The organism is Oligella urethralis DSM 7531 (assembly GCF_000372065.1).
Classification (GTDB): Bacteria; Pseudomonadota; Gammaproteobacteria; order Burkholderiales; family Burkholderiaceae_B; genus Oligella; species Oligella urethralis.
The window spans coordinates 57,672-114,333 of the sequence record NZ_AQVB01000003.1 but is presented as its reverse complement, the minus strand read 5'-3'; the positions used below and the strand labels follow the sequence as shown (position 1 = coordinate 114,333).

The window sequence follows — 56,662 nt, the reverse complement described above, 5'->3', positions numbered from 1 at the left end:
CGCCAGTACATCCAATGGCTACGGTGAGATAACTGCGTGTGTCTTGTTGATAATAGGGTAGCCACTTCTGAATGTAATTGGCAATATCGCTAATTAATTCGTGCACAATATCAAATTGTGCTAACCATAATGCTACGGGCTCATCACGACCAGTCAAGGGACGCAGTTCACGGTCGTAATAAGGATTAGGTAGACATCTTACATCAAAAACTAAATCAGCACTAGTTGGTACGCCAATCTTAAAGGCGAATGACTCAAAGGTTAAGAGGATATTGCTCGTATCGATCCCGACGAGCTCCTTTATCCATGCACGAAGTTGCGCAGGCTTTAAGTTTGAAGTGTCAATGTTGTGTTCTTGCAACTTAAGCGGTGCTAAATACTTTCTTTCGTAGCGCACGCATTCCTCCAAAGAAGGTGCTGCGTGACCGGCAAGGCTGAGTCGCTCAGTTAAGGGATGACGCCGCCGCGATTCGGAATAGCGCTGTAGAATCGTCTGATCATTTGCTTCTAGAAAAATAGTAAGTATCGGCGTGCCCTGACTCCGTAGGGCGGTGATAATATTTGGTAAGTCCCCAATATCCCCCGGTGTTCTGATGTCAATGGCGACGGCGACCTTTTTAATCTCGGCTTCACGCGTGGTTGCCACAAAATCATGCAGTAATTGGATGGGTAAATTATCGACACAGTAGTAGCCCAGATCCTCTAATTGATTTAAGGCAACACTTTTGCCTGAACCTGAGATACCGGTGATAACAACTAAGGGAGTTATCTCGTCATTCATTGTTTGAGCTTTCCTGTATGGCTAAGGATTGGCGCTTCATAAATTCGGCTAGGGTATCAATGCCTCGCAGTTTTAAAATGGTGTTACGCACAGCGGCTTCAACCAATACCGCTAAGTTACGTCCGGCCAGTACGGCCAGTTTAACACGCAGTGTGGGTACGCCTAAAATGTCTTCGCTTTGATCTTGGAATGGTAAGCGCTCGAAATCTTCACCGTGCGACTTCACTAAATGCACAATCAACTTTAAATTCATCTTGCGCCGAACGGAGGTTTCACCGAAGATGGTTTTAATATCCAGCAGACCGATACCACGCACTTCTAAGAGATTTTGTAAGAGGGGGTTGCAGCGACCCTCGATCACATGTGGTGAAGGACGTGTAAATTCGACGATATCATCAGCCACTAAGCCATGTCCGCGTGATATAAGCTCCAGGGCAAGTTCACTTTTACCCAGTCCAGATTCACCGGTAATTAATACACCTAAGCCCAGCACGTCCATAAAAACACCATGAACGGTCGTTTTGGGTGCAAAATAACGACTTAGATAAATCCGTATCACCTCAATTAAGTAGGCGGCTTCGGCTGGACTGCTTAAGAGTGGGACCCCTTGTTTGCTACAAAAACGATGTAAGGAGGTGGGTACCTCAAGCCCCTCGGCAATAATAATGCAGGGCACATCATGTGTTTTCAGCTCTTTAAGTAAGCGATTTTGAGTAGGCTTTGGTAGGCGATTATAAAAAGTCACCTCTTCGATCCCAAACACTTGAATGCGGTCGGGATGAACCATGTTTAAATGACCCACTAGGTCGGCGGAGGAGAGTGCTTCATCAGTGATGGCTCTGTCGCCATGCTCCTCGTTGGCTATCCAAGATAATTTTAAGCTGTCTTTATGCTCGTTGATCAGATCCCGGATAGTAACCATAACGCTGTCGAGTACCTATTGCTGAGTGAATAAATCGTAGATGGCCTCAGGCTCATCCAAACTGAGTAACTGCTCTCTCGTCTCTGCGTTAGAAAGCGTTTTGGCAAGTGAGGCTAAAATTTCCAAATGCTCTTGGGTGGCGTTTTCAGGCACGAGCAAAATCACCATGATGCCAACATTTTGATTGTCCGGTGCATCAAAAGGGATTGGGTTGCTCAGGCGCATAAAAGCAGCCGCTGGCTTGGTCAAATTAGGGATGCGCCCGTGGGGCACGGCCACACCATGACCTAGTGCCGTCGAACCGAGTCTTTCTCTGGAAAAAAGACTATCAAAGACGGTGGCACGAGGGATGCCTTGAGTGTTTTCAAAGAGTAGCGCTGCCTGTTCAAAAGCACGCTTTTTGCTAGTGACATTGATATCCAAAAGGATGTTGTTGACGCTTAAAATATTAGCAAAATGGTTCATAGGTGAGTTAATTTCCTCAATGAGAGGCTTCTATCATAACCAAAAATCATGTTAAGAATCAAAAACTAGCATCAAGCCAGGTAAATACTTTAAAGTTGATGATATGCTAGTGGCAAATATAATTCAAGAAAGCCGATTAAATAGGTGGTTTAATCGGCCATGCTACCTAATATCTTAAGACTGTAGACCCTTAGACAGCCGCGCGGCGAGCTGAATGTGAGCGGTCATGCTGCTTACCCTTGTGCTTTAGCACCATACGGTCGGCCTTGTCTGCCAAGGCATCAATCGCAGCGTATAAATCATCGGCAACGGATTCGCAAAACAGCTCTTTGCCGGGTACTCGTACCGTAATATCAGCGCAATGCTTAAGCGGCTCCACCGAGAGATTAACAATCGCAGCCGTCGCACCCTCGGTGTGACGTAAGACACGGTCTAAGCGCTTAAGCACATACTCTCTGATAGCAGGAGTTACTTCCAAACGATGAGCGTTAATAGATAAATTAGCAGAACTCATAGGAACCTCTCTTAATATATCGTCATGAACTTCTACTCTAGCATGCTGCCAGTTAAAAACAAGATGGCAAATTACGGATAGACATTTTCAGGATTTTGTATAGAATAGGTGGAAGTGGCTGCATATCGCTGCGCAAAAGACCGTTTTGTGGCCTAGTGTTGTAAGCTTCAGTTCTTTTTCGCATAATCACCAGTCTTAGTATCATAGCGGCGATGCGATTATTTACTCTTCACCTTAAGATGGTATTAGCATATAGGCAATAAAGCACTATTTTAGGCTATAGTGATGACTTACATACCAATCGTCATCTGACCATATACTCTTCCAGCTGGTTTGCTGATTATCCGGCTGTTAAGACAAAGGCTGAGCATCACCATGAAACACGCTAAGAAAAACACCATCAAAACACCCGCAACCTTATTTTTAGATCGTCAAAAAATACCTTATGAGGTATTTGAGTGTCAGGGCGAGATTGAAGGTACGGCAGAGTTTATGGCATCGTTTTTGGGGGTGCCCACGCATCAGGTGATTAAAAGTATTGTGCTGAGCGATGAGAAGCATAAGGGCTACATGGTCTTACAACACGGTGATCAAACCATTGATACTAAAACCTTAAGAAAGCTATTCGGTGTTAAAAACATTGTGCCAGCCTCCTATGAGTTGGCTCACAAATGGACCGGCTATGAGTTTGGCGGCACCTCACCCTTTGGGATTAAGGCGAAGCTTCCGATTTATGCTGAACGTAGTATTTTTGAGATGGACAGCCTATTTATTAATGGCGGTCGTCGCGGCCTTAGCCTAAAAATCACGCCTGAGGCATTACTGCAAATCGGTGTTAAGCCGATTGAGGCGACAAAGTAAATCGCCTCTAGTCATCTCATGCGAGACTTGCGGCATTTGTTAGAATGGTAGCTCCATCAGATAAGCGATTACTATGCGATTTTTTATCTTAATTTTTGTCTGCGTTGCCGCTTTTTATTTTATCTCCTTTAGTTCTGGTTCAAAAGGTAGTGATGCTTTATATGAGCGTGCCGAGTCTGGCGAAGTGGTTGCGCAAAGGCAATTGGGGGCGCGTTTACTTAATGGCAATGCGTCCGAGCGTAATTATAGTGAAGCCCATAAGTGGCTATTGCAGGCTGCTGCGGCAGGTGATGCGGAGGCGCAAGGATTATTGGGCGTGATTTATCAAAATGGTTTAGGTACCGCCATTAATCAAGCAGAGGCTTTTCGTTGGTTTAAATTATCGGCAGAGGCTGGTTTAACCGAGGCGCAGACCTTTTTAGCGCAAATGTATGAAGAGGGGCGTGGCATCACCATCAATTATGAAAAAGCCTTTCAATGGTATGGTCATGCTGCTGAGCGTGAGGATCCCATTGCCCAAAATGGCTTAGGTATGCTGTATATGCAGGGGCGGGGTGTGCAGCAGGATTATGCCAAGGGCCGCGAGTTGATTCGTGCGGCGGCAGCGCGTGGTTATCCGCGGGCGATTTATAATCTGGCGACCATTTATGACCAGGGACTGGGTGTTGCAGTGAATCTGCAAAACGCCTTGCGCTGGTATAAAAATGCGGCTTCGCTGGGTTTTGTAGAAGCACAGTATCACTTAGCGACGCTGTATTTTGAAGGGCTTAAGCTGCCACGTGATGATGCGGCTGCGTTGACGCTGTATGCTGAGGCAGCGGCCCAAGATCATGCCGGCGCTAATTATCGCCTTGGGCAAATGTATCAACAGGGCTTAGGCACAGTCGCTGATGCGGCAACAGCGCAGGGCTATTTTCTTAAGGCCTGTGAATTGGGTGAGCAAGCGGCCTGTGCTTTGGTGAAAACAACGAAGTAGAGACGCTTTAATTGTTAATAGAGCAACCAGGCAATGAGACTACCGCCAATCACTACCAACCAAGGCGGTAGTTGCCAAATCATAAGCGCACAGAGCGCAATTAAAGCAAGTGCAAAATCTTGACTGGAGTCGATCGCATCTAGCCAAGCATGACGATAAAGCGCCGCCAATAACAGACCGACTACCGCCGCATTGACGCCCATTAAGGCGGCACGAATAGGGCCTAAGCGCCGTAAACTCTCCCAAAAAGGCAAGGCGCCCAACACTAATAAAAAGGAGGGTAAGAAAATGGCTAATAAGCAAAGCATCCCGGTGATAAAGGGACCGTAAGCTGTATGCATTGAAGCCCCTAAAAAGGCGGCAAAGGTAAATAAAGGACCTGGCACGGCTTGTGTTGCACCATACCCTGCCATAAAGGCCTCTGCGCTGACTAGACCGGAAGGTACGGTTTCTGCCTGTAATAAAGGCAACATCACGTGGCCTCCGCCAAAGACCAAGGAGCCGGCGCGATAAAAGGCGTCAAACAGTATCAGCGCCTGGTTGGGGAATAGTTTTGCGGCCAGTGGCAGTAGTAATAAAAGTATGAAAAAGAGGCTTAAAAACAGGAGTCCGTGACGTTTTGACATTGGACTTTTGAGCTCGGCATCTTGCCTTTGCGTTTCTGGCTTAAAGCACACTACGCCAATGAGGGCTGCTAATAGCATGACCAGGATCTGACCCCAAGTCGATGGAAATAGCAGTAAATAGCAGGTGGCGGCGATCATTAGGGTAAAACGCGATTTGTCTGGGCAGAGACTACGCCCCATGCCCCACACCGCTTGGCTAATGACAGCCACGGTCACAATGGCTAAACCATGTAAGACTGAGGGCGGGAGCAGAGCGCTCTCGCTATTGATGGCGTAAGCAATCAGTATAAGCAACAGCGCCGAGGGCATGGTAAAGCCCAGCCAGGCAGCAAAGGCACCGGCATAGCCGGCTTGCGAAATACCCAAGCCCATACCCACTTGACTGCTGGAGGGGCCGGGTAAAAAATGACATAAAGCAATTAAGTCAGCGTATTGTTGCTCTGTCATCCAGCGTCTTCTGACGATCAGTTCATCACGAAAATAACCTAGATGAGCAACCGGACCACCAAAGGAGGTTAGCCCTAGGCGTAAGAAAATAAGAAACACGGACCAGGGGCTGTTGGTAGACACAGTCGACTCCTTTAATTGCTATGAGGTTTTGCGTAGCTAAAGTTAAAGACGGCCTTTTCATCTTCATCAGTTTTAGATATAAGGTCGGTTTCCCATTTAAGGTATTGCCTTGCGGCGGCCTTATTGTACTGATGTCTATCATGCAAGAAAAACAAATAGTCGATGCAATCCGCTTCACTCAGTAGCGCGTCGTCTTGGCTCAGTGCATGATTAGTATTAGCAAAAAACTTTGGCTCAATCTGGACTAAATAGATATGCTTAAAGCCTAAATGCGCCAGATCGGCCGCTAACAGTCTATTTTTAGCCTGATTGTCACCCATTAAGAGAATGGCTTGGGATTTAGGCGCATTGAATAGGGGTTGTAGCAGTTCATGTTGATGCAGCAAATGGCTACGATTGAGCCAGATGGCGTTGTTTAAATGCTGCTTTTTGAAATCCATGCTGTTGCGTGTGTCGGCAATTAGCAAATCGGCGTGTTGCTGGATAAAATCCTCTAGAGCCTCGGCTGCTATCTCAGTGCTGTGTCTTAAAACAAGTTCAACGCTAGGCCGTTCGGGGAGTCGTTTGCTCAAGTCCTTAGTGCCCTCGCTGAGCGGCAGCAAATAGACTGACCAACCGAGTTGCTTTAACCATGAAGCAACGACAGGGGCACGAATACCGTCGGTATCAATTAAGACGAGGTTGGCATTTCTGACCCCGATAAACTCATCCGTGGCTTGGATTAACTGACCGCCAGGTGTGTGACGAACGATGCTTGACCAAGCAGCACGCTTAAACTCCTCTTGGGTGCGAATATCGCATACATAGGTCGTGCCTTGCTCTGATGCCAGTAAATTTATCAAATCTTCAAGCGTGATGGTTGGCAGTTCGAAGCGCTGTTGTAGTGCCTGCCCTTTGACTTGCAAAGCGCTTTGGAGGGAGCTATCAATGGCTTCAGGATACTGCCGAGTTGCGCCGTGTTCCAGCTTAAAATCTTCTAAATACCAGCCTTGGGTGCCATTTTCTAGGGCATAAACGGGATTCTTAATGCCAAAGTTAATCAGGCTTTGAGCGCCAATAATGCTGCGTGTTCTACCGGCGCAATTAATCACGATGGTGGTACTTTCATCGGCCACCATTTGTGTCGCCCGCAAAGCCAATTCACCGTTAGGGCAACAGATGGCACCAGGAATATTCATTTTTTGGTACTCTGCCAGCGGTCGTCCATCGAGCATTAATAGCTTGGCACTCGGATCATTCATCAGGGCATGCAGTTGCTGAGCGCTTAGGTGAGGTGTGCGGTACTTCAGTTCTGCTAATTCACCAAAGGTTTTGCTGGGCAAATTAACCCCAGCAAAGGTGTTGTAGCCAGCCTCTTGCCAAGCCTCAATGCCACCCTCTAAGACAGCCACATTGTCATAAGCTAGGCTCTTTAAGCGCTCACTGACTTGCTGCATGAGTTGGTGTTGTTGCGCATTGGTATAGAAGACAATCGGGGTATGTAGATTGGGGACTAATTCCCTTACCCGATATTCTAATAGACTGTAGGGAATAGAAACTGCAAAGAATAAATGACAGGCCCCATATTGACCATGTTCACGCACATCCAGCAATGCTATTTCCTGACCGGAGCGGAGTAGTTTTTTTAAACTTGAAGCACTTATTTTTTTCATCTTGCTAGATTAACGTGAGGTGACACCAAGGTCTTTACTAGTGTAAGTATTATCGTCGAGATTAAAGGCTTTGCGAGCGCTCAGTTGCTCCAAGGGACGACCGTAAAAGTGCAGATGGCGAATCACCGTATCCTCAATCTTAACGGCATGAATATCATCGGCTAATAAAGCAATTCCGCTACCCGGTCCAACTAACACGGTCTCACTTAGCGCTAAGGTGGCTTTACCTGGGACCGCGCCGTCATCAAGACGCTCATAGACAAAATTCGTCTCGGTGCCAACTACGCCAGCAATACAGGCCCACGTGGTGTGATCGTGGGGAACGATTTTTTTGCCCGGTTTCATCACATTAAGATAGAGGGTAAAGCCATCATCCGATGCTTGGTGAATTAAGTAGCGGTTTTGCAGGCTTTCGTCATCGGGTACTTCATACTGAGCTAGACTCCACCAATGTTGATGTGAAGCCAGCTCAATCAAGGCGTGCATCACTTGAGTGAGGCTTTGCCGAGTGACGCCTTCTCGCAGGTAGGCTGCGGTTTGCTCAAAGAGCGTTTGTATGGCGGCTTCTTTGAGTGCCGTCTCTGCGGCCGTTAAATACTTACTATCACTCATCTACAGTCTCCCACTAGTTGTTTTAAATAACGCTAAGTGTAGCAGATAGCATGGCGCCGGAGCTATGGCTTTTCTCAAGTGATGATTTAGTAATTAGAAAGATTAGGTGGCGTTTTAAGCTATGATATTTGTTAAATATAGAGGAGGAAGTGATGGATCATATTTATGCGATTGATGGGATTGTTCCGGTCATTCATGAAAGTGCCTTTGTCCACCCGACGGCAGTGATTATTGGTGATGTGATTATTGGTCCTGGGGTGTATGTGGGGCCGATGGCGAGTTTACGTGGTGATTTCGGTCGTATCGTGATGAAAGAGGGTTCAAATATCCAGGACACCTGCGTAGTTCATGGGGACGGGCGTCAAGACACCATTGTTGAGGAGGATGGTCATATTGGGCACGGTGCAGTACTGCATGGTTGCGTGATCGGACGTAATGTCTTAGTCGGTATGAATGCGGTGGTGATGGATGAGGTCTCGGTTGGCGCAAATAGCATCATTGGCGCCATGGCCTTTGTGAAAAAGGGCATGATGATTCCTGAGTACAGTCTAGTGGCAGGTGCCCCTGCCAAAATCATTAAGCAATTAAGTGACGAGGACTTGCGGCACAAAATCTTAGGTACACACAAGTATCAGCGCTTAGCCAGACGCAGCAAAGCAAGTTTGGTGCGCGTGCAACCCTTGCGTGAGCTCCCAGCCGATCGCCCACGCTTGACCCCGGAGCAGATTCTGCCGGAGTATTTATTAAATAAATAAGGAGGTCATTGACTGATATGGCGCTGTTTGCCCCTGAGAAAATCAAAGAAAATTTCGAATTATTAGCCCAGCGTATTGCGGCAGCCTGCGAGCGCGTTGGTCGTAGCCCGGACGAGCTGCGCGTGATTCCTGTGACCAAGGAGTTTGCGCCAACAGCCATTGAGGTGGCTTATGCGAATGGTTATAAGCAAGTAGGCGAAAACAAGGTGCAGGAGTTGGTTGATAAGTACGAGGCACTTAAGCAGGATGGTGCGTATGCAGATTTGGAGTTGATTTTAATCGGTCATTTACAAAGTAATAAGGCACGTTTTCTAGCCGATTATGTGAGTGAGTTTCATGCCTTGGATTCTTTACGCCTCGCTGCACGGGTCAATCGCTTTATGGCAGAAGCAGGGCGGGTGCTGCCAGTTTATGTGCAGGTTAATACAAGCTTGGAGCAGAGTAAGTATGGTCTGCCGGTGGCAGAGACCTTGGATTTTATTGATGAGTGCGCAGCCTTTAGCCATTTGCGGGTGGTTGGTTTAATGACTTTGGCTATGAATAGTAAAAATGAGGAGGAAGTGCGCCAATGCTTCCGTACCCTAAGGCAGTTGCGTGACCAGGCACAGTCAAAGCATCCCACGGTACGTCGTTTGTCGATGGGTATGTCGGGGGACTTTGAAATTGCCATCGAGGAGGGGGCGACCGATATCCGAGTAGGGCAGATGATTTTCGGCTCACGTGATATTCCGAATGAATTAGCACATTTCTGGCCTGAAGACCGAGCTCGTTAAGCCCTTAAATCTTAAGTCAAAAGCCGCCATGGCGGCTTTTGATGTTTATCGTTCCACTTAGGACTTAGTTGGTGCGAATCTTAAAATACAAAATCCTATCACAGCCGAGAGAATTGAGCCGATAAAGACGCCGATTTTGGCGAGGTCTTGGTGCTCAGCCTCAACAAAGGCAAGCATGCCAATAAATAGACTCATGGTAAAGCCAATACCGCAAAGCGTTGACACACCATAAAGCTGTAACCAAGTAGCGCCATGTGGTTTAGGCGCAAAGCCGCTTTTGATCATCAAAAAAACTGTCGCAAAGATACCGAGTTGCTTACCTACAAAGAGTCCCAGTGTAATACCTAAGACCACCGGATGAAATAGCTGTTCATAAGAGAAGGCGCCGAAGGAGACGCCGGCATTAGCAAAGCCGAAAATGGGAATAATTAAAAAGGAGACCCAGTTAGATAAGGCATGTTCCCAGCGTAATAACAAGGGCTCGGCATCATGCTGTGAGTGTGCCTTATCTGGCTCCGTCACGGGAATGGTAAAGGCCAAGATAACTCCGGCTAGGGTAGCGTGAATACCTGAATTAAGAATTAACCACCAGAGTAATAAGCCTAATACTAAATAGGGTAGGCTACGCTGGTGGTTTTTAAGATTCAAGATCGCCAGCATTACGATAACCACTAGCGCAATGAATAAATAAATGATTTGTAATTGTTGGGTATAGAATAGGCCGATAATGACGATCACAATTAAATCATCAATCACGGCCAAGGCCATTAAAAAGATTTTTAATGAGATGGGGACGCGACTACCCACCAAGGCCAAGATACCGAGTGCAAAGGCAATGTCGGTGGCGGCAGGTGAAGCCCAACCGGGGGCGGTTAGCGGTTCGTTCCAATTAAAATAGAGATAAATCAGCGCCGGTAGCGTAACCCCAGCAAAGGCGGCTGCAAAAGGAAGAATGCGCTTTTGACGGGTACCTAAGTCGCCTATTAAAAGTTCTCGTTTAACCTCTAACCCAACCAGTAAAAAGAAGATAGCCATCAAGGCATCATTAATCCAATGCAGTATGGATAGATTGAGGAATTTGGCTTCTAAGAAAGCAAAATAGCCATTGGCCAGAGCGGAGTTAGCAAAGACGACGCCGATAATTGAGGCCAGGATCAGAATTACGCCGGCCGCTTGTGGGCTATTAAGAATTTTTGCAATAAAGCGTTGAGTATGTTGCGTCATAAGATGATAAGACCGTTTAAAAGCGGTTTGATTTTTTTGCTAAAAGGATTTTATTCTACCATCCATTCAGATTTTTGTAAGCTACTGAAAGCTGCATAATTAAGCCTTTTAAAACAATTGCTTAGTCAATGATGTGGCTGAAATTGTATCGATTTAAAGGATATTTACTTACTTTTTAAAACGAAATTTAATGATCTTTGACTTTGTAACAGGCTAAGATGAGAGGCATCTTGTTAAAGATTAAACGATTTTTTATTCGCTTATTTTCAACTTATTTAAGGAGTAAGAAGATGAAGAAATTAGCATTTATTTTAGGTACTTCCGTGGCCTTAGCGACTAGTGCTTATGCTCAAACGGCTGCGGATGTTGCGGCCACCGATAGTTTAAACAGTAATGCCGAAATCCGTATCACGGAGAGTGTGGTGACTGCGACCCCAGTTGCAGAGGGTGAGGCGCGTATTGATGAGAAAGTGACCGTGACTGAAGTTGCGCCAAACCAAACGCCAAATCAAGCACCAAACCAAGCGGCAGCACCTTTGGCTCAAGAAGCTCAGGGTCTATGGGTTGGTACCGTACCTTGTGCATCTTGCCCTGGCATTGATGTTAAGCTAACGCTTAATGCTGACGGTACCTTTACTATGAACGAGAGCTATCGAGAGTCGGCTGATGGTGAATTTAGTACCAGTGGTACGGCGAGTTATACCGCAACTAACGGTGTGCTTACCTTAACAACTGCTGATAATGAAAGCCGTCACTTGTTATTAAAAGATGGTCAATTACTATATATTGACGCCGAAGGTAACGCACGCGCTGATTATATGTTAAAAAGAGCGCAGTAATTAGTTCTTAACATATTAATCCGTTTCCTAGGAAGTTCTTTATGAAAAAGTTAGCATTTGCTTTAGTGGGTGTGGTGGCTGCCTTATCCTCAGCCTGCGCTCAAGCGACCAAAGAAGCTCAGCCGCAAGCTGAAGAGATGAGTGTCAAAGAGGCGGTTGCCGATGCAAGCACTGAAGCTCAAGCAAATGCTGATCCTACCCCACACGTCGTGGATTGGGATGGACGATGGAATGGCGTGATTCCCTGCGGTCATTGCGCTGGTATTGAGGTGGATCTTATTTTTAACACTGATGGTACCTATTTAATGCGTGAGGCTGAACTGGAATCACCTCACAAGGTCTCAGTCAATAAAGGTTCCTTAAGCTGGGATGAAACGACACGTGTGCTAACTTTTAATGGTTATAAAGGTGCAAAAGGCGCTAAGTTGCGGATGCAGTTTGCTGAGGGCCTGGCCGTTTATCTAGATGCCCAGGGTAATTTGATGCCCGATTATCAATTGAGTAAACAGGCTGAGTATCGAGCCAGCTCACAGCAATTGATTTTGCCTTTACAAAGCATTCGGGTTGAGGATAATCATGTGTTTTTTAGTGGTTTATTAAACTTTAAAGAACCGCAAAACGGTGGTTTCAAGTCGGTCAAGGGTGAAGTGATGATTGATTGTGCCAAGCAGCATGTGAGCTTTAAGGATGCTGGCTATTACCCAGAAGCCGATGCCCTGGGTGAGCGTATTGTTGATGTGCCCCAAATGGTTAAGGGTGGTTGGAAGCTAGGCAACAACAGCGAGGAGAGTGTGTTCTTGCAAGTGGCCGAGACCTTTTGTCCGACAATGTAGCATATAGCAGCTTAAGTCAACTTAAAAAGCGCCATTCTCATGTGAGAAACGGCGCTTTTCTTATGTTTGATGAGTTACTTCGTCGTGTCTAAGTTAGCGAGCTTTTGTTTTTGCTGCAGCACTTCAAGGGCGACTTGATAACAATCATTGACATGGGCTCGGCCAACAATCCGCATCGCTGCATAACTAATGCCACCAGATAGGACAGGGCCTAAAAAGGGCACAAATTTAAAGCCGGTTTTGGCTGTGCTGGTAGCGGCAATTTTAGCACCAGCGGTAGTCACGGATTTAACCACCGCTTCGCGCGTAATGTATTTGCCGATTAAGCTGGTGCCGATTTTGGTAATGGCAATTAAGGTTATTTGCTTTAATTGCGGGTCTAAGGCTTCTACTTGCTCAGCGGATAAACCGAATTTCTTATTAATTTTGGGCAGTAGCTTCATCAAAATACTGACGTCTGTGGCGATATCCATGCCGGGGATCGGTACCGCCGCCACCGCACCTGAAAAGAATGAGCTGGTATTAACCATTTCATAGCATTCGTCGCGGATTCTAAGTAGCTGTAATTCCTCAATGGAGAGCTTTTCTTTATCTAGCGGCGTTGATTGACGACTTCGCGCTACGGTTGATTGGACGAGCTTGGTGAATTTGGACATATAAATACGCTTTGGAATGTGTTGAGAGTGCTTGAATACTCAATCATACTGCACTAGGCAGCTTCTTGCTATCAAGCAGGCGATGTTGGGGCTCCTTTTTTAGAGATGGGGTGGTTTGGAACTAATTCAAGGGGTTATAACCAACGCCGTACCTGCTGTTTATAGGCGCTAAACTCAGCCTTAAATTTGCTTCCTAACACACGCTCTTCGGGCATAATCTGAAATCGCGTTATATAGAGCAAGTAGAAGATAATCCCGATGCTTGCAAATAGGCTTTGTAAATACACGGCCCACGCTAAAAGTAAACATAATATGGCTAGATACATGGGATTACGACTATAACGATAAATACCTGTCATAACCAATTTAGTGCTCGCACTCGGGCGTTTTGGATTGGCTGTGGTTTTGTGACGAACAAAAGCGATAATGGCACTTAGACCGATAGTTAAAGCAAGCAGCATCAGTAAAGTGCTAATGATTAACTTTGCTTGCCAAGTGATATGAATAATGGGTAACGGTTTGGCCACAAAGTACATAAGTAGTGCGCTTAAAAAGGCGATAAGGGGTGGTGGTAGCAGGAGTTCTAAAGCTTTCATAGGTGATAGTTGCTGGGCTTGTGACGGCCTTGGCTTAGGTGGTGTGTGTAGGTAGGTGTTATGATTCAGCTTAGCACAGTAGTGGCGTGAACTGCAGTAGCGAGGAAAAGCGCTTGATGAAAGTGAGCGTGAGTTATGCTGGTATTTGAGCTGTGTGCCACTGTAGGGGGCGATTGTAGCATTATGGCAATAAAAAACTCGCTAACCCTTAAAGCTAGCGAGTTTAAAGAATCTCTGGTGGCCTGGGGCGGAATCGAACCGCCGACACAAGGATTTTCAATCCTCTGCTCTACCGACTGAGCTACCTGGCCAACAAAAAAGTTATTATATACAAAGATTGGGTAAATGTGAAGACTTTATTGAAAATTGATTAAAAATACTCAATTAATGATCTAAAGCCTGCTGAGTTGTTGTTTTTTGACAGCGCCTGTTTGAGTTGCGGCTGAGTTTTTACCATGCGTTGCCAAGATTGCAAATAGAAAGTCGCAATCAATCATTTCAGTTTGTGAAAAATAGCTAAGGGGCATATAATATAGCCTTATAAATAAGAATTGTCGATAGTTTTTTCTTTGCGAATTAAGGGCTTAACCGGTGCAGTCTGGCGTGCGTCTTAGTTTTTATTACCTAGTTTTGAGTCGATATGTCCACCGATGTTTTAACATTTGGCGTTAACCATCACTCTGCCCCGGTTGATATTCGGGAGCGAGTGTCGATGGCTGGTGATGTTGTATTACCGGCCTTACATGGTTTGCGTTCGATTTTTGGTAATTCGGTCAAAGAAGCGGCTATTCTCTCAACCTGTAATCGCACCGAGATTTACTGTGCGGCCGATCAATCGATTGCGGCTGATATTCCAGCATGGTTGGCTGAGTTTAACTCATTAAAAGACGATGAGTTAAGACCCTATATTTATCAATTGGATCAGGATAAGGCGGTGCGTCACGCTTTTCGTGTGGCCAGTGGCTTGGACTCGATGGTTTTGGGCGAGGCGCAAATTCTCGGTCAATTAAAAACTGCAGTACGTACAGCAGATGAGGCAGGTACCCTTGGCTCTACCCTCCATCAGTTGTTTCAACGGACCTTTTCGGTCGCTAAGGAAGTGCGTACCAATACCGCCATCGGGGCGCAGTCGATTTCATTTGCGGCAGCGGCGGTGCGCTTATCAGAGCGGGTTTTTGGAGATCTCAAAAATAGCGATGTGCTGTTTATCGGTGCCGGTGAGATGATTGAGCTTTGTGCCGCACATTTTTCTGGTGCTAATCCTCGCTCCATCACCGTGGCTAACCGTACGCCTGAGCGTGGACAGCTACTAGCCTCCCGTTTTAATGGTGGCACCATGAAGTTGTCTGAGTTGCCAGAGCAGTTACATAAATTTGATGTGGTCGTGACCTGTACCGCCTCCACCCTACCTATTTTAGGCTTGGGTATGGTACAAAAGCTTAGTCGCAAGCGTCGTTCTAAGCCGGTTGTGATGGTTGATTTAGCGGTGCCACGTGATGTGGAGCCGGAGGTCGCTCAGCTGGATAATATTTACTTATACACGGTTGATGACTTAGGCCGCTACGTACAAATGGGTCAGGATTCGCGTCAGCGTGCAGTTGGGCAGGCCGAGGCCATTATTGATGCCCGCGTCTTGAATTTTATGCAATGGATGGAGTCACGCCGTCTGGTGGTGCCGGTGATTCAGGACTTAAATCATCATGCTGAGAGCTTACGTCAAGCGGAGCTGGCAAAGGCGCGTCGACTGTTGGCTAGAGGTGAGGATCCCGAAGCGGTGCTTGAGTACTTAGCGCGCAATCTCACGCAGAAGTATCTGCATGCGCCGATGTCGCAGCTTAACCGTTCCGAGGGTGTGCAGCGTCAAGAGCTACTAAATATCGTGCCGCAGTTATTTCCCTTTGATTCAGAGCAGCATTAGCTAGGCTCCTTGTTATCTGCTTTGCTCGCCGATATTGCGTAGGCGAGTGTTTTTACCCTATATTTCAACCTTCTTCCTAGATAGAATTTTAATTATGAAAGACTCAATGCGATCTCGCTTAGAGCAATTGTCTCACCGTTTAATCGAGTTAGATGCGATGTTATCTGAGCCTGAAGCTGTGAATGATATGGATAATTTTCGTAAGCTCTCACGCGAGCGTGCGGAAATCGATCCCGTGGTGCAGCTTTTTAATGAATATGAAGGTGCCGAAGCGGATTTATCAGCGGCGCAAGAAATGATGAAAGATCCCGAGCTCAAAGAAATGGGTGAGGAGGAATATCATTTACTAAAAGAGAAATTGACAGCGCTTGAAGACGAGTTACAGCTTGAGCTGTTGCCTAAAGATCCGGATGACAGTCGCAGCGTGTTTTTGGAAATTCGTGCGGGTACTGGCGGTGATGAGAGTGCGCTTTTTTCTGGCGATTTATTAAGAATGTATACACGTTATGCGGAGGAAAAGGGCTGGCGTGTCGAGTTGATTTCTGAGGCGCCTTCTGAATTAGGTGGTTACCGTGAGGTGATCGCTAGAATTGATGGTGAGGGTGCTTATGGTCGCTTGAAGTATGAGTCCGGTGCGCACCGTGTGCAGCGTGTGCCCGAAACGGAGTCGCAGGGACGTGTGCATACTTCGGCGTGTACTGTCGCCATTCTGCCAGAAGCGGATGAATTAGCCGAAGTGGTGCTCAATCCAGCGGATTTGCGTATTGATACCTTCCGTGCCAGTGGTGCAGGTGGTCAGCACGTCAATAAAACCGACTCGGCCGTGCGTATTACCCATATCCCTACCGGTATTGTTGCAGAATGTCAGGATGACCGTTCCCAACACAAAAATAAGGCTCAAGCCATGAGTGTATTGGCGGCGCGTATTAATGATATTCAACGCCAGGAAAGAGAGGCGGCTGAGGCAGCTGAACGTAAAAGCTTAGTCGGTAGCGGTGATCGCTCTGAGCGTATACGTACCTATAATTACCCGCAAGGGCGCGTGACAGATCACCGTATTAACTTGACCCTATATAAATTACAGCAAATTATGGACGGCTCTTTAGATGAGCTCACCGGTGCTTTAATGGCAGAGCGACAAGCAGAATTGTTGGCTGCTTTAAGTCATGACTAAGAGTCTACAGGATTGTCATCGTATTAGAGATGTCTTGGCGCTCCCGCAGTTGCCATTGTTAGAGCGCAGAATGCTGTTGGAGTTTGTGTTGGATAAGCCGCGCGCTTGGTTTATCAGTCATGATGATGAAATACTGAGTACTGAGCACAAAGCGCAGTTGCAGGCGCTGTTTGAGCGTCGTTTGGAAGGTGAGCCCTTAGCCTATCTAATTGCTCAGCGCGAGTTTATGAGCTTAAGTTTTAAAGTCACACCCGCAGTGCTGATACCGCGCCCAGAAACGGAGCTGTTGGTGGAACAGGCCATCGCCTTTTTAGAGGCATTAAAGGTTCAGGGTCTAAAGCGTCCACGCGTCTTGGATATTGGTACTGGCAGCGGCATTATTGCGATTAGTATTAAGCATTATTTTCCAGAGGCTGAGGTATGGGCACTGGATCTGAGTGCGGAGGCCTTGGCCATAGCCCGGGACAATGCACGTACGCTTCAGGTAGACATTGAGCTGCTACAAAGTGATTTGTTTGAGGCATTCAACGCCTCAGACAATGGCTTTGATTTAATCGTCTCAAATCCGCCTTATATTGATCGTGACGATCCCCATTTGCAGCAGGGTGATGTGCGTTTTGAGCCGCTAATGGCCTTAACTGACAATGCCGATGGTTTGCGTTTGATCCGGCGTTTAGTGGCTGAGGCGCCGCGGTTTTTAAAAAGCTCGGCGCCAAATCAAGCGCTACCAACCGCACTTTGGCTAGAGCATGGTTGGGAGCAGGCGGCGTCGGTGGAGTCGTTACTAACTCAACAAGGCTTTAAGCTGGTGCAAAGCCTGCAAGATTTGGCGGGTATCGAAAGAATTAGCGGTGGGCTCTGGGAGTCCGCCGCTTAAACCTAGGTCAAGCCCTATAAAGTTCGGGTGTATCGTGTTGTTAAGACCCGAATTAAGCTAAAATAGACGCTTAGTATCCAGGCAGTTATTGCACAGTGTGCAAGCGATTAGTAACGAATTTTAATTAAGGAAGTATGATGAGTACAGATGTTCGTACCTTTATTGATGAAACTGTTAAAGAACACCCGGTGGTCTTGTTTATGAAGGGATCTGCTCAGTTCCCTCAGTGCGGTTTCTCGGCCAAGGCGGTCAGCATTTTACGCGATTTGGGTGTGCGCAAATTAGTGACGGTTAACGTGCTTGATGATCAGGAAGTGCGTGAAGAGATCAAGGTCTACTCTAACTGGCCGACCATTCCTCAACTTTATGTTAAGGGTGAGTTCATTGGTGGTTCCGATATTATGGAAGAGATGCAAAGCAGTGGTGAGCTTAAAGAGCTACTTGACGCCTCAGGTGCGACTGCCGACTAGTTTTCATGAAAAAGCGATTAGTCATTGGGGTGACTGGAGCAACGGGCGCGATTTATGCGGTGCGTATGCTGCAGACGCTCCAGCAAATACCAGAGGTAGAAACGCACTTAGTGGTGTCTTCCTCTGGTGTTGTGAATTTAAAGTATGAAATGGGCATGGATCGTCATGAGCTCTATGCCATGGCAGATCATTGCTATCACTTCAAAGATATTGGTGCAACCCTTGCCAGCGGTGGTTTTAAGACTGATGGTATGCTGATTTTACCTTGTACCATGCATACCTTGGCCTCGTGTGCCATTGGCTTATCGGATAATCTGATTACCCGTACCGCCGATGTGCATCTTAAGGAGCGTCGTAAGCTGGTCTTGGTGGTACGTGAAACGCCCTTTAATCTAGCCCATTTACGTAATATGACGGCAGTCACCGAGATGGGCGGCATTATTTATCCACCACTGCCTGCCTTTTATCATCATCCTAGCTCCATTGAGGAAATGGTAGCTCACACCAATGCGCGACTTTTGGAAATCTTTGATATTCGTGTCGACGCACCGACTTGGCAGGGCACTCAGGGCTAGTTAAGCCTTATTTTTATTGCTAGTAATACGCGCTGAGGCATCTGCGCTAAAGTGGCTGTCAATATCAATCGCACCTTGGCGTAATTCTCTGAGCGCACTCAAACCGTAGTGGGTACAGGCCAAAATTGCATAGACTGGCATCACTAAACCCATAAAGGGAATGAGGCAGAGTAAACCGCAAACCAAGCCGATAATCCAAAAGCCTTTATGATATTTTTTTAGAATAAATGTGCGCTCGGCGGGTGAGGCGTGCTCGGTGATGGCATCGACTTTGGCAATTTGGGAAAAGGCATAAGCGGTCCAAAAAACACTTAATACAATGGATGCAAAGGGGATTAGCCACAGTGGTAGGGTGACTAACCAACCCACCACAAAGATCACACCGACTTTGATCGCATTAAAGATACTGCGTGAATCGATAAATTTACCGCGCTTTTCCAGGTCTTGATAATGCGTCTTTGCGAGTAAACTGACTGCTAGCGGCGTCACAGCAACTGCAGCAACGGCTAAGCCAATCACTAAGCTAATGGCTGACAAGGCAATAAAGGCAATTAAAGCACTTAGCCAGTCGCTCAAGGTACTCATGCCCCAGAGCGAGGTAAAGCTGCTAAACCAACTCCATTTGTTGGCACTGGCGATAAACCAGTTATCCAAAGGGTTCCAGGCAACAATTAATAATAAAACTAAGCTAAGCACGGTCACGCCAAATGGCATCAGTACCGCCATCAGCATTTTTGGGTGAAGTTGACTGGCTAAGGCTTTGGCCAGCGCATCAATGGGAGTGACGTGGGTGGGCATCCTAGCGTATCCTTGATTTGAAAAAAGAGTTCTAAACGAAGTCATGAGGTGCGTGCAGCAATTCTCAAGTGACAGGCTATTATATGGTGTGAGAGGGCGATTAAATCAATACTTTTGGTAGCAATATGTAGACGAATTGTTTGGAAGGCGCAGAATTTTGTCTTTTTCTTAAAAGATGAGTAGATATATTTATAAAAAAGGAATATAATTTTCTACTTCCCTACGAGAACACGTTCTAGTGTTTTCAGTCAAATGCCCGGGTGGTGAAATTGGTAGACGCAGGGGACTCAAAATCCCCCGCCGCAAGGCGTGCCGGTTCAAGTCCGGCCCCGGGCACCACAAATCCCTCTAAGCTATCAATGGCTTAGGCAGCTATGGTTAGCTGCCGACTCTTCACGCTTTTCAATCTTCCATCATCTTCGCTAGTATAAATACTGCTTTTTAGAGCCCTTGGGCTGACGTATCATAACAGCTGGTTATTGTTAATTAATGGTATCTATCTTTAGAGGTAATTTCATGAGCGATTTGCGCATGAGTATTAATCTTGTGCTGAATAATGAGTTGCAGAGCGTAAGCGCTCATTATCCAACCAATAATATCACTAGCACCATGGTGCAGAGTGCGGCTGAGCGTTTGGAGCGCTTTGCGCCATTGTTGGCTTATTTATTTCCAGAATTGGAAAAATCGCAGGGTATCATTGAGTCAGAGCTGTTGCCCTTGACTCACTATAGCGCCTATGCCTCCAAGGGTGGACGCTTTTGGCTAAAGGGCGACCATGCCTTGGCGGTGGCCGGTTCGGTGAAGGCGCGCGGTGGTATTCATGAGGTCTTGGAGATTGTTGATGAATTAAGTGAGAAGTACTGTTTGATGCCAAATAACTCCGTTATCGATTTGTTGTCCGAACGCGCCCTAGAGGTTTTGGCTAAGTATCAGGTGACGGTAGGCTCCACCGGCAACCTTGGCATGAGTGTGGGGATTATGGCGGCTGCATTGGGGATGCAAGCTACTGTCCATATGTCAACTGAAGCCAAGGAGTGGAAAAAGCAGCGTCTTCGTGAGCGAGGGGCGCAAGTCATTGAGCATGCTGGCGACTACAGCCAAGCGGTGGAGGTCGGGCGAACGGAGGCGCTAGCAGATGCCTTTAATCATTTCGTGGATGATGAGCATTCGATTTCTTTATTTTGCGGTTATGCCGTTGCCGGTCGCCGCTTAAAGGCACAATTGGAGCAACTACAGCTCACAGTGAATGCAGAGCACCCGCTGTTTGTGTATATTCCTTGTGGTGTTGGGGGCGCACCAGGTGGTATTGCCTATGGCCTAAAGGAGGAGTTCGGCGACCATGTGCATGTGTTTTTTGTGGAGCCTGAGGACTCTTCTTGCTTTGCGGTGCAGTTACAGCACCTTGATCAGCCAGGCATCAGTATTTATGATGTTGGACAACAGAATCAAACGGAGGCGGATGGCTTAGCCGTACCAGTGGCATCCCAATTAGCGGTTAAGGAAATGCGTCCACGTTTATCGGGTGTGGTGGTGATTGGTGAGGATAATTTACTGCGCAATCTGTATCTGCTAAAAGTGCAGGAGGGGATTCAAATAGAGCCCTCGGCTGCTGCCTCGCTGAGTGGGCCGCAAGCAATCTTCGATACCGCAGAGGGGCAGCAGTATCTGCAACAGCATGGTCTTCAGGAGTACATGCACCAAGCTAATCATATTGTCTGGGCCACCGGTGGTAGTTTGATGCCAGATTCGGAGTATCAGGCCTTTTGGAAACGTGGTATGGCCTTAGATAAGGCCTATAATAAGGCTTAGGCAGGGGCCTCAATTTAATCGTCGGAGAGCTTATTCATTGCGTTTACCTTGGCATGAATAAGCCCTTTTCTGTATTAACGTCTATTAGCGCTTAAAAAATAGCCAGCAAAGCGTTGTGTGCTATTTATCTATATTAACTAAAGCTATATTAGGTGGTGCTAACTTGATTTAGGATTAAACTTTTTCAATCACTGCTTGTAAAACATAGGGCTTTGTAGTGCCTTTTGCTCTTGAAATTGTCGATTCAGTCCTCAGCTAATAACACCATAGACTTTATGGTTAAGAATAATAGGATTTAAAATAATGGTAGATCAGACAAATCAAAGTCAGAATCAAGGCGCTGAAGCACGTACCATGGGTTTTCAGACCGAGGTCAAACAGCTTTTGCAGTTGATGATTCATTCCCTCTATTCCAATAAAGAGATTTTTTTAAGAGAGTTGGTATCTAATGCCTCTGATGCTTGTGATAAATTGCGTTTTGAGGCCATTGCTAATCCACAATTACTGGCAGATGATAGTGATCTGCGCATTCGCGTCAGTTTCGATCCGGAGCTAAAAACCATCACCATTAGTGATAATGGGATTGGTATGAGCGAGGAAGAGGTGATTAATAACCTCGGTACTATTGCTCGTTCAGGCACCAAGGAGTTCTTTTCTAAACTCACCGGTGACCAGCAAAAAGATACGCAATTGATCGGTCAATTCGGGGTAGGTTTTTATTCTTCCTTTATTGTGGCCGATGAGGTGGTAGTACGTACCCGCCGTGCCGGTTTGGCTGCGGATGAGGCGGTCGAGTGGCAGTCACGGGGCGAGGGTGAATTTAGTATCAAGCCCATTAGTAAAGACAGTCGTGGTACGGATATTATTTTATTCTTAAAAGAAGATGCTGAAGAGTTTTTAAATAGTTGGAAGCTACGCAGCATTATGCAGCGCTATTCTGATCATATTTCCATTGCCGTACAAATGGAGCAGGAAAATTACGATCAGGAAACGGGCGAAACCACCAAGCCTGGCGAATGGGAAACCATTAACCAAGCGAGTGCGCTGTGGACGCGTAATCGTAATGAGATCAGTGATGAGCAATATGCGGAATTTTATAAGCATATTAGCCATGACTTTGAGGATCCCTTAGCCTGGACCCACCGCCGTGTTGAGGGTCGTAATGAGTACACACAGCTACTCTATATTCCTAAGCGAGTGTCTTTTGATCTTTGGGATCGTGATGCTAAACATGGCGTGAAGTTGTACGTGAAGCGTGTCTTTATTATGGATGACGCAGAGCAGTTATTGCCGATGTACTTACGTTTTGTGCGTGGGGTGATTGATTCCTCCGACTTGCCCTTAAACGTCTCTCGTGAAATTCTGCAAGAAAGTCGTGATGTCAAAGCCATTCGTGATGGTTCGACGCGTAGCGTCTTGTCTTTACTAGAGGATTTAGCAGAAAATCGCCCAGAGGATTATAAAGCTTTTTGGAGTGAGTTTGGTCAAGTGCTAAAAGAGGGTATTGGTGAGGATCGTGGTAATCAGGAGCGCATTGCGAAGTTATTGCGCTTTGCTTCAACGCACGATAATTCGGATGCCCAAGAGGTTAGCTTGGCGGATTATGTGTCACGTATGAAAGAGGGGCAGGATGCCATTTATTATGTGACTGCCGATAGTTTTGCGGCCGCTAAGAGTAGTCCTCATTTAGAGATTTTCCGTAAAAAAGGCATTGAGGTCTTGCTCATGTCTGAGCGGGTTGATGAATGGATGGTCTCTTTCTGGACGGAGTTTGAGGGCAAAAAGCTAGTCTCGGTTTCCAAAGGTGCTTTGGATTTAGATGCGCTTGCCGATGAGGATGAGAAAAAACGTCAAGAGGCGGTGAGTGAAGAATTCAAGCCTTTAGTTGAAAGACTGGAGCAGGCCCTTGGTGAACAAATTAAAGAGGTTAAAGTGTCTTGGCGCCTAGTCGATTCACCGGCTTGCGTGGTTGTTGGTCAGCATGAATTAAGCCCGCACTTGGTCAGTATGTTAAAAGCGGCTGGTCAAGAGGTGCCTAATGTCAAACCGACTTTGGAAATTAACCCAGAGCATGCCTTGATTAAGCGTATTGAAGCCGCTAGCGATGAGGATTTTGCCGATTGGGCTAGTGTGTTGTTAGATCAGGCCATGTTATCAGAGGGGGCGCAGATCGCTGATCCTGCCGCTTTTGTGAAACGCATGAATAGTTTATTTTTAAAGTAAATTATCTGGTTTAAAGGTCGATAGCTGCGAGCGCTTTAAGTAGCCATTAACTCGAGCGCTGCAAGCACCATAGCAAAAGCAAAAAAGCCCACTTTTTCCATCAGGAATCAGTGGGCTTTTATCATGTCGGTGCTTACATTTTAAAGTGCTCACCCAGATAGACCTTACGCACATCTGGGTTCTGAATGACCTCGCTCGGGGTGCCGCTTGTTAGCACCTTACCCTCACTAATGATATAGGCGCGGTCACAAATGCCTAAGGTTTCTCGTACATTATGGTCGGTGATTAAAACGCCGATTTGACGCTCTTTTAAGAAGCGGATAATGCGCTGAATCTCAATCACGGCAATGGGATCGACGCCGGCAAAGGGCTCGTCCAGCAGGATAAAGCGTGGTTGCGTAGCAAGGGCGCGAGCAATTTCTACTCGACGACGTTCGCCCCCGGACAGCGACATAGCTGTATTGCTGCGTATATGTTGAATCTGTAACTCATCCAGCAGCTGCTCTAATTTTTCCTTAATCTGTGCTCGAGTAAAGCGCTTAGCCGTAGTCTTATCATACTGCAACTCTAACACTGCCTGAATATTTTGTTCAACCGTTAAACGTCTAAAAACCGAGGCATCCTGGGGTAAATAGGATAAACCTAGTTTAGCGCGTTGATGAATGGGATAGGCGGTGATTTCTTTACCGTCTACCTCAATGCGACCAAAATCAGCTGGAATCAGGCCAACAATCATATAAAAGCTGGTGGTTTTACCAGCGCCGTTAGGTCCAAGTAAACCCACCACCTCACCGCTGCGTACGGTCATTGAAACATCTTGTACCACCGCTCGCTTACCATAGACCTTACGTAAGCCGGTGACTTGCAGTAGATTGAAGGCTTTACTACTGGCTGTGTTTTGCTTGCTCAGTATTTCTGTCTCAGGCATAGTGCTTTTTAGATATCGGGAGTTTGAATGCTGGAGGGCATGGGTTTGCCCTGGTACTTGCTACGACATGCTTCGACTGCACGATCAGCCTTACTACGAGGCTGTACCAGTGAGCGCACGCGACCAGGTTCGGGGCTTTGGGGACCGCCTTGAGCGGCATAGGTTTTATTTTTGCTATCATAAACCACCCGTTCGCCCCGTACCGTATCCACCGGTTGACCGCATACATAGCGGGTGACAACAGCCTGCCCAATCATGGTGACTACCTCAGTCTTGCCGTTATACTCAGCGCGTGAGCCGATCGCTCGAATTAGCTCGTAGTTTTCTAAATCCTCTTCCAGTAGTTCCACAAGTTTAGAAGAAGTCATGGTGGCTTTGCCGTGTCTAAAGCCCTCGGCATCTTCGACAATATTTAGCTGGTCGGAGCTAAGTCTAAAGAGACCGCGGGTGAGGATCACATTACCACTGAATTGGGTGGTTTTAGAGAGATCATCATAATTTAAGGTATCAGACAACACCAGGGTCTCGGGCTCTTGCGCCTGCTCTGTTTGAGCGTAGGCATAGGAACTGAGTAAGACGCTAAGGCTAAGTGCTAAGGCGGAGAAAGTGTTCATAGGCCTCTTTAATTTGAGTTGCTGTTAGAGTTAGGCATATCCTTAGGCGCAATACGTACGCCGCTATTGGCATATACCTCCAGTTTTCTGGTGTTATTATTGTATTTCATTCCCTCACCTACTAAGCGAGAATCACCCTGAATCACGATCGCCGGTTCATCGGTTTCAATGATATCCTCATCCGGGTGAACGATGAGCTTTTCGCTGGTGATGTCTAATGCCTTGCTGTCAGCGGTAGGAAAACGATGTACATGCCCTTTGCCCAGCATATGGATGAGCGATACATTATTATAAGCCCAAGCAGTGTTAGAAGAGGCAATAACGCGTGGTGAATCGGGCCGCTGACTGATAAGCTGAGGCTTACTAATCTCGTAGGCGCCGTTATGCGGATAATGTCGCATTTCTGAACCGTCCAAGCGGGTGACCGGCAAAGCATCGGCATCGGCCTGGAGCATGGTAAAGCTACCAGACCAAGCATCCGGCTCACGACTCTCGGCAACCTGAGTCTCTACTGGAAAGGCACGGTCGGCATAATCCGCTGCCCACCATGTGATAGCAACCAGTCCCAACAGGATAAAGCAGGCGATGATGGCCGGTAGACGATCTTTCATACGGGGTCCTGCAGTAGCGTTTATTGAATGACTTCACCGATCATTGGCTGCTCATGGCTGAGAAGCGGTCCGAGTAGACCCTGACTCGCTAGAATCATATCGCAATGCTCGCGCGCAGCACCATGACCACCGGCTAATTGACTCACCCAATCGGCAGCTTGCTGTACATAGACGGGCGCATTTGGGACTGATAAGGCGAGTCCGACGCGACGCATGGCGGGGAGATCAATCACATCATCACCGATAAAGGCCACCCGTTCTAGCTCGATAGCTAGGGTCTTGCTGAGCTCAACTAAGGCATCAGCCTTGTTGCGGACATTTTGTAGTAAATGCGTGATACCCAATTCGGCGCTGCGGCGGGTGGTGATTTCACTTTGGCGACCCGTCATGAGTGCGACCTCAATGCCGCTTTGCTTAAGCATTTTAAGGCCGTGCCCGTCTAGCGCATGAAAGCGCTTTTGACTTTCACCATTGGCTGTATAGTACAAGCCACCATCGGTTAGTACGCCATCCACATCAAAAATCACTAATTCGATCAGACTGGCGCGCTCTTTGACCGCAGCGGGTATTTTAGAAAGAACTAAGGATTCGACCGGGTGGGGGATATGAGGTTTTTTCATAAGACTATCTTTATCGTGAGTGATGGATTAAATGACTTTGGCGCTCATTAAATCATGCATATTAAGTGCGCCCACTAAAGCGCCATCATCGTCAATCACAATGATTTGGCTTAATTTGTTTTGTTCCATCAATGAGGCCGCATCAACCGCTAGGGCCTTAAAATGAATGGTTTTAGGATGATGGCTCATCACATCCTGGATTGTTAAATTGCGTATATCACCCTCACGGGAAATTAAACGGCGTAAGTCACCATCCGTAAAAATGCCGATGGGCTTGCGCTGATTATCGATAATAATCGTCATGCCAAGATGCTTGGCGCTCATTACCGCCAAGGCCTCGGGCAGCAGGTACTCGGGCGTGATGATCGGCAAATCCTCGCCGCTGCGCATCACATCCTGCACATGCGTGAGTAAACGTCTACCAAGGGCTCCGCCTGGGTGCGATAAGGCAAAATCCGCTGCCCCAAACTCTCTAGCTTGTAAACACGCAATCGCCAAGGCATCACCTAGCGCCAGGGCGACGGTGGTGCTATTAGTCGGGGCAAGATTTAAAGGACAAGCCTCACGCTCAATGGCACCGTCTAAATAAACATCGGCCAGCTTGGCTAAATCCGACTGACGGTCACCAGAGATGGCAATAATTTTAGTGCCTAAGCGCTTGACCACGGGTAAGCTAGTGGAGAGCTCAATGCTTTGTCCTGAATAAGAGATGGCCAACACAATATCACTACCAGTCACCATGCCCAGATCGCCATGCAGGGCCTCTGCGGAATGGACAAAAAATGCGGGTGTACCGGTAGACGCAAGGGTGGCGGCGATTTTGCGACCGATATGGCCAGACTTACCAATCCCCATCACCACCACACGCCCCTGACAAGCGAGGATTAATTGTGCTGCGGCAACAAAGTCATCACCCAAGCGCTGTCCAAGCTGAGTCAGCGCCTCGGCTTCGGCAAACACGGTTTGCTGGCCAGTCGCTAGAATCACTGCGGGGTCAAAGCTTTTTTTGTTGTCCATATGCAAAATTATACGTTAGGCGGCAGACTAATGCAGTGCTTTAATTGTTTAATCGTTATAATGAAACGCTGTGTTTTCATTGTTTAAGAGCTGCAACAGAGATGAGTATCACTGACCCCCGCCAACGTGTTCTTAACACGATTCGTAATATTCCCGACTGGCCTGAAAAGGGCGTTACCTTTAGGGATATTACCCCTGTTTTGCAGGACCCCGTCTGTTTTCGTTCGCTCATTGATATTTTCGTGTATCGCTATATGCGTACTCGTATCGATTTGGTGGCTGGGGTAGATGCGCGTGGCTTTATTGTCGGTAGTGTGCTGGCTTATGAGCTAAACGTTGGCTTTGTGCCAGTGCGCAAAAAGGGTAAATTGCCCTTTGATACCTTGTGCGAGGATTATGAGCTAGAGTACGGTACCTCCTCCGTAGAAATTCATACTGACGCCGTGCGTCCAGGGCAGCGCGTTTTATTGGTGGATGATTTAATTGCTACCGGCGGTACGATGTTGGCAGCGAGCCGTTTGCTACAGCGCTTGGGGGCCAATGTGGTGGAGGCAGTGTGTATTATTGATTTGCCCGAGCTCGGTGGCTCTAAGTTGATTGAGGAAGAGGGGCTTAACGTATTTGCGGTGTGTCAGTTTTAGTGCTTAACGTACAGTATGATGGCAGCCCATGACACGCCTGGGCTGCAACGCAACTAGACTAGTGGCTACCGAGGAACCATTTATAGCCCGGATTATCCGTCTCATCCACATAGGGATAGCCGATATTGGCTAAAAAGCTTTTTAATTGCGGATTATCTTTTTCCGGTACTTGAATGCCGACCAAAACCTGGCCAGAGTCGCCGCCATTATTGCGGTAGTGGAATAAGCTGATATTCCAATCCGGATTCATTTGCCCTAAGAAGTTTTTCAAGGCACCAGGCTTTTCCGGAAACTCAAATCTAAACAGTTGCTCATTAACCGCAAAGGGTGAGTGGCCTCCTACCATATAGCGCAGATGCGTTTTGGCTAGGCTGTTTTTGCTGAGGTCATGCACTTCAAAGCCGGCTTTTTTAATTTCCTGATGGAGCTCATCCGCTTCACTCGCGTTATGAATGGCGACCCCTAAGAAAATATGTGCAATATCTGCATGTGAAATGCGATAGTTAAACTCCGTCACAGGACGATTACCTACCGCCTCACAAAGGCGTCTGAAACTACCCCTTTCTTCAGGAATCGTCACGGCTAACAGCGCTTCTGTCGCCTCACCCACATCGGCACGTTCAGCCACAAAGCGCAAGCGGTCGAAGTTCATATTAGCGCCGCTATTAATTGCTACAAAGGTACAATCCCGTAGCTGATGCTGTTGAATATATTTTTTCGTGCCAGCCAGTGATAGTGCGCCGGAGGGCTCTAAGACATTACGCGTATCTTGGAACACATCCTTAATCGCTGCACACACCTCATCCGTGGTCACGGTAATAAAATCATCCACATGCAGTTTGGTCAGGCGGAAGGTCTCGGCGCCTACCTGCTTTACCGCCGTACCGTCAGAAAAAAGACCGACCTCTGGTAAGTTAACCCGGCGATTGCGCTGCACACTTTTTACCATGGCACAGGAATCCTCAGTCTGTACGCCGATGACCTTGGTTTGAGGCTTGAGCGCTTTGATATAAGCGGCCACACCGGCAATTAAACCACCCCCACCAATGGGTACGAAAACCGCATCAATATGATTAGGGTGTTGCTGTAAAATTTCCATCGCCACGGTACCTTGACCGGCAATCACATCGGGATCGTCAAAGGGGTGGACAAAGGTTAGGCCCTCTTGCTCCTGCAGCTTGACCGAGTGAGCGTAGGCATCAGAATAGCTGTCACCATGTAACACGACCTCACCACCAAAGCGCTTAACCGCATTCACCTTGACCTCAGGGGTCGACACCGGCATTACAATCACGGCTCTACAGCCAAGCTTGTTGGCAGAGTAGGCCACGCCTTGGGCATGGTTACCGGCTGAGGCGGCAATCACACCGCGCTTTAAAGCCTCCTCGGGAAGATTGGCCATTTTATTGTAGGCACCACGTATCTTAAAGCTGAACACCGATTGCATATCCTCGCGCTTTAGTAAAATCGTATTGTGCATACGGGCAGAGAGGATGTTGGCCCTTTCGAGGGGAGTTTCAAAAGCAACGTCATAGACTTTAGAAGTCAAAATGCGTTTAAGATAGTTGTCTACAGCCATGATCTGAGGTGCTAATTAGCTAAAGTGTATATAGGAATAACATCTCAGGTTATCACATCTTTAGGGAAAATAATACTAAAGGTACTGCCTTTGTGCAGGGCACTTTCAATTTTGAGTTGAGCGTTATGGCGAAGCACAATATGCTTGGTGATGGCTAGACCCAGACCGGTGCCGCCAGAAGCGCGGGAGCGGCTTTTATCCACGCGGTAAAAGCGCTCGGTTAAGCGAGGAATATCCTGCGGCGCAACCCCTAAGCCAGTATCCTTGACGCTAAACACAGCATCCCCGTTAGCTTTGAGTCCCCAGCGTACCTGAATGCTGCCACCAGCCGGTGTATAGCGCACTGCATTGGTCATTAAATTGGTAATGGCTGACAGTAGTTCGGTTTGGTTACCGAAAACATTGAGTTCAGGATCAATCGCGTATGTAAACTCATGCTGACCATTGGACAGCGTTTCAGCTTGGGTTGAGGCAACATTAATTAAGGAGCTTAACTTGATGCTTTCGCCGCCGCTTAGTTGGCTGGACTCTAAGGTAGAGAGGGTCAGTAAATCGGCCACAATAGCTTGCATCCGATGGGCTTGTTCACGCATTAAGGTGCCGTAATGCGCAAGTTGCTCCTCACTCAGAGCATGTGGTGGTAAGTCATTAATCGTTTCTAAAAAGCCGATCAGTACGGTTAAAGGGGTGCGTAACTCATGCGACACATTGGCCACAAAATCTTGTTGCGCCGTGCGTAGTCTTTCCAGGTGAGTAATATCTTGGCACAGCAGTAAAAAGCCGCGACTAGAGTGACGCGTCAATTCAAAACGCAAAATAATATCTTTATTATTCTGATGCGACTCTAAAATCAACGCTTTATTCCACTCGCCGCCTTTTGCATAGTCATAAAACTCGGGGAAACGCACGAGATTAAAAATATTAAAACCCACATCTTTGGTGGGATTAATGCCCAAAATCCTCATCGCTAAGGTATTTGCCCACTCAATATGGTAGTCGGGCGTTAGGGTAATCGCAGCATAGGGTAGTGCTTGAGCGGCGGAGAGGATGGTGTTACTGGTATGCTCTAGATTTTCTATATAGCGACTTTGTTGACGTAAATGTCGATAGATGGGATGAATGATGTCCTCATATAATCCCACATGCGGCGGCGGTGGCTCAGATGGAGTCTGAGCCCAGTTAGCGGCTTGTTTGTACTTCTTAAAATCTAGCAATAAGTAGATAAAAATACAGAGCGCATAAAGAAATATCGCCCAGCTTATCTCAAATTGCACTTGTAATAAAACAAAAAAAACCGTGAGAAGGGCAAAAAAGATAAGCCGTGATTTGAATCGCATCAATACTCCAGCGCTAAATTTCAATCAGAAGATAGGAATTTAGTAGTTTAGCTGATACTAATTGCTTTTTGTAGTAAAGCGATAACCACTACCACGCACAGTTTCAATCATCTGATCATGTGCGGTGGTGTTTAAGGCTTTGCGTAGGCGACGAATATGCACATCAACGGTACGCTCTTCCAAGAAAACATGGTCGCCCCACACCTGATCTAATAATTGGTTGCGGCTATAAACCCGCTCTGGATGGGTCATAAAGAAGTGCAGTAGGCGGAATTCGGTAGGACCTAAAGCGATTTCCTTGCCATTGCCCTTGACACGGTGAGATACCGGATCTAAGTGTAGACCGTTGATCTCAATTTCATCGTCGGTCAATTGCGGCGCACGGCGGCGTAATACCGCCTTAATACGGGCCATCAATTCCTTAGGTGAAAAAGGCTTGGTAATATAGTCGTCGGCACCGCTTTCTAAACCCTCAACCTTGTCGCTTTCCTCACCTTTAGCGGTCAGCATAATAATCGGCACTTCCTTGGTGCGTTCTGTGTTGCGCAGTTGGCGCGCCATTTGTAAGCCTGACAGACCAGGCAGCATCCAATCAAGTAAGATTAAATCGGGCAGTTCAGCATCGATCAGTAACTTTGCTTGCTCGGCATCATCGGCACGTAATACCTTGTGACCAGCAAAAGTTAAATTGACGGCAATTAATTCCTGAATTGCCGGTTCGTCTTCAACTACGAGAATAGTGCTTGCCATAATGAAGTAAAATGTTAAAGTTAATAGGTTTTGATTCGTGCTAGCGGTGCTATTTGTATTGATATAGCAGCTTTGCCGATCATAACGATAGAATATGACATGTTTGTGACATTACGGAAAGAATACCATGGATACACAACCGCAAGCGCCTAAAAATACCTCTCAGCCGTCAGTGAGCGAGGAGGTTTTAGGCCACGAGCAGAGCGTCACCGAAGGCCAGGCACCGGCCCAAACGCATTTCGGATACAGTACGGTGCGAGAGGATGAAAAGGCTGGCCGCGTGGCTGAAGTTTTCCATTCAGTGGCAGCCAAGTACGATCTGATGAATGATTTGATGTCAGGTGGTTTGCATCGCCTGTGGAAGAAGTTCACCATCGGCAAAGCCCGTCTACGTGAGGGCATGAAGGTGTTAGATATTGCCAGCGGTACGGGCGATTTAGCCATCGCGTTCGCCAAGCGGGTAGGTACCAGCGGGGAGGTGTGGCATACGGATATTAATAGCTCCATGTTGGCGGTCGGTCGTGATCGCCTGTTGGATCAGGGCTTTTTAGTGCCCTCCGTCGTCTGTGATGCCGAGCATTTGCCTTTTGAGGATAATTATTTTGATCTGGTGACCGTGGCCTTTGGCCTACGTAATATGACGCACAAGGATCAAGCCTTAGCAGAAATGTACCGCGTCTTAAAGCCGGGTGGCCGTTTGTTAGTATTAGAGTTTTCCAAGGTTTACAAGCCTTTGGCGCCGATCTATGATTTGTACTCTTTTAATGTTTTACCCGTATTAGGTAAGTACGTGGCCAGTGATGCTGACAGCTACACTTATTTAGCCGAGTCGATTCGCATGCATCCAGATCAGGAGACGCTCGCTGAGCTGATGAGAAATGTCGGTTTTGATCGCGTAAATTACAACAACCTGACAGCAGGTGTGGTAGCCTTGCATGAGGGTTTAAAACTTTAGTGATAATTGTCGGTCTAAGTACCTGCAGGATCATTTTTTTAAAGATTTTTTAAAAGGCTTTATGTTATGCGCAAATCATTTTCTCGCTTAGTAGCCGCTTTTACCATCGTGATTTCTACGCTGACCATGCTTGGCGTTACGATGGACGAAGCAGAGGCACGTCGTATGGGTGGCGGTAGTAGTTTCGGTCGCCAATCCTCTAATGTTATGAAGAATCGCACACCGGCGCAGGCGCCTCGTGCTAATCAACAACAAAGCGCCCCAAATGCTAATCAAGTCACGCCTAATCGTAGCGGTGCGGCAGCTGCTGGAGCCCAGGCTCAGCGTTCCGGTATGTCCCGCTTTTTGGGACCCATTGCTGGTATTGCCGCCGGTTTGGGTATCGCCGCCTTATTATCTAGCTTAGGTCTGAGCGGTGCCTTGTTAGAGTTTTTATCAAGCGCGATTTTAATTGCTCTGGTGATTTTTGCGGTGATGTTTGTGGTACGTCGCTTACGTGGCAATCAGGCTAAACCTGCCACTCAGGGTGCCTTTGGTGCACAGCAAGGTGCAGCACAGGATTTTTATAGCCAACGTGAGACACATGACTATACGCAACAACCGCCGCGCGCTCCAGGTGTGTTTAATCGTGCGCCGGAAGCGCAGCCGTCCGCAGCAGCGCAGCCAGTCGCTGAGTCGATGGAGAGTGCACAACCAGTCGATCCTTCGTGGTTTGTGCCTGCAGGTTTTGATACCATGACCTTCCTTAAGGTGGCCAAGGAGCAGTTTGTGCGTATCCAGGGCTTATGGGATCGGGGCGATGTGGAGCAATTAAAGGAGTTCTTGACAGAAGATTTGCTGACAGAGTTGAGCCCACAAATCCGTGAGCAGGCCGAGCAAGCGGCACACCCTACCGAAGTGGTATTGCTTAACGCTGAATTACTCGGCATGGAGCAGGTGGCCGGCGGTCATTTAGCGAGTGTGCGCTTCTCCGGTATGTTGCGTGAGGAGCCGGGCCAAGAGGCTTTCCGCTTTGAGGAGGTTTGGAATCTCTACAAGACAGCGGATAGTGGCTGGTTAGTTGCCGGGATTCAACAAATCCCTGGGGGCTATGCGTCTTAGTGCCAGCGCTTTTCAGCGTGACTTGTTTTAGGTATAAAGGCTTCTTTTTTAAAGAAGCCTTTACCATTTTATCGGCTCGATAAGCTAAACTATCTTTTTTAATTTAATCGGGATTTGTATGCTGTCCTCCCTGTTTCAGCCAAAGTTGATCTTGGTTCGTTTATTTAATTCCTTGCTGCAGCAAGAACCTTGGGCGCAAGAGCGTATGCGGCAGTACCTCGGCAAGACAGTCAAATTTCAATTGCCGCTGTCTTCCTTGGTTTTAAGTATCAATGCGCATGGCTTAGTGGCTTTGAGCGAAAAGGAGGCGGTGCCAAATGTTATCGTCACCGTGAAGGCAGAGGATATGAGTGCTTTGCTACAAGAATTAAGTCGTGCTAAGCCTGGTAGCACGCCGGATATTAAGCGCTTGATGTCTTATGTATACATTGAGGGTGAGGCGGGTTTGGCAAATTTAGTTTCCGATTTGGCGCGTGATTTGCGTTGGGATCGAGCGTCGTATCTAGCTAATTTGATCGGACCCGTATTAACGTCGCATTTACTTAGAACCGAACGCCTGCTGTTGGAGCGGGGGCAAGCGGGTGTGAAGACTCTATTGAGAGTCGGCGCCGACAGTCTTAGCTATGATCAAGAAATTTTAGTGGCAAGCGTTCAGTTTAATGATCTGAATCGTGAGATTGAGGCCTTAGAACAGCGTTTAGGTGCCTTAGAAAGTACTTTGGCTAAGGGTCAATAGCGGAGTTCAGCATGTTTAGATTCAGAGCCTTTATTATTCTCTTTGTCATGTACAAATATGGTTTGGAGGAATTGTTGATCGATGCCATTCCTCAACGACCTTTGTTACGACGCATCATCAGTTTTTTTGGCAGAAAGTCTAAGTACAAAGAGCCGCGTGGCGTGCGACTACGTCTTGCTTTAGAAAGTTTGGGGCCAATTTATGTAAAGTTTGGTCAGGTACTCTCCACCCGTCCCGATATTGTGCCATTGGACATTGCTGAGGAATTAGTCGCCTTACAGGACAGGGTGCCGCCCTTTTCCTCTGAAGAGGCGGTGGCAATTGTTGAGAAGTCACTGCGTAAGCCAATTGCGCAGTTATTTGCTCGCTTTGAGCGTGAACCTATTGCCTCGGCTTCAGTGGCCCAGGTGCATCGTGCCGAAACCCATGATGCAAAACAAGTGGCGGTGAAGATTTTGCGCCCCGGCATTATTAAAACCATTGAAAGCGATTTGGCTTTAATGCGTTCAGCCGCAGCGGTGGTGCATTGGTTATTACCTGATGGGCGTCGCTTACGTCCTAAAGAGGTGGTGGCTGAATTCGATAAGTATTTACATGATGAATTAGATCTGCAGATTGAAGCCTCAAATTGCAGTCAGTTACGCCGTAATTTTGAACTCGAAGGACGTGAAAAACTGCTTAAGGTGCCCGAGGTTTATTGGCCACTGACCTCAAGCCAGGTGTTTACCATGGAGTGGATTGAGGGCATACCCATTAATCAGATGGCACAGCTTCAAGCCCAGGGTGTGGATATTAAAAAGCTCGCACGCGAGGGGGTAGAGATTTTCTTTACTCAGGTCTTTGATGATGGTTTTTTCCATGCTGATATGCACCCGGGTAATATCCTCGTGACCCAAGATATTGATGCTAGGGGTCGTTATGCGGCCTTGGATTTCGGGATTGTGGGTACCTTGTCCGAGTTTGACAAAAACTACTTGGCACAAAACTTTTTGGCTTTCTTCCAGCGTGATTATCGGCGCGTGGCTCAATTACATATTGAATCGGCTTGGGTACCACCGGAGACGCGCGAGGAGGAGTTAGAGGCGGCAGTGCGCGCAGTGTGCGAGCCCTATTTTGATTTGCCATTATCGGAAATTTCTTTAGGTGCGGTATTAATGCGTTTATTCCAAACTTCTAAGCGCTTTAATGTGGAAATTCAGCCGCAATTGGTGCTGCTACAAAAAACCCTATTAAATGTAGAGGGCATGGGTCGACAGCTCGATCCCGATCTGGATTTATGGCAAACTGCCAAGCCTTTTTTGGAGCGCTGGATGTATCAGCGTGTAGGACCTCAAGGTGTATTGCAAAAGCTTAAAAAGGAATCGGTGCATTGGGCTCAGTTATTACCAGAGGTGCCGCGCTTAGTGCATACGGCCTTGAGTGAGCAGGGCAATTTACCTAAAATCGCCGCGGAGCTAAAGGCACTGCGACGATCCCAAAAAAATAATCGTTTCCTTTTATATGTGATGGCAATATCTCAATTAGTCATTGCCGTGTTAGCTGTGATTTACTGGAGATAGTTATGAACATCCGCTTCGAACATAAGATATTAACTGTGGACGAGTGTTTAAAGGCCTTGGACGAGGGTAGGCTAAAGCGACCTTTAATCTTTACCAATGGGGTCTTTGATATTTTGCACCGCGGTCATGTCAGTTATTTGGACCAGGCAGCACAGTTAGGTGCTAGCTTGATTGTGGCGGTTAATACGGACGACTCGGTGAAGCGCCTGGCTAAGGGTGAGGAGCGTCCTTTAAATTGTTGCGAAGATAGGCAGGCCTTGCTAGCGGCGCTGTCAAGCGTGAGCGCAGTAACTCACTTTAGTGAGGATACGCCTTATCAGCTGATTGAACGTTTAAGGCCTGATGTGATTGTTAAGGGCGGTGATTATCAAATGCATTTGTTGCCTGAAACGACGTTGGTTGAGAGTTGGGGCGGCAGGGCAGTGGCGATTCCTTTTGTCTACGAGCGCTCAACCACGGCCTTGGTCAAAAAAATCAGACAATAAAAAACCGGTATCAAGATACCGGTTAATGTGTGCGTTCTGACTCGGGCGCCCCAAAGTTAGAACTTAAAGTTTGAGGCTACGGCGCCACGCAGTGGTTTGATATAGCTTTCTAATAGCACCTCGGATTCAAAATTGGCGGCATCCGTGCGCACAATACGATGCACTTCCATTAATGGGGCTTGACCAACGGTAATAATCAAACGACCGCCAATCGCTAGTTGATACTTTAATGAATCCGCCACAGTGGGTACCGAGCCAGTCACTAAAATGGCATTAAACTCGTTATTACCCCAGCCGGCACGGCCATCACCAACCTCTACCTGTACATTGGTGATGCCAGCTTGTCTTAAGTTTTTCTGAGCTTGGGCCGCAATGCGAGAATCAATCTCTACACTGTGCACCTGTCGACAGAGACGGCTTAGTAAGGCGGCTTGGAAACCACTACCGGTACCAATTTCTAGTACAGAGTCTTCAGGCTGAAGCTGTAATTCCTGAGCAAACAGTGCCTCCATCTTAGGGCAGAGCATGGATTCGCCGGTTTTGCTGCCGTCTACCTCAATCGGTACCTCTAGATCGGCAAAGGCAATATTATGATACTTAGGATCCATAAAGCGAGTGCGATCTAGCGCTAATAAGGCGTCCAAGACCTTATCGTCAAGAATACCCCAAGGGCGAATTTGTTGCTCAACCATGTTGTAGCGGCTAAGCTCTAGGGAATTAATAGGTTTATTCATACCCGACTCTCAATTATCAAACGTTGCGTGGGAACATCAATAAATTCTGAAATTGCTTAATTTTAACGCTTAAACTAAATTAAAACTAGGGATTTACCACCATTGATGGAAATGATGTAGGGGGCCATGACCTGAACCTACCTCCATCTCATCGGCACGCTCAATGGCTTTGATTAAATAGGCTTTGGCGTCTTTGGTGGCTCGAACAATATCATCGTCGCGGGTGGCGAGGGCGCAAATGGCGGCCGAATATGTACAACCTGTGCCATGGGTGTTTTTGGTGTTAATGCGCTGATTAGGTAGTTCGATCATTTGATCGCCGTTAAATAGTAAATCGACCAGTTCATTGTGCGGTAAATGACCCCCTTTAAGTAGTACCCAACGTTCATCAGTTTGCTTGAACAGCTGATGCAGCTTTTCCGCTAGTTGATACATTTGCTTCTTGGTCTCAGGGGTGGACTGTGAGGTTAAGATCGCCGCTTCCGGTAGGTTAGGCGTAATCATCGTGGTTTGCGGGATCAACGCCTCAATCAAGGTGGGTACTGAGGAATGCGGTAGCAATTGATCGCCACCCTTAGCCACCATCACGGGATCCAAGATGCAATGACGATGTCCCTCATAGGCGATTAGCTCTTCGGCAACCGCTTCGATCACTGGACTTTCACCAAGCATGCCCAATTTAATGGCGTCGATTTGAACATCGTTAAAAAGGGTTTTGAGCTGCAAACGAATAAACTCGGGCGGTACTGGCATCACCCCGGTCACGCCCTGGGTGCTTTGTGCAGTCAGTGCGGCAACCACCCCGCAAGCATAGGTGCCGAGGGCGCTCATGGCTTTAATGTCGGCTAAAACACCAGCGCCGCCAGAGGGATCAACGCCAGCAATTGATAAGGTACGTTGTGTCATATCGTGAAAATATCCATGATATTAATTTGATTTAATTCATCGCTTTTTAGAGCCTAGTATAATCTAAATATACAGTTTTTCTTAAGCATATAAAATAAAAAGGTAGGTTTAGCGATGGCTCAAAACACAACAGACAATAGTACAATCCCAGACCCTAGCGTAGCCGCTGCCCCCAAAGGCACGACTAGCGTAGGTAAAAAGGCGAGTAGCGCTAAGAAAGCGACTGCCAAAAAAGCGACTAAAGCGGTCAAAAAAGTGGCTAAAGCGGTCAAAACCACCTCAGCGGCCACTAAAAAAACTGGGGTAGCAGCTAAGACTGGCACAACGGCAGCTAAAAAGACCTCCACCGCAGCTAAAACCCGTCGCACCACGGCTAAAAAAGCTTCCCCTGCCACTAAGGCGCCAAGCAGAAAAGCACCAGCGACAAGACCAGCAAAGCAAGCCAAAGTCATCGAGCCAAGCAAGCTTGATACAGCTACGCCACAAAGCATCACTGACACCGATGATATTAAGGAAATTCTCGAAGCGCGCAAGGAGGAGTTGGAAAATAGCGTTGAGCGTCTTGGCAAGTTAATTGAAAGCATTGAGGGTGATACCTTATACGGTGACAGCCTTGACGAAACGCGTAAGCTCTTCGTAGAGGACCGCATTGATGCGAAGCATGATCGCCAGGTGCAAATTATTTCACAGTTATTAGGCGAAAAGCTGTCTGCGCCTTTTGATGAGCAGCAGGAGTTTATTCGTGATCTCTTAGATAGCCTGGCGGATGATGAGCGTCGTGATCTGGTGCGCGCAATTCGCTCAGAAAGACGTCGCATGGCCGCAGCACGAGCAGCCGAATATGATCGTGTATTAGCAGACGATTATGATGTTGAGGGTGTGTATCCCTACAAATACCTGATGTCACGCCGTAATTATGAGTACCAAAAGTACGATCTGCAAGTTGAATTGTTGAAGTTGCAGTCGTGGGTACAAGAGACTGGCGAGCGTGTGGTAATTATTTTTGAAGGTCGTGATGCTGCCGGTAAGGGGGGCACCATTAAGCGCTTTATGGAGCATTTAAACCCACGTTTTGCACGTGTGGTGGCTCTACAAAAGCCTACCGAGACAGAGTCAGGTCAGTGGTACTTCCAACGCTATGTACAGCACTTGCCGACCAAGGGTGAAATCGTGCTATTTGACCGCTCTTGGTATAATCGCGCCGGGGTGGAACGGGTGATGGGTTTCTGTACCGATGCGCAGTACATGGAGTTTATGCGTCAAGTGCCAGAATTTGAGCGAAACTTGGTGTCGAGTGGCATTCACTTAATTAAATTCTGGTTCTCGGTGAGTCGTGATGAGCAATTGCGTCGCTTTAAGCAACGTCAGACGCATCCCCTGAAGCAGTGGAAGCTATCACCGGTTGACTTGGCTTCGCTTGATAAATGGGATGATTATACTGCCGCTAAAGAGGCGATGTTCTACCATACCGATACCAGTGATGCGCCGTGGACTGTGGTCAAATCCAATTGTAAGAAACGGGCACGTTTAAATGCGATGCGCTACGTACTACATCGCTTTGATTACGCAAATAAAGACATTAAGGCAGTAGGTAAAATCGATCCTTTATTGGTGGGTCGTGCTAATGTCATTTATGAAGCAGGTGAAAATGACTTAGGTGCTAAGTCGTAGTTTCATTGGCGGCTGCCTAATGATTTATTTTGAAGTTTAAATTTATCGGGAGTTTTTATGGAATATCAATACGATCTTTTTGTTATTGGTGCAGGTAGTGGCGGCGTGAGAGCTGCTCGTTTTGCTGCTCAAGCCGGAGCAAAAGTGGCGATTGCCGAGTCTAAGGATTTAGGCGGTACCTGCGTGAACGTCGGTTGTATTCCTAAAAAGCTCTATAGTTATGCTGCCCAGTTTAATGAGGCCTTTAGCGAAGCTGCCGGCTATGGTTGGTCAGTGGGTGAGACTAGCTTGGATTGGGAGGTGCTAAAGCGTCAGCGTGCTCAGGAAATCACGCGTTTAAACGGTATTTACGATAATCTTATTAAAAACTCAGGGGCTGAACTGATTCGCGGTTGGGCCAAGTTGCTTGATGAGCATACGGTTGAGGTTGAGGGGCAGCAGTATAGCGCTAAGTATATTTTAGTTGTGCCTGGTGGTTGGCCGATGGTGCCCGACATACCAGGTAAGGAGCATGTGATTACCTCCAATGAGGTGTTTGATTTACCAGTATTTCCTAAGCGCTTTTTAATCGTGGGTGGCGGTTATATTGCGTGTGAATTTGCCTCCATTTTTAATGCCTTAGGCTCCCAGGTTACCCAGCTTTACCGTGGCGAGCAGGTGTTGCGAGGTTTTGACGGTGATATTCGTCAGCATATAAGCGAGGAAATGCGTAAAGCAGGTGTTGATCTACGGGTTCAAAGCGATGTCGCCTCGATTGAGAAAAAAGCGGATCATTATCTCGTTCATCTCAAAAATAACGACACGCTTGAGGTGGATGCCGTGATGTATGCCACTGGCCGTGTCCCTAGAACCGCTGATTTAGGCCTAGAAAGGGTGGGCGTAGCACTCGGTCAACGAGGTGAGATTCAGGTTGATGCAAACTATCGCAGTAATATCCCATCCATTTTTGCCTTAGGCGATGTCACCGATCGGGTTCAGCTAACACCTGTTGCTACCGGTGAGGCCATGGTGCTGGTGCATTATTTATTTGGCAAGGGTGAGCGTAAGCTGAGTTATGATAATATTCCAACGGCTGTTTTTACGCATCCTAATATTGGGACTGTAGGCTTGACCGAAGAAGAAGCGCGTGAGCAATTTGATGAGGTGGTGATTTATCGCACCGATTTCCGGCCACTTAAGCATACGCTTAGCGGCAGCAGTGCCCGGACCATGATGAAGCTCGTGGTGGATAAAGCCAGTGATAGGGTCGTGGGATTGCATATGGTGGGCGATGATGCCGGCGAAATTACACAAGGTTTTGCTGTCGCAATAAAGGCTGGTGCAACCAAAGCAGTTTTCGATAGCACCATCGGTATCCATCCGACGGCAGCTGAAGAGTTTGTGACGATGCGTCAACCGGTGACTGAATAAAGCAATTTTTTTCATCTATTAATTAAAGCTCCTATCTGTACGGAGCTTTAATTGTTTGCATGAATTGTTATTAACAAGGGAGCTTTTTATGAGAGATAGTATTCTTGGAGTGCTGGAGAGTATTGGCCTAGCTGATAACACCCTAGTCGTCAAGATTGTATTTCTTCTGTGTATTTTAACCATCACGGTTGTTTATTATTTTACGGCTAAGACCTTGGTCGATCGTATTTTTCGTCGTTTTTTACAGAAGACCAAAGGCTCCTTTTTACCGATTTTAGGGCAGTCAAAAACCCTGCATTATGTGTATTTAACCACCGTGATTATGGTCTTCCGTGCGCTCAGCGAGTTGTTGCTTGAGTCACAGGATGATTTTCTACGGTTGATTATGATGGTCGCACGTGTGTTGATACTGATCTTTTCGGCCCTTTCCATTGCCTCCTTTGTTGATGTACTAGGGCGCATGGCAAGACGTAATCATAAGTTGGACGCCTTACCAGTACAGGGTTTTCAACAAACGTTTAAATTAGTGATTGCGGTCATCACCATTATTTTGATTATTTCCGTGCTGATGGGGCAATCGCCGGGCATTGTGATCAGTGGTTTCGGTGCGATGACGGCGGTGTTGATGTTGGTGTTCCAGAGTCCGATTATGGGTTTTGTGGCAGGTATTCAGTTATCAGCTAATAACATGCTCAGAGTAGGGGACTGGCTTGAAATGCCCAAGTACAATGCGGATGGGGATGTGGTGGAAATCGGTTTAACCACGGTAAAGGTGCAAAACTTTGATAAAACGGTCACCACCATTCCAACCTCTGCTTTGATTTCTGATTCCTTTAAAAACTGGCGCGGCATGCAGGAGTCGGGTGGTCGCCGTATTAAGCGTCAAGTGTGTATTGATATTAATAGCATTCGTTTTATCGATGCTGAGGAGTTGCAAAAAATGAGCGGCAGTCGTCGCTTAGCGCAGTACTTAGTTGCTAAAAGTAAAGAAATTTCCGAGCACAATAAGGAGCTTGCTGCAGAGGGGATGGCACGCTTTTTGGATCAGCGCCATTTAACCAATATCGGCACCTTTAGGGCTTATATTGTGGCTTATTTAAAGCAGCACCCGAGGATTCATCAGCATATGACGATTATGGTGCGACAGATGGCAGCCACCGCTGAAGGGGTGCCGTTGGAGGTCTACTGCTTTACCAATACCACCGCCTGGGGCGAGTATGAAACGATTCAAAGCGATATTTTCGATCATATTTTTGCTGTTGCTCATGTCTTCGGATTGCGTATTTTCCAGGCACCCTCTGGTTATGACTGGCGCTGTGTAGCAGAAGCGACTCTGAAGCAAGCGGAAGAGCACGTGGAGTAGTTGTTTTGGGCTAATGACTAGGCGCAGCGTGCCCGCTTATTAGCCCAAGCTTTATTTTATGTTATCGCTATGTTTTACCGATTGATAGTTAATTTGCGTAAACCTGGCAATCAGTTATGGTTAATGCCAACGGCCGGTGCCTTGTTGGCGTTGTTGATTGCCGCTGCCGCGGCTTGGGTCAATGTATTTGTGCCACCAAGCTTTTTGCCAGACATTGATTTAGATACCCTGCAGAGCTTATTGGATGTGATTGCTTCCAGTATGTTGGCGGTCAGTACCTTTTCTTTATCCATTATGGTGTCGGCTTTTTCCTCCGCCTCCAATGGTGCTACACCGCGTGCCACCGAATTGGTCATGAGTGATGATAATACACGGATGGCAATTGCTAGTTTTATTTCGGCTTTTATTTATGCCATTATTGCCAGAGTTGCGTTGGGACTGGGCTACTATGGACAAAATGGTCGTTTTGCCTTATTTATTGCCACATTATTTGTATTGCTGTATTTGATCATTACGCTGATTCGTTGGGTGCATACCTTATCGTTATTGGGGCGTTTAGCGAATACGCTGAGTAAGATTAAAGCCGCTACGCAAAAGCCCTTGCGTGAAGTGCGTCTACGACCCAACTTAGGCGCGACTTGGCAAGGCACTGTGGATGACAGGGCAAAAGCGCTGAGGCACAACAAGAGCGGTTTTTTAACCCATATTGATTTAGCCGGTTTACAAAAAAAGGCTGAAGATAGTGACTGCTATTTGCATATTATGGTGCGCCCAGGAGAAATGATTCTCCCTAGTACGGTGTTGGCCTTAGTGCAATTCAGGTCGAATGATGATAGTGAGCAGGCGCTAGCCAATATGAGGAGTTGTTTTGTGGTGGATGTAGCGCGCAGTTTTGAGCAGGATCCGGCATGGGGCTTTTTAGTGATGAGTGAGGCGGGGCAGCGCGCCTTGTCTCCCGCCGTTAACGATCCGGGTACAGCGATTCAAGTGATGTATGATTTGATGTCTTTACTGATTGAGGAGGTAGAGACAGATGAAGCACAGGCCTCGGACTCAAGCTTCGATCGCTTATCGATTGTCGCTATTGACTATCAAGAATGGTTGGTGGATGCTTTCTTGCCTTTAATGCGCGATGGTGGGCATATGCTTGAAGTGAATTTGGTGATGCAAAAGGTGTTGGCCGGCATTGCTCAGCATGCGCCTGAATCTGGTGTGCGTCATGCCGCAAAAGAGGTGGCGGAGGTGGCGCTTGAGCGCGCTGAAAAGGCGCTAGTATTTGATGCGGACCGGCAACGGCTGCGGGAAAAGCATGAGCGTCTTTTTGCTTGAGGGGGTGGGCTAATAGTTTATCAGACACCATAAAAAACAGTTCTATTTGATACTAACTCATTGATTCGTAGGGTAATGAAAAGCTGTCTCGACAAAAATGATGAATAAAGGAGAAAGTTGGGTGGCTTTTTAATTTTGTAAATTTATTAGTTCGTCGTCACGACCTCGGTTCGGACGGCGAATTTTTATTTGTACTAAAGCAATGATGTAAAACAGGGATAAGTACTAGCTTGCGAGCAGTTGGAAGGCGATGTACAGTTAGTTACTGTCTATTACTATATATTGGAATGTACACATAAAGGGGGCCCATGATCATACGAATTATTGATGTGATAAATGAGGTGATTGGGAAAATAGTGTCTTTCATAGCCATTATTTTTGCAGTCATCATTATCTATGAAGTGTTTATGCGTTACGCCTTACATCAACCCACCCGATGGTCATTTGATGTTACAAAGCAGCTTTACGGTTTTTATTTTATGATGTTGGGTGCTTATGCCCTAAAGCACCAGGCTCATGTGCGTGTAGATCTTCTGGTCCAGCATTTATCAAGAAGAGCGCAGAAATGGGTAGACATTGCTGGATACCTTATCTTTTTCTTTCCTTTTAGTTGGATATTCTTAACTCGCAGTTATGAGTTTGCTATGCGTTCAGTAGCACAGGCAGAAACTACTTATGGTGCTGTGCAATTGCCCATTTATCCACTAAAAATTTCGATGGTTGTTGCCGCTGCTCTGTTGCTTTTGCAAGGAGTGGCTGAAGTGCTTCGCCTGCTGTTTAAAAAGGATGTATAGCTCATGTCAGGTGAATATATTGCATTAATTATGGGTGGCCTACTTTTGGTAGGTTTATTTATGGGGCACCCCCTAGCTTTTGTCTTGGGCGGTGTTGCGGTATTGGGGGCGTTTATTGCTGGCAAGCCGATGGTCTTGGGTATTGTGATCAACCGTATTTATGGTGACGTGCTTGATAACTATACCTTAATTGCCATCCCTTTGTTTATTTTAATGGCACGATTTTTATCGGATTCAGAAGTCACAGATAAGATGTTTGAAGCCCTACGTCATTTGCTTTCACGCGTGCGTGGGGGCTTGGCTTTGGCTGTTGTGTTTTTATCCATGCTGTTGGCAGCAACGACTGGAATTATAGGCGCATCAATTACTGTCACTGGTATGATGGCATTGCGTCCAATGCTTAATTACGGCTATAGCCCGCGACTTACAACGGGTGTGATTGCGGCTTCTGGTTGTTTAGGTATTTTAATCCCACCGTCAATTATGCTGATTTTAATGGCCAGTTATTCACCTTTATCTATTGGTGAGTTGTTTGCCGGGGCATTGATTCCTGGTCTTTTACTAGGTCTGTTATATGCCGCATGGGTGGTGTTTGTTGCTTGGCGTGACCCAGCCAGTGCGCCGTCTGTGGAGCCTGAAGAGAAAATTAGTCGTGCTGAATTGACGAAGATGCTTATTATTGAAGCCGTGCCACCTATTTTGTTGATTTTGGGTATTTTGGGCTCAATGCTTCTAGGTGTTGCAACGGCCACCGAGGCTTCTGCCATTGGTTGTTTGCTGTCGTTTATTTTTGTGGTACTTCGCGGAAAGTTTCGCTGGCGGATGTTTTTGAGTGCGCTTTATGAGACAGGTCGTACCTCTGCAATGATTTTATTTATTGTGGTAGGAGCGACTGCTTTTACCGGGGTATTTAATATCACGGGCGGTTTAAGTGCAGTGCAGGAATTGATGCGAAGTCTGGATATGGCACCTTGGGCTTTGATTATTGTGATGTTATTTGTCGTTTTTGTCTTGGGTTGTTTCCTTGATTGGACCGGTATCGTGCTTTTATCTTTCCCGATCTTGTTACCTTTAGTTCAAGAAATGGGTATTAGCATTTTATGGTTTGTTGTGTTGGTAGCAGTGCTTCTTCAGACTTCTTTCCTAACGCCACCATTTGGTTACGCTTTGTTTTATTTACGGGCAATAACGCCTAAATCGATCCAAACGATTGAAATTGTTAAGGGGGTTATTCCTTTCATTTTCATCGTTATTTTAATGTGTATTTTATGCGCTATTTTCCCAGGTTTAATTACTTGGTTACCTCAAGTGTTATATGGGAATTAATTTATAAGATAAGGAGACAAAATGTCATTAATTAAAAAAACAGTACACGTATTAGTAGGAACTGCTATTTTGGGTGGCATGGGTTTAGCACAGGCAGCACCAAAAAAGTGGACGATGACCAGTACATGGCCAGCTTCTATTGAGTTGATTGAAACTGATAAGAAATGGGTGGAATTAGTTAATAAGCTTGCCGGCGATGAATTACAAATTGAATTCTTTGAGGGTGGCTCGCTAGTGCCAAGTGGTGAGGTTTTTAGTGCGGTAGAATCAGGCACTATTGAAGCAGGTGCAGATTGGCCGGGTTATTGGGCTGGTCGTAACCCCGCATTTTCTCCTTTAGCAACGCACTCCAGTTTGTTTAATGCAATGGATTATGCTAACTGGATTAATGAGTGGGGCGGTGCCGAAATGTATAATGAAATTTTCGGCAAGTATGGTATGGTGTATCTGCCATTTAATGTCACCAATAATGAATCAGGCTTCCATACAGTTGATCCTGTTCGTAATATCGACGAAATTAAAGGTAAGCGTTTACGCTTATCTGGCCTAGAACAAGGTCAAGTGCTTGAAAAGATTGGTGGTACCCAAGTTTCTATGGCGGGTCAGGAGCTTTATCAATCACTAGAACGAGGCGTAATTGATGGCGCTGAATTCTCAACCCCTAATGTTGATGTGTCTGCTGGCTTACATCAGGTGACTAAGCATTGGACTACCCCAGGTTGGCACCAATCGGCTTCTGTTTTTGGCGTGATGATCAATAAAAAGGCTTGGGATGCTTTAAGTCCTGCTACTCAGGAAAAGCTTAAGATTGCAGCTCAAGCCACGATGATGTGGGGTATCACTAATTCAGAAAAACAAGCACTTAAGGGTGTTCGTACCTTCCAGAAAGCAGGTGTAGAAATCCATCGCTTTAGTGAAGAAGACTTAGAAGCTATTCAGAAAGTAACTAACGAAGTGATGGTTAACGTTGCTTGCAGTAACCCTGATGCCGCTAAAGTCTACGCAAGTCAGATAGAGTATCTTCATGACTATAAAGATTGGCGTGAAATGTCTAAGCCTTTTAATTTAGGTCGTAGTATTGAGGGTCCAGATTTAGAGAAAATCAAGGCTTGTGCATCGAAGTAATTTTTAAAGGTTGGTCTTTTCATACATAACAATAAAGCACCTATTTAGGTGCTTTATTGTTAAGACTAAGTTCAGGCTACAGTGTTGGCATTGAAAACTGAACCCCTTCACGAACTGATGCACTCGGCCAACGTTGTGTGATGGTTTTACGACGAGTAAAGAAGCGTACACCATCTGACCCGTACATAAATAAATCGCCGAATAAAGAGCGTTTCCATCCGCCGAAACTTTGATAAGCAACGGGTACTGGCAAGGGGATATTAATACCAACCATGCCTACCTTAATATTGTCACTAAAATATCGAGCTGCTTCACCGTCACGAGTATAAATACAAGTGCCGTTTCCGTATTCATGCTGATTAATTAGTTCCATGGCTTCTTCCATTGAGCTAACACGTATCACTTGTAATACGGGACCAAATATCTCAGCTTTATAGCTATCCATATCTTTAGTGACATGGTCCAAAAGCGTGGCGCCAACAAAAAAACCATTCTCATACCCTTCAGGCTTGGTATCAGTGCCGTCAACAACAAGAGTTGCACCTTGCTCAACACAACTGCGTATATGAGCGATAACTTTGTCTTTGTGCTCAGCTGTGATAACCGGCCCAAAATCATTGCTAGCGTCGTGGTAGGCGCCGACTTTCAGTTTCTCAATTGCTGCACTCAACTGAGCAATCATTTTGTCAGCAATTTCGTCGCCGACAGCAACCGCGACTGAAAGTGCCATACAACGTTCACCGGATGAGCCGAAAGCCGCACCCAATAATGAGTTAACGACATTGTCTAAATCGGCATCAGGCATCACAATTGCGTGGTTTTTAGCACCGCCCAAGGCTTGACAGCGCTTGCCATGAGCAGTAGCTTTACTGTAAATATATTCGGCGATGGGTGTGGAGCCTACAAAGCTGATAGCCTCTACATCTCTATGTTCTAGTAAAGCATCAACCGTTTCTTTGCTACCGTTGACTAAGTTAAGTACACCGTCAGGTAGTCCAGCCTTTTTCATTAACTCAACAACAAATAGGGTGGCACTTGGATCTCGTTCAGATGGTTTTAAAACGAAAGTATTGCCGCAAGCAATTGCTAGTGGGAACATCCATAGTGGAACCATCACCGGGAAGTTAAATGGTGTGATGCCAGCAACAACACCGAGCGGGTGGAATTGACTCCAAGAATCAATTTCAGAACCTACATTGCGGCTGTGCTCACCCTTAAGTAGTTCAGGGATGCCGCAAGCAAACTCAACGTTTTCAATAGCGCGCTGTAATTCGCCGCGAGCGTCATGGACAATTTTTCCGTGTTCCTCGCCGATTAAATGACAAATTTCATCTGCGTGATGCTCAAGAAGTTCCTTATACTTAAACATGATACGCGCTCTTTGTATGGGCGTGGTTTTGCTCCACGTTGGAAAAGCAACTTTAGCGGCTGCTACAGCTTGATCAATAGTTTTAGTATTGCCAAGCAGAACTTCTCTGCTGATAATCCCTTTTGCCGGGTTATATACTGGCTGGCTTCTCTCACCATCAGTTATTACTTGGCCGTTTATATAATGACCTACTTTTTGCATTGACTTCTCCTTGATTACATTAAGTATTTATAAGTCATTGGAACCGCTTACCATAGTCCATGGTATAAGTTCAGCATTTCCTCTTTGGATGGTATGCGTGGGTTGTTATTAGGCGAACCTGATGCAAAAGCCTGTTCAACCATTGTTTCTACTACGCAATCAAACTTTGTTTTTTCTACGCCGAACTCAGCTAAGGTGGGCACTTGTAGTTCTTGATTTAAATCCTTCAGAAATTCAATTAGTTTTGCATTGGCTTGAGCAACTCCATCGTCCTCATTGGCAACACCTAAAGCCAAGGCACATTCTGCATAACGTGTTGCGGCCAATGGTATTGAGAACTCAGTGACTGAGGGGAGTAACATTGCATTAGAAAGTCCATGAGGTACATGAAAAAAAGCACCAATAGGACGACTCATACCATGCACTAAAGCTACGGATGAATTGCTGAAGGCAATACCAGCTAGGGTTGAACCTAACATCATTTTTTCACGCGCTTGTTCATCATTACCATTGTGATAGGCTCTTTTAATATTGGGGCCAATTAAGCGCAAAGCGGCAAGACATTGCTGATCGCTAAAGGCATTACGTTTTTGACTGACATATGCCTCAATCGCATGGCACATTGCGTCAATACCTGTGTCGGCTGTTGTACGTGGTGGTACACTGAGTGTTAAGCTGTAATCAATAATTGTGGCAATCGGCATAAATGCAATGCCAACGCAAAGCAACTTCTCATTGTTTGCTTCATCTGTGATAATTGTGAACTTTGTCGCTTCAGATCCAGTGCCCGCTGTGGTTGGAATAGCAATAATAGGCAGATTTTCTTCGTTTACTATGCGTGGAAATTTGTAGTCACCTATCACGCCCCCGAACTTTCCTAAAATGCCGATTGCTTTGGCGCTGTCTATGGGGCTACCGCCGCCCAAGGCAATCAGGCAGTCAAAATCACCGTTTTTTAATATGTTAACACCACCCATAATTGAGGTGTCAGTTGGCTCTGGGATGGTGTCGTCAAAGACTTCGGTAGTAAATTGTTGAGCATCCAAAACGGTTTGTATTCTTTTAACGTAGCCAAGTTGTACCATCATCTTGTCTGTTACAATCAAAGGCTTCGAAACTCCAAGGGATTCCATAATTGCAGGTAATCTCTCACAAGCGTTTTTGCCTACTTCCATAATACGCGGCAGGATAATGGTATTAGCCATACTTAGTCTCCTAAAGGATAGAGTAAGATATTAAATTTGGTTGGTTTTTATTTTTTATAGTGATACGATTTGTATCGTTATAATTGTATTTTATGGTAATTATGTTAGGAATAGATCTAGGGGTTATTCTAGGTTTTTAACGACAGCGTTGATGCAAGGGGTCGCCTCGGTGAAAAGAAAAAAGGGTTCTAGTGTTGAACGGGTAATGCAGATTATAGAGATGGTTGCTGAGGCTCCTCGTCCAGTCAGCCCGGCCGAACTTGCTTTAGAATTGGATATTCCTAAACCCAGTATTCACCGCCTTGTCAATCAATTACAAGAAGAAGGTTTTTTAACCTTAGATGTGCAAGGTGGGGTGATTTGTGGTCATCGAACTCATAAGTTGATGATGAGTTTACTAAAAAGTAATTTTATTTATAAAACAGAGCGTCAAGCTGTTTTGCAAAAACTCAGCAATAAAATTCAGGAAACGGTGGGGATTGCATTTATCCAGGATTTAGAGATTGTTTATATGGATAGGGTGTTATCCAATTGGCCTTTGCAAATTAATATACCTGAGGGTCATCGAATACCAATATGGGCTAGTGCTAGTGGTAAGCTGCTTTTGTCCTATATGTCGGTAGCACAGCAAAAAAAAATTATTGATAGTATGCCAATACGTGTTTTGACAAAAAACACAATTATCGATAAGGATGAACTGATTAACTGTCTGAAACACACGAATAAAAATGGCTATGGGGTGGATAATGAAGAGTTTATCCCTGGTATGGTGGCATGCTCTGTACCTGTACCTAATGGTGATAAAACACCCTTCGCAACGATTTTTACTCATGCACCCACTGTCAGAAAATCAATGGATGAACTGCTCAGCTATTTAGATGATATGCATTTAGCTGCGGCTGAGCTCGCCGCTATTTTTGCCAGATTAGAAAAAGATAGTTAGGACTATGCTTTTAAATTACGTAATTCTTTACGGATGATTTTGCCCGTAGTCGTCATTGGCAGTTCATCCAAAAAATGAATTTGTCGCGGATATTCGTGTGCTGCGACCCGAGTACGTACGTGGTCCTGTAAATCCTTTTTAAGCTGCTCGCTTGCTACATAGCCTTCTTTTAGTACAACAAATGCTGTGACAATCTCTGTGCGATCTGGATCCGGGATACCGATAACCGCCGCCATACTGATAGCAGGGTGACTTAGTAGTCCGTCTTCAATTGGACCAGGGCCGATACGGTATCCAGCGCTAGTAATTACATCATCATCGCGCCCTATAAAAAAGAAATAAGAGTCTTCATCCATCACGCCACGATCGCCGGTGAGTAGATATTCACCATTAAATTTTTGCTTAGTGGCTTCAGGGTCGTTCCAATAGTAGAGGAACATCACTGGGTCAGGTTTTAAGACAGCAATATCACCTTCTTCACCCGCAGCGACGGGCTCACCTGCGGAGTTGATAATCGTAACATGATGGCCGGGTACAGCTTTACCCATACTGCCGGACTTAGGGGCAAACTTTTTCGCACAACTAGAAACAATCATATTGCACTCGGTTTGACCATAAAACTCATTGATTATGAGATTTAAATTGTCTCGGCCCCAGTCAAGTAGTTCTTTCCCGAGTGTTTCACCACCACTAGCGATTGAACGTAACTTTAATTGTGACCACCTTTGCTGTGGTTTTTCTAAAAATCGCAGCATTTTAAGCGCAGTTGGTGGTAAAAAAGTATGGGTGATTTGATGTTTGTTCATTAAACTAAAAGCATCTTCTGCGTTGAATTTAGAGGCGCGAGAGGCAACTACAGGGCGTCCGTGATGCCATGCCGGCAAAAGCAAATCTAATAGTCCACCAATCCAAGCCCAGTCTGCGGGTGTCCAGAAAATGGTATCATCACTATCCATCTCATTGTTGTGGGAAGTTTCAACGCCAGGTAAATGACCGAGTAACACCCTGTGTGCATGGCAGGCACCCTTTGGTTTACCGGTAGTGCCTGAAGTGAAAATAATGATAGCAGGATCTTCGGCGAGGGTATTTGCGACTTCAAAAGTTAGTGGTTGAGCATTAAGCTCAGACCAGAACGAAAGAGCCTTTTCATCGCTATACTCTTGATTGATATTAAAAATATTTTTTAAACAAGGAATTTCACTACGTATCGTATTGATTTTATCTAAGCCGCCCTGATCGGTAATTAGGGTAGTAATTCCGGCATGAGCGATTCTAAAACTAAGCGCATCCAAGCCGAACAAAGCAAATAGCGGAACGGCAATAGCACCTAACTTATAAGTCGCTAAATGAGCAATGCCGGTTGCCAAACCCTGAGTTAATAAAATACCAACACGATCGCCTTTTTTTACGCCAGCCGCTTTAAGTGCATTGGCAAATTGATTAGAAAAATCACGCAGTTGATCAAAACTGTAGTGCTTGGTCTCACCAGCAACTTCTTCTATTAGTGCTAATCGTCCACTACCGTCGGCCCATTTATCACACGTGTCGACAGCAATATTGTAATACTCAGGTATTTGCCAAGAAAATCTGCTCATTTTTAACCATCCCTCCTAATTAAAATCACACACGCTCATACACCACAAAATCAAAATCATAATTATTGTCAATAGGTTGGGGGCTACGGCTAACTTCCTTCCAGGTGTTTTTATCTAGTGCTGGAAAGACGGTATCACCCTCAATCTTATTGTGAATTTCAGTGGCATAGACTTTATTGACCACATCAGCTGCCAGCGCTTCGGCATAAATCTGCCCACCGCCGATAATAAAAATATCCTGCGCTGGTGCTTTTTCTTTGGCTAGGGCAATGGCAGCGTCGAGATCAGCAACGAGTTCAGCGCCTTCGGCGATATAGCTGGCATCACGGCTAATCACAATATTCAAACGCCCTGGAAGGGGGCGCCCTAAGGACTCCCAGGTGATGCGGCCCATAATAATCGGCGCACCCATGGTGGTCTTTTTAAAATAGGCTAAATCCGCAGGGATGTGCCAAGGCATTTGTCCCTGCAGACCAATGATATTATTTTTTGAATAAGCCACAATAATATTAATACTTGACATGCTTAATTCCTTTGTAAAGCGCTATTTTATACCGCCACTGGCGCCTTGATATGTGGATGGTGCTGATAGTTTTCAAACTCAAAATCTTCAAAGCGATACTCGAAAATTGAGTCAGGTTTGCGCAAAATCTTTAATTGAGGGTAGGGGTAGGGTTCACGCGATAATTGCTCCTTGACCTGCTCAAAATGGTTGGAGTAAATATGGGTATCGCCCCCAGTCCAGATAAATTCACCGACCTCTAAGCCACATTGCTGAGCAATCATATGGGTGAGTAGTGAGTAGCTCGCAATATTAAAAGGCACGCCTAGGAAAATATCGGCGCTGCGTTGATACAGTTGACAAGACAGCTTGCCTTCTGCCACATAGAATTGAAATAAGCAGTGACAGGGCGGTAACTTCATCTCATCGATATTTGCCACGTTCCATGCCGCCACAATATGACGGCGTGAGTCAGGATTGCTTTTGAGCTGCGCCATTAACTGTGCAATTTGATCGATGCTGCCACCGTCTGGTGTTGGCCAACTGCGCCATTGGACTCCATAAACGGGACCCAATTCCCCCGCTGCATCAGCCCATTCATCCCAAATCGTTACCCCATGCTCCTGTAACCAACGAATATTAGAATCACCACGTAAAAACCATAGTAATTCATAAATCACGCTGCGCAAGTGGATTTTTTTTGTAGTAACGAGCGGAAAGCCCTGTTGTAAATCAAAGCGCATCTGATAGCCAAAATGTGAGCGTGTGCCGGTGCCTGTGCGATCCGACTTGTCAACACCATGGTCAAAGACAAAGCGCATCATTTGCTCATACTGATCAGAGCGAGCTGCCTGATTGCTAGTGAAAATATCCTGTGAACTCATTACTTAAACTTCCTCAATCCGATAGGAATGTGTAATTTCAGCGGTTTTATTTAGCATGGCCACGGCGGAACAATACTTTTCATGGCTTAGGTTAATGGCGCGTTCGACTACTTTGTCTTGTAAGTCGCGACCGCTGACGATAAATTCGAAGTGAATTTTGGTAAATACCTTGGGGTCTGTTTCAGCACGTTCCGAGGTGATATTTAAACGACAACGGCGAATATCCTTGCGGCTGCGTTGTAAAATCATCACCACATCATAAGCTGAGCAGGCACCAGCGCCGCTTAGCAAGGTTTCCATGGGACGAGGGGCCAGATTATTACCGCCACCCTCGGGCGGTCCATCCACGGTTAAGGTATGACCACTACCGGTTTGGCAAACAAATAACATACCCTCGGGACCATTCCATTCGACAGAGCATTGCATAATCTGATTTCCTTATAGCTATTCTTAAGATTCAATCGTATCTAACATTATGCCGTTTTAGTAGCGCTAATGGGTTATTTGATGGCTAAAACAGGGCTAAAAATTAGTGGCCACAGTGTATGGGCATGTTAGTGTATTGAAGTTTTTTTGAAAAATGTCAAAAATACAACAATCACATCGTGCACCTAGGGTTTTCATTAGTTTTTTCTTGCAACGCAACAAAAACTTTGTTAATATTTAATTGTTGTCGGGTTATTAGGGTTTGTCCTATAGCTCGCAGTGATTTAAACTGGAGTTTGATTAGTTTTCTCCTTACTAACTCAGACTTTAGTTTATGCAGATGTCTCCTCCACCCTCCTCCTTTGGTGGATTTGCCCGGAATCTTTTGATTCCGGGTTTTTTTTGCAAAAAATTTGCTGCCCTAATGCTCAGTCGATGTAAGGACGGCTGACCAAACGTCTGTTTTTATCAACAATGGCTGAACATGTCCAATAAATAACAATTCATCGTTGTTGCAAATTACAATATCTTTTAATACCTTAATACTCCCTCAGCTGTTAGACTTGCAGCACACAGGGTAGAGGCATTAAGTGGGCGTCAGTGCAAATGACTTACTTAAGTGCCTTTTTCAACTAATTCATTCTTTTTATAGTAGAACGTAGTGACAGAAGCTTGGCAATATCTTTTGATTTGTATTGTGGCTTTTTCGGTGGGCGGTTTGATTATCGCCTCCGAGCGTTGGCATGGGCGCTTTACTGGTGACTCTGATCTGAATAAGCCACAGGCCTCGCATGTACGGTCCACGCCGCGTATTGGTGGCTTAGCCGTGTTCGCGGGGACCTTGGCGGGCTTGTTGGTTTTAGGGAGGCCGGACAATACTACGCTCAATTGGTTTTGGCCAGCGCTATTTGTGGCTGCCATGCCGGTGTTTGTGGCAGGCATTTTAGAGGATATTACCAAGGACATCGGTGCGGGTAAGCGTTTATTAGCAGCCTTTGCATCGGCTGCCATTGCCTGGTGGTTTTTTGGTGGCGTCTCCCGTGTAGGCTTTGAATGGCTTGATTGGGTGCTTAGTTTTTGGCCGGTATCTTTACTCTTTACTATGGTAGCGGTCGGTGGCTGTACCCATGCCATGAATTTAATTGATGGGATGAATGGTCTTGCCGGCATGGTCTCTTGCTTAATTGCCATTTCACTGGCCTTAGTAGCCTATCAGGTCAATGACACGGCAATTTTTGTCATCGCTTTAGCCATGGCTTCTGCGGTGATGGGCTTTTTGGTGTGGAATTTTCCCTTCGGGCGCGTGTTTTTAGGCGATGGTGGCGCTTATTTTATCGGCTTTATGTTGGCTGAGTTGGCGGTGCAATTAGTAGCGCGCAATCCTTCGGTATCACCTTTTTATGCCATTGCGGTGCTGTTTTATCCGGTTTTTGAAACCATGTTTTCGATTTGGCGTCGTCGCTTTATCCGTAAAGTGCGGGTAGATCAGCCGGATGCCTTGCATTTACATCAATTAATTTTCCGCCGCTTAGTGAGAGTGACCTTCAGTCGTGATAGTCGCGACAGTGTACCGGCCTTATGTAATGCCTTAACCTCACCTTATTTGTGGGTACTGTGTTTGATTGGTTTAGTACCCGCCACGATTTTCTGGGATCAGGCATGGTTCCTATGCTTGTCTATGTTTGTGTTCTCAGTGCTATATTTGTGGCTGTACTCGCGTTTAGTGAACTGGCGTTGTCCGCGTTGGTTGTTATTACCCTCTGTGTTTAGTCGCAGATAAATGATATGTATTATTGTGTTGTTAGGAGTTTGCCTTGAAGTTGGAAGATATTAAACTTGCAGTGATTGGTCTAGGCTATGTGGGTTTGCCACTGGCCGTGGAGTTTGGTAAAAAGCGTTCGGTGATTGGTTTTGATATTAACCGTCAGCGCGTTGAGGAATTACAAGGCGGTCATGATCATACGCTTGAAGTCGGGTCCGAGGATTTGGCAGCAGCAACGCATTTGCGTTATGCCCACGATCCTGAGGAATTACGCGAGGCCAATGTATATATTGTGACGGTACCAACACCGATTGATGCGTATAAGCGTCCTGATTTGACCCCCTTAATTAAGGCCTCGGAGATGTTGGCTAAGGTCTTGCAGCGGGGTGATATTGTGATTTATGAATCCACGGTTTACCCCGGGGCGACTGAGGATGATTGTGTGCCAGTGCTAGAGCAGTTTTCTGGTCTTAAGTTTAATCAGGATTTTTTTGCCGGCTATAGTCCAGAGCGTATTAATCCAGGTGATAAGGAGCGTCGCGTTAGCAATATTGTGAAGGTGACTTCAGGCTCTACGCCCGAGGTGGCAGCCTTAGTTGATCAGTTGTATCAGCAAATTATCACCGCCGGTACGCATCAGGCACCGAGTATTAAGGTGGCTGAAGCGGCCAAAGTGATTGAGAAC

Annotated in this window: 56 protein-coding genes and 2 tRNA genes (2 of these 58 only partly in view); 30 read left to right on the top strand and 28 right to left on the bottom strand. The window is 46.3% G+C overall.

Translation table 11 applies throughout. The features are described from left to right. From rapZ to hpf, 4 genes are all read right to left on the bottom strand, one after another. Positions 1-769, bottom strand: the 5' portion of a protein-coding gene (gene rapZ, locus A3GA_RS0103040) for an RNase adapter RapZ (RefSeq protein ID WP_161797540.1). 101 nt of this gene lie to the left of the window's left edge; 769 of the gene's 870 nt are visible here — the first part of the coding sequence; the start codon lies at positions 767-769; its stop codon lies off the left edge, out of view. A 4-nt stretch (positions 770-773) separates the two neighbouring features. Beyond that, complete coding sequence (hprK, locus tag A3GA_RS0103035; protein ID WP_018025912.1) at positions 774-1,703, bottom strand: HPr(Ser) kinase/phosphatase; 930 nt, start codon at positions 1,701-1,703, stop codon at positions 774-776. Positions 1,704-1,718: 15 nt separating this feature from the next. After that, positions 1,719-2,168: a PTS sugar transporter subunit IIA gene (locus A3GA_RS0103030; protein WP_018025911.1), complete on the bottom strand. Its 450-nt coding sequence runs from the start codon at positions 2,166-2,168 to the stop codon at positions 1,719-1,721. Positions 2,169-2,358: 190 nt separating this feature from the next. Beyond that, positions 2,359-2,682, bottom strand: coding sequence for a ribosome hibernation-promoting factor, HPF/YfiA family (gene hpf, locus A3GA_RS0103025; protein WP_018025910.1), 324 nt, complete (start codon positions 2,680-2,682; stop codon positions 2,359-2,361). A gap of 375 nt (positions 2,683-3,057) precedes the next feature. Between hpf and A3GA_RS0103020 the strand changes: the two genes are divergently transcribed. Together A3GA_RS0103020 and A3GA_RS0103015 are read left to right on the top strand one after the other, a co-directional pair. After that, positions 3,058-3,543, top strand: a complete 486-nt coding sequence (locus A3GA_RS0103020) for an aminoacyl-tRNA deacylase (protein ID WP_018025909.1) — start codon at positions 3,058-3,060, stop codon at positions 3,541-3,543. A 73-nt stretch (positions 3,544-3,616) separates the two neighbouring features. Beyond that, on the top strand, positions 3,617-4,519 hold the full coding sequence (locus A3GA_RS0103015) for a tetratricopeptide repeat protein (protein ID WP_018025908.1): 903 nt from the start codon (positions 3,617-3,619) through the stop codon (positions 4,517-4,519). 14 nt (positions 4,520-4,533) lie between these two features. Here the strand turns inward: A3GA_RS0103015 and chrA are convergent, their stop codons facing one another. From chrA to A3GA_RS0103000, 3 genes are read right to left on the bottom strand one after another with little or no spacing between them, the layout of a single operon-like run. Next, positions 4,534-5,715 (bottom strand): chromate efflux transporter, encoded by a 1,182-nt coding sequence (gene chrA / locus A3GA_RS0103010; protein ID WP_026156776.1) that lies wholly within the window; start codon positions 5,713-5,715, stop codon positions 4,534-4,536. Between the two features lie 11 nt (positions 5,716-5,726). Further along, on the bottom strand, positions 5,727-7,367 hold the full coding sequence (locus A3GA_RS0103005) for a rhodanese-like domain-containing protein (protein ID WP_018025906.1): 1,641 nt from the start codon (positions 7,365-7,367) through the stop codon (positions 5,727-5,729). Between the two features lie 9 nt (positions 7,368-7,376). After that, the gene (locus A3GA_RS0103000) at positions 7,377-7,979 is read right to left on the bottom strand and encodes a cysteine dioxygenase family protein (RefSeq protein ID WP_018025905.1); all 603 of its coding nucleotides are present in this window, start codon (positions 7,977-7,979) and stop codon (positions 7,377-7,379) included. A 152-nt stretch (positions 7,980-8,131) separates the two neighbouring features. On the opposite strand from A3GA_RS0103000, the gene A3GA_RS0102995 reads away from it, so the two are divergent. Together A3GA_RS0102995 and A3GA_RS0102990 are read left to right on the top strand one after the other, a co-directional pair. After that, positions 8,132-8,734 (top strand): hypothetical protein, encoded by a 603-nt coding sequence (locus A3GA_RS0102995; protein ID WP_018025904.1) that lies wholly within the window; start codon positions 8,132-8,134, stop codon positions 8,732-8,734. Between the two features lie 17 nt (positions 8,735-8,751). After that, entirely contained in the window at positions 8,752-9,507 is a 756-nt protein-coding gene (locus A3GA_RS0102990) for a YggS family pyridoxal phosphate-dependent enzyme (RefSeq protein ID WP_018025903.1), read from the top strand. A 57-nt stretch (positions 9,508-9,564) separates the two neighbouring features. Here A3GA_RS0102990 and nhaA read toward each other — a convergent pair whose 3' ends face one another. After that, positions 9,565-10,731 (bottom strand): Na+/H+ antiporter NhaA, encoded by a 1,167-nt coding sequence (gene nhaA, locus A3GA_RS0102985; RefSeq protein WP_018025902.1) that lies wholly within the window; start codon positions 10,729-10,731, stop codon positions 9,565-9,567. Between the two features lie 290 nt (positions 10,732-11,021). On the opposite strand from nhaA, the gene A3GA_RS0102980 reads away from it, so the two are divergent. Both A3GA_RS0102980 and A3GA_RS11795 read left to right on the top strand, forming a co-directional pair. Further along, positions 11,022-11,570 carry a copper resistance protein NlpE gene (locus A3GA_RS0102980; protein ID WP_018025901.1) on the top strand — a complete coding sequence of 183 codons (549 nt, stop codon included), beginning with the start codon at positions 11,022-11,024 and terminating at the stop codon, positions 11,568-11,570. A gap of 41 nt (positions 11,571-11,611) precedes the next feature. After that, the gene (locus A3GA_RS11795; protein WP_018025900.1) at positions 11,612-12,403 is read left to right on the top strand and encodes a copper resistance protein NlpE; all 792 of its coding nucleotides are present in this window, start codon (positions 11,612-11,614) and stop codon (positions 12,401-12,403) included. 74 nt (positions 12,404-12,477) lie between these two features. Here the strand turns inward: A3GA_RS11795 and A3GA_RS0102970 are convergent, their stop codons facing one another. From A3GA_RS0102970 to A3GA_RS0102960, 3 genes are all read right to left on the bottom strand, one after another. Continuing rightward, on the bottom strand, positions 12,478-13,059 hold the full coding sequence (locus A3GA_RS0102970) for a hypothetical protein (protein ID WP_018025899.1): 582 nt from the start codon (positions 13,057-13,059) through the stop codon (positions 12,478-12,480). Between the two features lie 134 nt (positions 13,060-13,193). Then, positions 13,194-13,655: a methyltransferase family protein gene (locus A3GA_RS0102965; RefSeq protein WP_018025898.1), complete on the bottom strand. Its 462-nt coding sequence runs from the start codon at positions 13,653-13,655 to the stop codon at positions 13,194-13,196. A 235-nt stretch (positions 13,656-13,890) separates the two neighbouring features. After that, positions 13,891-13,966, bottom strand: a tRNA-Phe gene (locus A3GA_RS0102960). 329 nt (positions 13,967-14,295) lie between these two features. Between A3GA_RS0102960 and hemA the strand changes: the two genes are divergently transcribed. The 5 genes from hemA to A3GA_RS0102930 all read left to right on the top strand — a co-directional run bounded on the left by hemA (position 14,296) and on the right by A3GA_RS0102930 (position 18,669). Further along, positions 14,296-15,573, top strand: coding sequence for a glutamyl-tRNA reductase (hemA, locus tag A3GA_RS0102950; RefSeq protein WP_026156774.1), 1,278 nt, complete (start codon positions 14,296-14,298; stop codon positions 15,571-15,573). 94 nt (positions 15,574-15,667) lie between these two features. Further along, positions 15,668-16,747 (top strand): peptide chain release factor 1, encoded by a 1,080-nt coding sequence (gene prfA / locus A3GA_RS0102945; protein ID WP_018025895.1) that lies wholly within the window; start codon positions 15,668-15,670, stop codon positions 16,745-16,747. Continuing rightward, on the top strand, positions 16,740-17,624 hold the full coding sequence (gene prmC, locus A3GA_RS0102940) for a peptide chain release factor N(5)-glutamine methyltransferase (RefSeq protein WP_018025894.1): 885 nt from the start codon (positions 16,740-16,742) through the stop codon (positions 17,622-17,624). The genes prfA and prmC overlap by 8 nt, the downstream gene beginning before the upstream one ends. A gap of 137 nt (positions 17,625-17,761) precedes the next feature. Next, positions 17,762-18,094 carry a Grx4 family monothiol glutaredoxin gene (gene grxD / locus A3GA_RS0102935; RefSeq protein WP_018025893.1) on the top strand — a complete coding sequence of 111 codons (333 nt, stop codon included), beginning with the start codon at positions 17,762-17,764 and terminating at the stop codon, positions 18,092-18,094. A gap of 5 nt (positions 18,095-18,099) precedes the next feature. Beyond that, a complete protein-coding gene (locus A3GA_RS0102930; protein ID WP_018025892.1) occupies positions 18,100-18,669 on the top strand; it encodes a UbiX family flavin prenyltransferase in 570 nt (189 codons plus the stop codon). Here A3GA_RS0102930 and A3GA_RS11220 read toward each other — a convergent pair whose 3' ends face one another. Next, positions 18,670-19,467, bottom strand: a complete 798-nt coding sequence (locus A3GA_RS11220; protein ID WP_018025891.1) for an EI24 domain-containing protein — start codon at positions 19,465-19,467, stop codon at positions 18,670-18,672. Positions 19,468-19,721: 254 nt separating this feature from the next. Here A3GA_RS11220 and A3GA_RS0102920 point away from each other — a divergent pair. The 3 genes from A3GA_RS0102920 (at position 19,722) to htpG (ending at position 23,499) form a co-directional block, all read left to right on the top strand. After that, positions 19,722-19,806 (top strand) — tRNA-Leu (locus tag A3GA_RS0102920). A gap of 192 nt (positions 19,807-19,998) precedes the next feature. After that, a complete protein-coding gene (locus tag A3GA_RS0102915; RefSeq protein WP_244264038.1) occupies positions 19,999-21,276 on the top strand; it encodes a D-serine ammonia-lyase in 1,278 nt (425 codons plus the stop codon). Positions 21,277-21,579: 303 nt separating this feature from the next. Beyond that, entirely contained in the window at positions 21,580-23,499 is a 1,920-nt protein-coding gene (gene htpG, locus A3GA_RS0102910) for a molecular chaperone HtpG (protein WP_018025889.1), read from the top strand. A 133-nt stretch (positions 23,500-23,632) separates the two neighbouring features. Here htpG and lptB read toward each other — a convergent pair whose 3' ends face one another. Genes lptB through A3GA_RS0102885 form a run of 5 tightly spaced genes read right to left on the bottom strand, consistent with a single transcriptional unit; the run spans position 23,633 to position 27,289 of the window. After that, positions 23,633-24,427, bottom strand: a complete 795-nt coding sequence (lptB, locus tag A3GA_RS0102905) for an LPS export ABC transporter ATP-binding protein (protein WP_018025888.1) — start codon at positions 24,425-24,427, stop codon at positions 23,633-23,635. An 8-nt stretch (positions 24,428-24,435) separates the two neighbouring features. Continuing rightward, the gene (lptA, locus tag A3GA_RS0102900; RefSeq protein ID WP_018025887.1) at positions 24,436-25,041 is read right to left on the bottom strand and encodes a lipopolysaccharide transport periplasmic protein LptA; all 606 of its coding nucleotides are present in this window, start codon (positions 25,039-25,041) and stop codon (positions 24,436-24,438) included. An 8-nt stretch (positions 25,042-25,049) separates the two neighbouring features. Next, entirely contained in the window at positions 25,050-25,652 is a 603-nt protein-coding gene (lptC, locus tag A3GA_RS11215) for an LPS export ABC transporter periplasmic protein LptC (RefSeq protein ID WP_018025886.1), read from the bottom strand. Between the two features lie 20 nt (positions 25,653-25,672). After that, the gene (locus A3GA_RS0102890; protein WP_018025885.1) at positions 25,673-26,272 is read right to left on the bottom strand and encodes a KdsC family phosphatase; all 600 of its coding nucleotides are present in this window, start codon (positions 26,270-26,272) and stop codon (positions 25,673-25,675) included. A gap of 27 nt (positions 26,273-26,299) precedes the next feature. Then, positions 26,300-27,289 carry a KpsF/GutQ family sugar-phosphate isomerase gene (locus A3GA_RS0102885; RefSeq protein WP_018025884.1) on the bottom strand — a complete coding sequence of 330 codons (990 nt, stop codon included), beginning with the start codon at positions 27,287-27,289 and terminating at the stop codon, positions 26,300-26,302. A gap of 101 nt (positions 27,290-27,390) precedes the next feature. Between A3GA_RS0102885 and A3GA_RS0102880 the strand changes: the two genes are divergently transcribed. Further along, entirely contained in the window at positions 27,391-27,930 is a 540-nt protein-coding gene (locus A3GA_RS0102880; protein ID WP_018025883.1) for an adenine phosphoribosyltransferase, read from the top strand. Positions 27,931-27,988: 58 nt separating this feature from the next. On the opposite strand, the gene ilvA is transcribed toward A3GA_RS0102880, so the two are convergent. From ilvA to phoB, 3 genes are read right to left on the bottom strand one after another with little or no spacing between them, the layout of a single operon-like run. Next, positions 27,989-29,509, bottom strand: a complete 1,521-nt coding sequence (ilvA, locus tag A3GA_RS0102875; RefSeq protein WP_018025882.1) for a threonine ammonia-lyase, biosynthetic — start codon at positions 29,507-29,509, stop codon at positions 27,989-27,991. A gap of 44 nt (positions 29,510-29,553) precedes the next feature. After that, positions 29,554-30,846 (bottom strand): phosphate regulon sensor histidine kinase PhoR, encoded by a 1,293-nt coding sequence (gene phoR, locus A3GA_RS0102870; protein WP_018025881.1) that lies wholly within the window; start codon positions 30,844-30,846, stop codon positions 29,554-29,556. Positions 30,847-30,903: 57 nt separating this feature from the next. Beyond that, complete coding sequence (gene phoB, locus A3GA_RS0102865; protein ID WP_018025880.1) at positions 30,904-31,596, bottom strand: phosphate regulon transcriptional regulator PhoB; 693 nt, start codon at positions 31,594-31,596, stop codon at positions 30,904-30,906. Between the two features lie 127 nt (positions 31,597-31,723). Between phoB and ubiE the strand changes: the two genes are divergently transcribed. From ubiE to rfaE2, 5 genes are all read left to right on the top strand, one after another. Then, positions 31,724-32,551 carry a bifunctional demethylmenaquinone methyltransferase/2-methoxy-6-polyprenyl-1,4-benzoquinol methylase UbiE gene (gene ubiE, locus A3GA_RS0102860; RefSeq protein WP_018025879.1) on the top strand — a complete coding sequence of 276 codons (828 nt, stop codon included), beginning with the start codon at positions 31,724-31,726 and terminating at the stop codon, positions 32,549-32,551. A gap of 66 nt (positions 32,552-32,617) precedes the next feature. Next, positions 32,618-33,652 (top strand): Tim44 domain-containing protein, encoded by a 1,035-nt coding sequence (locus A3GA_RS0102855; protein ID WP_018025878.1) that lies wholly within the window; start codon positions 32,618-32,620, stop codon positions 33,650-33,652. A 151-nt stretch (positions 33,653-33,803) separates the two neighbouring features. Continuing rightward, on the top strand, positions 33,804-34,388 hold the full coding sequence (locus A3GA_RS0102850; RefSeq protein WP_231552474.1) for a ubiquinone biosynthesis accessory factor UbiJ: 585 nt from the start codon (positions 33,804-33,806) through the stop codon (positions 34,386-34,388). A gap of 11 nt (positions 34,389-34,399) precedes the next feature. Beyond that, positions 34,400-35,947, top strand: coding sequence for a ubiquinone biosynthesis regulatory protein kinase UbiB (gene ubiB, locus A3GA_RS0102845; protein WP_018025876.1), 1,548 nt, complete (start codon positions 34,400-34,402; stop codon positions 35,945-35,947). Positions 35,948-35,949: 2 nt separating this feature from the next. After that, positions 35,950-36,432, top strand: a complete 483-nt coding sequence (rfaE2, locus tag A3GA_RS0102840; RefSeq protein ID WP_018025875.1) for a D-glycero-beta-D-manno-heptose 1-phosphate adenylyltransferase — start codon at positions 35,950-35,952, stop codon at positions 36,430-36,432. Positions 36,433-36,488: 56 nt separating this feature from the next. Here the strand turns inward: rfaE2 and A3GA_RS0102835 are convergent, their stop codons facing one another. Both A3GA_RS0102835 and thiD read right to left on the bottom strand, forming a co-directional pair. Further along, on the bottom strand, positions 36,489-37,166 hold the full coding sequence (locus A3GA_RS0102835) for a protein-L-isoaspartate O-methyltransferase family protein (protein ID WP_018025874.1): 678 nt from the start codon (positions 37,164-37,166) through the stop codon (positions 36,489-36,491). A gap of 93 nt (positions 37,167-37,259) precedes the next feature. Further along, positions 37,260-38,072: a bifunctional hydroxymethylpyrimidine kinase/phosphomethylpyrimidine kinase gene (gene thiD, locus A3GA_RS0102830; RefSeq protein ID WP_018025873.1), complete on the bottom strand. Its 813-nt coding sequence runs from the start codon at positions 38,070-38,072 to the stop codon at positions 37,260-37,262. Between the two features lie 114 nt (positions 38,073-38,186). Between thiD and ppk2 the strand changes: the two genes are divergently transcribed. The 7 genes from ppk2 (at position 38,187) to dctP (ending at position 47,090) form a co-directional block, all read left to right on the top strand. Then, on the top strand, positions 38,187-39,743 hold the full coding sequence (gene ppk2 / locus A3GA_RS0102825; protein WP_018025872.1) for a polyphosphate kinase 2: 1,557 nt from the start codon (positions 38,187-38,189) through the stop codon (positions 39,741-39,743). A 57-nt stretch (positions 39,744-39,800) separates the two neighbouring features. Continuing rightward, the gene (gorA, locus tag A3GA_RS0102820) at positions 39,801-41,153 is read left to right on the top strand and encodes a glutathione-disulfide reductase (RefSeq protein WP_018025871.1); all 1,353 of its coding nucleotides are present in this window, start codon (positions 39,801-39,803) and stop codon (positions 41,151-41,153) included. Between the two features lie 88 nt (positions 41,154-41,241). Next, positions 41,242-42,516 (top strand): mechanosensitive ion channel family protein, encoded by a 1,275-nt coding sequence (locus tag A3GA_RS0102815; protein ID WP_018025870.1) that lies wholly within the window; start codon positions 41,242-41,244, stop codon positions 42,514-42,516. A 93-nt stretch (positions 42,517-42,609) separates the two neighbouring features. Then, on the top strand, positions 42,610-43,845 hold the full coding sequence (locus tag A3GA_RS0102810) for a DUF2254 domain-containing protein (RefSeq protein WP_244264037.1): 1,236 nt from the start codon (positions 42,610-42,612) through the stop codon (positions 43,843-43,845). Positions 43,846-44,153: 308 nt separating this feature from the next. After that, a complete protein-coding gene (locus A3GA_RS0102805) occupies positions 44,154-44,639 on the top strand; it encodes a TRAP transporter small permease subunit (protein WP_018025868.1) in 486 nt (161 codons plus the stop codon). A gap of 3 nt (positions 44,640-44,642) precedes the next feature. Then, complete coding sequence (locus A3GA_RS0102800) at positions 44,643-45,965, top strand: TRAP transporter large permease (RefSeq protein WP_018025867.1); 1,323 nt, start codon at positions 44,643-44,645, stop codon at positions 45,963-45,965. A gap of 21 nt (positions 45,966-45,986) precedes the next feature. Next, on the top strand, positions 45,987-47,090 hold the full coding sequence (gene dctP / locus A3GA_RS0102795; RefSeq protein WP_018025866.1) for a TRAP transporter substrate-binding protein DctP: 1,104 nt from the start codon (positions 45,987-45,989) through the stop codon (positions 47,088-47,090). A 76-nt stretch (positions 47,091-47,166) separates the two neighbouring features. On the opposite strand, the gene A3GA_RS0102790 is transcribed toward dctP, so the two are convergent. Then, on the bottom strand, positions 47,167-48,660 hold the full coding sequence (locus A3GA_RS0102790) for a CoA-acylating methylmalonate-semialdehyde dehydrogenase (protein WP_018025865.1): 1,494 nt from the start codon (positions 48,658-48,660) through the stop codon (positions 47,167-47,169). Between the two features lie 47 nt (positions 48,661-48,707). Beyond that, on the bottom strand, positions 48,708-49,865 hold the full coding sequence (locus A3GA_RS0102785) for an iron-containing alcohol dehydrogenase (protein ID WP_018025864.1): 1,158 nt from the start codon (positions 49,863-49,865) through the stop codon (positions 48,708-48,710). Between the two features lie 169 nt (positions 49,866-50,034). On the opposite strand from A3GA_RS0102785, the gene A3GA_RS0102780 reads away from it, so the two are divergent. After that, entirely contained in the window at positions 50,035-50,808 is a 774-nt protein-coding gene (locus tag A3GA_RS0102780) for an IclR family transcriptional regulator (protein WP_208854079.1), read from the top strand. A 2-nt stretch (positions 50,809-50,810) separates the two neighbouring features. On the opposite strand, the gene A3GA_RS0102775 is transcribed toward A3GA_RS0102780, so the two are convergent. Genes A3GA_RS0102775 through A3GA_RS0102760 form a run of 4 tightly spaced genes read right to left on the bottom strand, consistent with a single transcriptional unit; the run spans position 50,811 to position 54,215 of the window. Continuing rightward, entirely contained in the window at positions 50,811-52,403 is a 1,593-nt protein-coding gene (locus A3GA_RS0102775; protein WP_018025862.1) for an acyl-CoA synthetase, read from the bottom strand. Positions 52,404-52,428: 25 nt separating this feature from the next. Continuing rightward, positions 52,429-52,926, bottom strand: coding sequence for a dihydrofolate reductase (locus A3GA_RS0102770; protein ID WP_018025861.1), 498 nt, complete (start codon positions 52,924-52,926; stop codon positions 52,429-52,431). Between the two features lie 26 nt (positions 52,927-52,952). Next, positions 52,953-53,789, bottom strand: coding sequence for a thymidylate synthase (locus A3GA_RS0102765; protein WP_018025860.1), 837 nt, complete (start codon positions 53,787-53,789; stop codon positions 52,953-52,955). Between the two features lie 3 nt (positions 53,790-53,792). Beyond that, positions 53,793-54,215 carry an OsmC family protein gene (locus tag A3GA_RS0102760; protein WP_018025859.1) on the bottom strand — a complete coding sequence of 141 codons (423 nt, stop codon included), beginning with the start codon at positions 54,213-54,215 and terminating at the stop codon, positions 53,793-53,795. Between the two features lie 661 nt (positions 54,216-54,876). Here A3GA_RS0102760 and A3GA_RS0102755 point away from each other — a divergent pair. Both A3GA_RS0102755 and tviB read left to right on the top strand, forming a co-directional pair. Then, on the top strand, positions 54,877-55,995 hold the full coding sequence (locus tag A3GA_RS0102755) for an MraY family glycosyltransferase (RefSeq protein ID WP_018025858.1): 1,119 nt from the start codon (positions 54,877-54,879) through the stop codon (positions 55,993-55,995). Between the two features lie 34 nt (positions 55,996-56,029). Next, positions 56,030-56,662 carry the 5' portion of a Vi polysaccharide biosynthesis UDP-N-acetylglucosamine C-6 dehydrogenase TviB gene (gene tviB, locus A3GA_RS0102750; RefSeq protein WP_018025857.1) on the top strand. Its footprint extends 642 nt past the window's final position, so the window shows 633 of its 1,275 coding nt (coding positions 1-633); the start codon lies at positions 56,030-56,032; its stop codon lies off the right edge, out of view.

Bases quoted from the DNA above. Each gene is read 5' to 3' on its own strand.
- A3GA_RS0102765 (WP_018025860.1), bottom strand. From the start codon at position 53,789: ATGAGTTCACAGGATATTTTCACTAGCAATCAGGCAGCTCGCTCTGAT.
- A3GA_RS0102980 (WP_018025901.1), top strand. From the start codon at position 11,022: ATGAAGAAATTAGCATTTATTTTAGGTACTTCCGTGGCCTTAGCGACT.
- lptB (WP_018025888.1), bottom strand. From the start codon at position 24,427: ATGCCTGAGACAGAAATACTGAGCAAGCAAAACACAGCCAGTAGTAAA.
- dctP (WP_018025866.1), top strand. From the start codon at position 45,987: ATGTCATTAATTAAAAAAACAGTACACGTATTAGTAGGAACTGCTATT.
- A3GA_RS0103015 (WP_018025908.1), top strand. From the start codon at position 3,617: ATGCGATTTTTTATCTTAATTTTTGTCTGCGTTGCCGCTTTTTATTTT.
- A3GA_RS0102805 (WP_018025868.1), top strand. From the start codon at position 44,154: ATGATCATACGAATTATTGATGTGATAAATGAGGTGATTGGGAAAATA.
- htpG (WP_018025889.1), top strand. From the start codon at position 21,580: ATGGTAGATCAGACAAATCAAAGTCAGAATCAAGGCGCTGAAGCACGT.
- A3GA_RS0102970 (WP_018025899.1), bottom strand. From the start codon at position 13,059: ATGTCCAAATTCACCAAGCTCGTCCAATCAACCGTAGCGCGAAGTCGT.
- phoB (WP_018025880.1), bottom strand. From the start codon at position 31,596: ATGGCAAGCACTATTCTCGTAGTTGAAGACGAACCGGCAATTCAGGAA.
- rfaE2 (WP_018025875.1), top strand. From the start codon at position 35,950: ATGAACATCCGCTTCGAACATAAGATATTAACTGTGGACGAGTGTTTA.
- lptA (WP_018025887.1), bottom strand. From the start codon at position 25,041: ATGAACACTTTCTCCGCCTTAGCACTTAGCCTTAGCGTCTTACTCAGT.
- A3GA_RS11795 (WP_018025900.1), top strand. From the start codon at position 11,612: ATGAAAAAGTTAGCATTTGCTTTAGTGGGTGTGGTGGCTGCCTTATCC.
- A3GA_RS0102885 (WP_018025884.1), bottom strand. From the start codon at position 27,289: ATGGACAACAAAAAAAGCTTTGACCCCGCAGTGATTCTAGCGACTGGC.
- hpf (WP_018025910.1), bottom strand. From the start codon at position 2,682: ATGAGTTCTGCTAATTTATCTATTAACGCTCATCGTTTGGAAGTAACT.
- A3GA_RS0102835 (WP_018025874.1), bottom strand. From the start codon at position 37,166: ATGAATAAACCTATTAATTCCCTAGAGCTTAGCCGCTACAACATGGTT.
- hprK (WP_018025912.1), bottom strand. From the start codon at position 1,703: ATGGTTACTATCCGGGATCTGATCAACGAGCATAAAGACAGCTTAAAA.
- prfA (WP_018025895.1), top strand. From the start codon at position 15,668: ATGAAAGACTCAATGCGATCTCGCTTAGAGCAATTGTCTCACCGTTTA.
- A3GA_RS0102855 (WP_018025878.1), top strand. From the start codon at position 32,618: ATGCGCAAATCATTTTCTCGCTTAGTAGCCGCTTTTACCATCGTGATT.
- A3GA_RS0102790 (WP_018025865.1), bottom strand. From the start codon at position 48,660: ATGCAAAAAGTAGGTCATTATATAAACGGCCAAGTAATAACTGATGGT.
- hemA (WP_026156774.1), top strand. From the start codon at position 14,296: ATGTCCACCGATGTTTTAACATTTGGCGTTAACCATCACTCTGCCCCG.
- gorA (WP_018025871.1), top strand. From the start codon at position 39,801: ATGGAATATCAATACGATCTTTTTGTTATTGGTGCAGGTAGTGGCGGC.
- A3GA_RS0102815 (WP_018025870.1), top strand. From the start codon at position 41,242: ATGAGAGATAGTATTCTTGGAGTGCTGGAGAGTATTGGCCTAGCTGAT.
- ubiB (WP_018025876.1), top strand. From the start codon at position 34,400: ATGTTTAGATTCAGAGCCTTTATTATTCTCTTTGTCATGTACAAATAT.
- A3GA_RS0103000 (WP_018025905.1), bottom strand. From the start codon at position 7,979: ATGAGTGATAGTAAGTATTTAACGGCCGCAGAGACGGCACTCAAAGAA.
- A3GA_RS0102760 (WP_018025859.1), bottom strand. From the start codon at position 54,215: ATGCAATGCTCTGTCGAATGGAATGGTCCCGAGGGTATGTTATTTGTT.
- A3GA_RS0102890 (WP_018025885.1), bottom strand. From the start codon at position 26,272: ATGAAAAAACCTCATATCCCCCACCCGGTCGAATCCTTAGTTCTTTCT.
- ubiE (WP_018025879.1), top strand. From the start codon at position 31,724: ATGGATACACAACCGCAAGCGCCTAAAAATACCTCTCAGCCGTCAGTG.
- A3GA_RS0102785 (WP_018025864.1), bottom strand. From the start codon at position 49,865: ATGGCTAATACCATTATCCTGCCGCGTATTATGGAAGTAGGCAAAAAC.
- ppk2 (WP_018025872.1), top strand. From the start codon at position 38,187: ATGGCTCAAAACACAACAGACAATAGTACAATCCCAGACCCTAGCGTA.
- A3GA_RS0102915 (WP_244264038.1), top strand. From the start codon at position 19,999: ATGAGTATTAATCTTGTGCTGAATAATGAGTTGCAGAGCGTAAGCGCT.
- A3GA_RS0102930 (WP_018025892.1), top strand. From the start codon at position 18,100: ATGAAAAAGCGATTAGTCATTGGGGTGACTGGAGCAACGGGCGCGATT.
- A3GA_RS0102990 (WP_018025903.1), top strand. From the start codon at position 8,752: ATGGCGCTGTTTGCCCCTGAGAAAATCAAAGAAAATTTCGAATTATTA.
- nhaA (WP_018025902.1), bottom strand. From the start codon at position 10,731: ATGACGCAACATACTCAACGCTTTATTGCAAAAATTCTTAATAGCCCA.
- thiD (WP_018025873.1), bottom strand. From the start codon at position 38,072: ATGACACAACGTACCTTATCAATTGCTGGCGTTGATCCCTCTGGCGGC.
- A3GA_RS0102775 (WP_018025862.1), bottom strand. From the start codon at position 52,403: ATGAGCAGATTTTCTTGGCAAATACCTGAGTATTACAATATTGCTGTC.
- A3GA_RS0103005 (WP_018025906.1), bottom strand. From the start codon at position 7,367: ATGAAAAAAATAAGTGCTTCAAGTTTAAAAAAACTACTCCGCTCCGGT.
- A3GA_RS0102965 (WP_018025898.1), bottom strand. From the start codon at position 13,655: ATGAAAGCTTTAGAACTCCTGCTACCACCACCCCTTATCGCCTTTTTA.
- A3GA_RS0103020 (WP_018025909.1), top strand. From the start codon at position 3,058: ATGAAACACGCTAAGAAAAACACCATCAAAACACCCGCAACCTTATTT.
- ilvA (WP_018025882.1), bottom strand. From the start codon at position 29,509: ATGGCTGTAGACAACTATCTTAAACGCATTTTGACTTCTAAAGTCTAT.
- A3GA_RS0102770 (WP_018025861.1), bottom strand. From the start codon at position 52,926: ATGTCAAGTATTAATATTATTGTGGCTTATTCAAAAAATAATATCATT.
- grxD (WP_018025893.1), top strand. From the start codon at position 17,762: ATGAGTACAGATGTTCGTACCTTTATTGATGAAACTGTTAAAGAACAC.
- phoR (WP_018025881.1), bottom strand. From the start codon at position 30,846: ATGCGATTCAAATCACGGCTTATCTTTTTTGCCCTTCTCACGGTTTTT.
- A3GA_RS11220 (WP_018025891.1), bottom strand. From the start codon at position 19,467: ATGCCCACCCACGTCACTCCCATTGATGCGCTGGCCAAAGCCTTAGCC.
- lptC (WP_018025886.1), bottom strand. From the start codon at position 25,652: ATGAAAGATCGTCTACCGGCCATCATCGCCTGCTTTATCCTGTTGGGA.
- A3GA_RS0103030 (WP_018025911.1), bottom strand. From the start codon at position 2,168: ATGAACCATTTTGCTAATATTTTAAGCGTCAACAACATCCTTTTGGAT.
- A3GA_RS0102995 (WP_018025904.1), top strand. From the start codon at position 8,132: ATGGATCATATTTATGCGATTGATGGGATTGTTCCGGTCATTCATGAA.
- A3GA_RS0102800 (WP_018025867.1), top strand. From the start codon at position 44,643: ATGTCAGGTGAATATATTGCATTAATTATGGGTGGCCTACTTTTGGTA.
- prmC (WP_018025894.1), top strand. From the start codon at position 16,740: ATGACTAAGAGTCTACAGGATTGTCATCGTATTAGAGATGTCTTGGCG.
- A3GA_RS0102880 (WP_018025883.1), top strand. From the start codon at position 27,391: ATGAGTATCACTGACCCCCGCCAACGTGTTCTTAACACGATTCGTAAT.